The following is a 57408-nucleotide window of genomic DNA, read 5'->3' as shown; positions in this document are numbered from 1 at the left end:
GCGCGCGATGTTCGACTGGCTCGCCGACGCGCGCATCGCCGCCGTGCTGATCCACACAGAAAAGGGCGCGACGTATTCGTCCTTTAGCGCCGACGCGTGCGGCGCGACCGCCTGCACGCTCGAACTCGGCAAGGTGCGTCCGTTTGGCCAGAACGACCTCGCGCGTTTCGCGAACGCCGACGCGGCGATCCGGCGGCTCGTCTCGGGCGCGGCCGCCGATGCCGATGCGCCGATGCCGCGCGTCTTTACCGTCATCGGCCAGATCACGAAGCAGAGCGACGCGCTGCAACTGCACGTGGCCGCCGACGTCGCCAACTTCACGCCGTTCGCGCGCGGCACCGTGCTCGCCGAGGACGGCGCGTATCGCTACGTGGTCGCGCACGACGAGGAGCGCATCGTGTTTCCGAATCCGGCCGTGAAGCCGGGTTTGCGCGCGGGCCTGCTCGTCGTCGATACGACGGGCGAGACGCTGGCCGCGCTGGTTTAGCGCACGCGCGGCGTTCGTCAGCCGCGCTCGCCTTGCGCATCCACGACATCCAATTGCAAGTTCGCGCCGCACCGGGCGGCCCGCCGGGCGCGTGATGACGTTTTCAGACCGCGTGCACGGGCGAGGTACAATCGCGCCCTCGCGGTTGCTGCGGCGCATCAGAAACGATGGGGCCGTTTGAGCCGCTTTTTTGGCGCAGCGATCCTGCCCCAAGCGCGACGGAGACCACCGGAGCGCGCTGTAATCCGACTGGAAAGAGACACTGATGAACATGAACTGGAACAAGCTGGCCCGCCTCGCAGTCTGCGCGGCCGTCACCGTGGCCGCCGGCGCGGCCCACGCTGCCGATATCAAGGAAATCCGCTTCGGCGTCGAGGCGTCGTATGCGCCGTTCGAATCGAAGTCGCCGAGCGGCGAACTGCAGGGCTTCGACATCGACGTCGGCAATGCCGTCTGCGCGAAGCTCAAGGCGAAGTGCGTGTGGGTCGAAAACTCGTTCGACGGCCTGATTCCCGCGCTCGAGGCGCGCAAGTTCAACGCCATCAACTCGGACATGACGATCACCGACCAGCGTCGTCAGGCGATCGACTTCACCGATCCGATCTATGCGATCCCGAACCAGATGATCGCGAAGAAGGGCAGCCCGCTGCTGCCGACGCCGGCATCGCTGAAGGGCAAGCACGTGGGCGTGCTGCAAGGCACGATCCAGGAGTCGTATGCGAAGGCCAAGTGGGCGCCCGCGGGCGTCGACGTCGTGCCTTACCAGACGCAGGACCAGATCTACGCCGATCTCGTCTCGGGCCGTCTGGACGCCGCGTTCCAGGACGCCGAAGCCGCATCGAAGGGCTTCCTGAACAAGCCGCAAGGCGCGAGCTTCGCGTTCGCGGGTCCGCAGGTTGTCGACGCCAAGCTGCTCGGCGAGGGCGTGGGCTACGGCGTGCGCAAGAACGACGCGGCGCTCAAGGCCGCCCTCAACGGCGCGCTGAAAGAACTGAAGGCCGACGGCACGATCGACAAGATCGCCGCCAGGTACTTCGACGTGAAGGTCGTGCTGAAGTAAATGAAGTCAGCGCATCTCGCCTGATCGCGGAGTGCCCGACCGGCCGGTTGACACCGGCCGGTATTTTTTACGCGTCGATAGTTCGGAATCCAGAATAATCACCGCCCGCGCCCCCTGCGCGCGGGCTCGCGCGTGTGCCGCCGAACGCGTAACATGGCGAATATTTTCGAGAATTGAGCGTCCGCTTCATACGCCGGACCTGTCTGCCAGGATAAAATCCTTGTGGGTAAGAAAGAGTAAGAATTAAAGCGCAGTCAAAGGCAGTAAAGAGCAGCAAGGGTAGAAATGGGAACGCGCCGCGGCGCCGCATCGCGGACCGCAGGCGAGCAAGAAGAAGTCGAACGAAGAGAGACCATACGGGCGTCACGAAAAACGTGGCGTCGCGCGGGGGACCCATGAGCTTCAATACCGCAGACCAGCACGCGCCAGGTGCCGGCGACAGCACGCTTTCGAGCGGCGCGTCCGGCGCACAGGCAACCGATAACCAGGCCGCACAGGGCGCGGCGGCCGGACCTTTCGAGGTGTATTTCGCACGCTTGCCGCTGCTCGACCGCGACGGCATGTTGTGCGCGTACGAGACCTTGCCGCGCATCGTCGCGCAAGAGGGCGATCCGGCCGACGCCCCAGTCGGCGCCGGCGACGCGAACGCCACCACAACATTAGCCGCAGCCACGCTCGCGCCGCCTTCGCAGGCCGCCGCGCTCGTGAAGGCGTTTGCCAAACCCGCGTTGCGCGCCGCGCTCACGGGCCATCCCGCGTGGCTCGACGTGACGCGCGAGATGCTGTTCGACGACGCGCTGCTGCGCCTGCCCGCCGACCGCGTGACCTTCGAATTGCCGTTCGACCTGGGCAGCGATCCCGAGGTGATTGCCCGCATCGTCAAGCTGCATGGCAAACGTTATCGTTTCGCGCTCGACAACGTCACGAAGGCCGACGAGACGCTCGCGAAGCTGCTGCCTTATGTCGACGCGATCAAGATCGACATCGGCGACATCGCGGCCACGATGCTGCCGAAGTTCGCCAGCGTGCTCAAGGCCGCGGGCAAGCTGCTCGTCGCGATGGGCGTGGAAAGCAAGGAAGACTACGAGCGCGTGCATGCGCTCGGCTTCGACCGCTTCCAGGGCTACTACTTCACGCAGCCGCACGGCGGCGCGCGCCGCGCGAGCGCTTCGCGCCAGGCGCTGCTGAATCTGCTGCAACTGCTGGCTTCCGAACCCACGGTGATGCAGCTCGAAGCGGAGCTCAAGCTCAATCCCGTCCTCGTGATGCATCTGATGCGGCTCGCGAATTCGAGCAGCTTCGCACTCGGCCGCAAGGTCACGACGCTGCGCGAGGCGATCAACGCGACCGGCACCAACCGCATCGCGCGCTGGACGCAACTTCTGCTTTACGCGGACGGCCGCAAGATTTCCCTCGAAGACGATCCGATGCTGCAACTCGCGGCCACGCGCGCGCGCTTCATGGAAATGGCGGCGGCGGTGCTGCCCGAAGCGGGGCCGACGGAAGAAGACTCCGCGTTCCTCGTGGGCGTGTTTTCGTTCGTCGATGCCGTGTTCGGCGGGCCGATCGAAGGCGCGCTCGAAGTGCTGCGGCTCGCCAAGCCGATCCGCGCGGCCATCCTGCGCCGCGAGGGCGTGCTCGGTCAGCTGCTCGACGCGAGCGAGGCGCTGGAGCGCGGCAACTGGATCGCCGTGGACGCCGCGTGCGCGCATCTCGCGCCGCTCGACGCGGGCGCGGTGTCGGCGCTGGCCTTGCAGGCGGCCGAATGGGCCGGCATGGCCGAACGCGATGCCGAGGCTCAGGGGCTGGTGCAGGCCGAGGGCTAAAAGCGAGGCCGCGAAAGCGGGATCGCCAATGCAAACGGGGCGCGTGGCGCCCCGTTTGTTTTTCCGGCTTGACGTCGCAAAGACGGCAGGTAGAGAGCCCTGAAAAGCGCGATCAGCTCGACTTCGCCAGCGTCTTCACCGCATCGCCGGAAAAGAAGCGCGCGAGTTCGTGCGCGAGTTCGTTGAGCGCGCTCATTTCCTTCTGCGAGATGCGGCGCGGTTCCTGGCTCGTCATCCAGTCGCCGTAGAGCAGGGCGACGGGCGGCTCGCCCTGCGTGGCGACCGGCAGCAGCACGAAGGCGCGCGTGTCGTCGAAGCGGGCGCGATACCAGCCCGGCAGACGCGTGAGCATCTTCGGGTCCTGCGCGTTCTCGATGAAGATGCCCACCGAGTTGGCGATCGCCAGATGAAACACGTCGGGCTGGAACGTGGCGCTGAACGTGAGCTTGTCCAGGCCGTCTTCGACGTCCGGGCCGAAGCCGCGCTGCGCCTCGAACATGTTCGCGCCGCGCCGCACGAACACGACCGTGCGCGCGAAGCCGAGGCCCGCGAGCACCGTTTCGGTGGCGAGCGTAAGTGCCGCGGAGAGCGCGCTGCCGGGCGGCAGGGCACGCAGATCTTCGACGCCCGCCGCGATGCGCGCCTCGGGGTCGAGCGCTTCGCGTGCGATCGCGTCGGCGTTCGCACGCAGCTCGACGATCTCGCGCATCACGCCGTCGTCGGCTTCCTCGTTGGCGAGCGCGAGGCTCATCTGTACGAGCGTGTCGGGGTCGGTGTTGAGCGCGCGGCCGTAATACTGCGCGAGTTCGGCGATGTGCTCCTCACGCATTTCATCGGTCAGGCCGGGCGTGGTCAGCACGCGCGCGACTTCCGTCGAATAGTTCGTGATGGCGCGCAGCCACTGCACCTGGCGCGGCTCGGTGCCGGCCGGGTCGTACTCGCCCATGCCTTCGCGGATCGCTTCGGGCAGGCGCCAGCGCGCGGCCGCGTCCTGGCCGATTTCGGCGAAGGTCACGCCGAGCACGTCGATGCAGGCTTCGTCCTCGCTCGTGCCCGCGTCGCATTCGCGGCGGATCTGGTCCCACTCGGGTTCGAGATAGAACACCACCAGCAGCTTGCCGACCTGGCGCATCAGCGTGCAGACCACGGCTTCTTCGCCCGCGCGCAGGTCGCCGCGCTCGGTGAGCTTGCGCGCGACGAAGCCCGACAGCATGGTGCGGTTCAGTTCGAGTTTGGCGTCGATGCGGCGCGGCGCGCTGTGATGGAAGTGGTCGACGATCTTCAGGCCGACCACGAGATGGCCGACCGCGTCCATGCCGAGCACCATCAGCGCGCGCGTGACGGTCGTGATGTTGCCGCCGAAGGCCATGTACATGGCCGAGTTGGCGAGGCGCAACACTTTTTGCGTGAGCGCGAAGTCGGACAGCACGACCTTGACCAGCGCGCTGAAGTCGTAGTCGTCATTGGTCATGGCCGCGACCGTGGTGCGCAGCGATTGCGACAGCATGGGGAAGTCGCCGCGCTCGTTCATGCGAGCCCAGAGCCGGTCGAGCAGGACTGCCTTTACCATCTGAACCATGTCAATTTCGCAAAAGCCCAGCGTGTGTCGGTGCCGCCATCAGTGCACTCCGTGAAGGTGCAGACTGCGCGACTCGAACCGCTGCGAGAGTTCCTCGGACGGCAGCGCCTTGCAGACGAGCCATCCCTGGATGTGGTCGCAGCCCATCTTCGTGAGCAATTCGCGCTGCGCCTCGGTCTCGACGCCCTCGGCGACGAGTTCGAGTTCGAGCGTGCGCGCGAGGCCCACCACGGCGTTGACGATCGCCTGATCGTTGCGCGAGGTGAGCAGGTTCTCCACGAAGCTGCGGTCGATCTTCAGTTTCGAAAGCGGAAACCGTTGCAGATACGCGAGACTCGAATAGCCTGTGCCGAAGTCGTCCACGGCGAAGCGGATGCCGAGGCCCGTGAGTTCCTCGAGCAGCTTCACTGCGTGCTGCGGGTCCTGCATCAGCAGGCTTTCGGTGATCTCGAACACCAGCCGGCGCGGATCGAGCCCGGTGAGCTGGATCGCCTCCTGAACGCTGTCCTTGAATCGCGGATTACGGAACTGCTGCGGCGAGACGTTGACGGCGATGTACTGCAAGGAGATGCCTTGCTCGTCCCATTGCGTCAACTGCATGCAGGCCGCTTTCAAAACCCAGTTGCCGAGATAATTAATCAGGCCGACGGATTCCGCAAGGGGAATAAATGTTGAGGGCGGCACGAGCCCATGCAATGGATGTTGCCACCGGATCAGTGCCTCGACCCCCACGACGCCCCGTGTGGCGCTGCTTGTGATCGGTTGATAGTGCAGCGAAAACTCGCCGTTGCGCACGCCGTCGTAGAGGTCGGACTCCAGCTTGAGCAGCATGGCGTCGGTCGGATCGTCGTCCGGCACGTGCAGCATCATCGTGTTGCCGCCGGCCGACTTGGCCTGTTGCAGCGCCTGGTCGGCGCGGCGCAGCAGCGGCGTGCTGTCCGCCTGGATGTCACCGAGATCGTGCGCGGTCTCGTGCGGATCTTCGCGCAGAATGCCGGGCAGGCCGCCTTGTGCGCGCTGGTCGGGATAGAACGCAATGCCGATGCTCGCCGACAGATGCACGGGCTGGTCGCGGAACGTGTAAGGCTGCAGGATCGACGTGAGCAGGCGGCGCGCGAGCGCTTCGGCCGTCACGCGCAGATCGCCGGGGCTCGCGTTGAGTTGCGGGCTGATCAGGATCGCGAACTCGTCGCTGCCGATGCGCGTGATCAGCTCGCCTTGCAGCGCGAGATGCGAGAGGCGGCGTGCGGTTTCGCGCAGCAGTTCGTCGCCGGCGTCGTAACCGAGTGCGCGGTTCACGCGCTGATAGTCGTCGAGATCGAGCAGCAGCAGGGCGATCGGCAGGCCGTGGCGGTCGGCTTCGGACTGCGCGCGTTCGAGCGCGGGGCCGAGCGCCGCCTGGTTCGGCATGCCGGTCAGCGGATCGTGATGGAGCGCGTGCGTGAGGCGCGCGGCGTCGCCTTGCCAGGCCGACACATCGAAGCCCGCGACCGCGAAGCCGTCCATGCCCGCATAGGCCGAACGCTGCACGCGCAGTTCGACGGCGAGCGGATAGGTGAGCGCCTTGACGAGATCGACGGTGTCCTTCTCGATGGCGCCGCTTTCGAGCGCGCGGGCGAACAGCGCGTCGAGCCGCGACTGATGTTCGGGCGCGACGAGGTCGTGCAGCGTCGCGCCGAGCAGGAACTCGCGGTGATAGCCGGCGAAGCGCAGGCTCGCGTCGGACACGTAGAGGAAGCGCAGGTTGCGGTCCACATGCACGAGGAAGTCCACGGCCGCCGCGGTGTGCTCGAACGAGCGCGAGACGGCATCGGACGGCGCTTCGAGCATGCGCGCCCCGAGCGGCATGTCGCGCGTCGCGTCATGGGCGTCCGGCAGCAGCGGCGCGCCGCCCGTGGAGGCGAGCGGGACGCCGGCATCGCCATGCAGCCCGGCGCGCGTGCGCAGCCGGCCGATGACCGAGCGCAGCCAGCCCGGGCGGGGCGCGGTGATCCTGTTCGCTTCCATGTGTATCGCTGGCAACCCTTGGTCTGATCGTTATTGCGCCGGGCTCGCCGCGCGGCACGCTTGAGCGTGTCGCTGCGGTGGTCCGGTCGGCGGGCGCGTCGGCATCCGGCTGAACACGCCCATCAGACCGTGATATCGACCTCGCGCGCGAAATCTTTAGTGTCAAAACGGAAACAAAACGGAAATTTCGACCTCGGTGCGAACTCGCTGCACCGAGCGGTGTCAGCGCCCGCAGTTTCGGTTAAAGTGGCGCCGGCAGCCTGCTCGCGCCGATGCGCGATGCATGCGTTCGCTGCGTCCGGAGGCTTGTGTGAGCGGCCAGGCGTCAGGGGCGAAGGTCCGTTGAGCGCTTGTCCGCAGGGGCAAACTTCTTACCGGTTATTACCACCACCGTCGGGACCTGCTGTCCGGGATTATCCGCTCCAGTCATCCGCCATGTCAGATTCATCGTCATCGTCCGCCAGGCCGGAACACGCGGCCAGCGAGAGCGGCCAGGAGCCCATGCATCACGCGCAGGGCGCCGGCGCCCATCCGTTCGTCTATCTCGGCCGTCAGCCGATCCTCGACCGCAACGGCGCGCTCAATGCCTACGAACTGCTGTTTCGTGGCGGCGTGCAAAATCGTGCCGAAGTCTTCGACGACCGCCACGCGACCGCGCAGGTCATGACGCGCACGATGGGGCAGCTCGGCGTGCCCGCCGTGCTCGGCCGCCATCACGGCTACGTCAACATGAGCCGCGAGCTGCTGTTCGACGACATCGTGCATCTGCTGCCGCCGGGCCGCTTCGTGCTCGAAGTGCTCGAACACGTGGGCTTCGATCTCGCCGTGCTCGAACGTCTCGCGCAGCTGCGCCGCGTGGGCTATCGCATCGCCTTCGACGATGTGAGCGCGCTCACCGACAACCTGCGCCGCGCGCTGCCGTACGCGGACATCGTCAAGGTCGATCTGCTGCAGACCGACCGCGCCGAACTGCCCGCGCTCGCCGCCGCCATCGCCGCCGAAGGCAAGACGCTGATCGCCGAAAAGGTCGAGACGCGCGAGGACTTCGAGTACGCGCGCGACCTCGGCTTCGAGCTGTTCCAGGGCTACTTCTTCGCGCGTCCGCAGATGTTGCGCGCGCCGCGCATGCGGGCCTCGCGTCTCGCGCTCGTGCGTCTGCTCGCGCTGGTGGCGAGCGATGTGGGCGTGGCCGCGCTCGAACACGAATTGCGCAGCCATCCGGGCGTGGTCGTGCAGCTGCTGCGTCTCGTGAATTCGAGCGCGTATGCGCCGGGCCGGCCGATCTCGTCGCTGCGCGAGGCGGTGCTGGCCGCCGGCACGCGCCAGATCGCGCGCTGGGCGCAGCTGCTGCTTTATGCGAGCGGACGCGATCTGCCTTGGGCGTCCGATCCGCTCGTGCAGCTCGCGGGCACGCGCTCGCATTTCATGGAACTGGCCGCGCGCAGTCTCGCGCCGAACGACCCCGATTTCGCCGATGCCGCGTTCATGACCGGCATCTTCTCGCTCGTGCATGTGCTGGTCGGCTCCACGGCCACCGATACGCTCGAAGGGCTCGGCCTCGCGCGCGAGATTACCTCGGCCGTCGACGGGCAGCATGGCGAACTCGGCATGCTGCTGCGCGTCGCGCATGCGTGCGAACGCGGCGACGAAACCCAGGCGCAGACGCTCATCGCCGAAGCGGGCGGGCGCTTCGCCGCGCTCACGCCGCCGCTGCTCGGCGAGCTCAATCTGTGGGCGGGCGCGTGGTTCTCGGCGTATGCGGACGGTTGATCCGGGCGGTTGAAGTCGGGTGCTGAAACTGGCGTTGAAAGTCGCGTGTAAGGGCATGCCGGTTGCGCGTGTCCGCGCGCCTGCCTGCACGCTCTGCGCGCGCGCACGGACTGTGGTCCAATAGGGGCGGCGCCGAACCCGGCGGTCCGTCGCGGGCCGCGATTCCGGCGCGCCATTCGTGCCCATTCGAGTACACCCGAGGACATCCGATATGAAACCGAGGTATTTCGCGGCCGGCGCCGCGGCGCTCGTCTGCGCCGGCCTGTCGCTGTTCGCCCTGACCGCGCAGGCCACGCTCAAGCCGGGCGACGCCGCGCCCGACTTCACGACCCAGGCTTCGCTGGGCGGCAAGACCTACACGTATTCGCTCGCCTCCGAGCTCAAGAAGGGCCCGGTCGTGGTGTACTTCTATCCGGCCGCGTTCACGAAGGGCTGCACGATCGAGGCGCACGAATTCGCCGAAGCCGTGGACGAGTACAAGAAGTACGGCGCAACCGTGATCGGCGTATCGCATGACAACATCGGCACGCTCACGAAGTTCTCGGTGAGCGAGTGCCGCAGCAAATTCCCCGTCGCCGCCGACGAGGATTCGAAGATCATCAAGGCCTACGACGCATCGATGCCGCTGCACGATTCGATGGCCAACCGCGTCTCCTACGTGATCGCGCCGGACGGCAAAGTCATCTACGAGTACACGAGTCTCTCGCCCGACCAGCACGTGGAAAACACGTTGCGCGCCGTGAAGGAATGGGCCGCGCAGCATCCGCAGCAATAAGGCTCGCGGCGCGCGCGGCGTGAAGGCCGCGCGCGTGGTTTGATGCGTTGATTCATGCGTTGTTTTGCGTGCTGTTTTGCGCGTGCGTCGTGTGCATGTCGCCGTGCGTGTGCCGTTGTGCGCGTGCCGCCGTGTGATGCCGCGCGACGCCGCCTTCGCCGTTCCTCCTCTCCCTTCGCTTGTGCCCGCTTTGGGCGTTCCCCGCATGCCGATTCTCGTTTTACTCTTCGCGTTCGCCGCGCTCGTCTATGGCGCGGTGTGGTCGTTTCATGCGCTCTGCGCGCGATTCGGGCTCGGCGTGGCCGTGAGCGTGGCGGTGGTGGTGGCGGCGGCGATCGTCGCATTGGCCGCGCGCTGGTGGCGTCGACGTCAGGACGTCGCGCCGAATCTGCGCGGCGACGGCGACTGGACCCATCGCGTCGCGGGTGCATGGGGCGAGGCGCGGCTCGCGGCGCACAAGCGGCTGTGCGAAGTCACGTGCGACGGCGCGCACGGCGCGTATATCTTCGCGGACCTGCAGGACGCGCAGGCGCAACACGACGCGAACGGCTGGCACGTCGCGCTGCGCGTGACCGATGCGAAACGCCCGCTCTGGCAGTTGCCGATGACGAGCGAGCGCGAGGCAAAACGCTGGGCGCGCATCTTTACGCTGGCGATCGCGCAGCGGCTCTGAGGCCGGGTTCGACGAGCCGCGTGGGCCGCTTTGCGTGGCGCGCGCGAATGACTTTGCGCGCGGACAAGAGATGCGCAATCGCCTGCATCGAGACCGGCGCGACGGTCCGCAAACGGCGCGGATGTGCCGCACGACAGTGGCATACTCGCACGCCAGCCGCGCTGCCCGCGAGCGGCTTGATATCGGCTTGAGACCCGATCGAGCCCCGCTTGAAATTCGCTTGAAACCCCGCAGCGCGCCCCCACGTTTTTACTCGCCGACGATCGCCATGCTCCGAACCCTGTCCATTTCCCTCGCGCTCGCCGCCGCTTGCGGCACGCTGCTTGCAGCCTGCGACCAGCAGAAGGTCGCCGACGCCGTCAACGCGGTGAAGCCCGACTCCATGGCGTTCGGCAAGCTGCAAATCGGCGTGTCGACGGTCGAGGACGTGCGCGCGTCGGCGGGCAAACCCGAGATCGTCTGGCAAAACGACGACGGCACCGAGCGCCTCGAATATCCGCGCGGTCCGAACGGCCTGAACACGTGGATGCTGGACTTCGACGCGGACGGCAAGCTCGTCGCGATGACCCAGGCGCTGACGGCGCAGAATATCGCCCAGGTGGTGCCGGGCATGACGCAGGACGACGTGCGCAAGCTGCTCGGCAAACCGGCGACGGTGTCGAAGTACGCGCTGAGCCACGAGGAAGTGTGGAGCTGGCATTGGGCCGAAGGCGGCGTGGCCGGCGACGGCATGTTCAATGCGCATTTTTCGCCGGATGGACTGGTGCTCCGCACGTCGCGCTCGGATGCGCCGGGGCATGAGCAGCACTGATGCGTGCTGACGGACGAGGAGGTGGAAATGAAGCGTTTGGCCTGGCTGTTGAAGATCGTGAAGGGCGATGCGCGCGTGCTGTGGTTCGCGCTGCGGCAACCGAACCGGCCCGGCTGGCTGGTGCCGTCGGCGGCCTTGCTGACGCTCTATGCGCTCGCGCCGTTCAATATCGCGCTGCCGCTCGTCGGCGTGATCGACGACGGGATCGTCGTGCCGGTCTTGCTGCATTTGATGGTGGCGTGTCTGCCGGTGGGGTTGAGGCGGGCGGGGCGGTGACGCGGCTTGTCGAGGCCTGTCGAGGCGCTGAAGCCGGCGTGCGCCTGGTGCGGCTTGATGTAAAATATACTTTACATCGCGTAGCCGCCTCGGTGGCGGTGCGGAGAGCGCCATGCAACTCTACGAAATCGGTCAGGCCGTCGCTCAGCGGCGCGCGGAACTCGATCTGACCCAGGCACAACTGGCGAAACTCGCCGGTTTGTCGCGTGTCACCGTCAATCAATTCGAGGCCGGGAAGGTCAACGATCTCGGCGTCAACAAGCTGATTCCGCTACTGAGCGTGCTCGGACTCGAACTGGCCGCCTTGCCCCGCAGCGAACAGCGCGGGCTCCACAAGGCCACGGTCAGCGCGAACGTCAGCTACAAGGGGCATCTCACGGAGCGCACGCTCGCGAAGGCGCTGGCGAGCGGCAAGATTCCCGAGGGTTTCGAGTCGCAGATTTCCACGATCCTCGATGAAGTGCCGGTGCCGGTCGTCGTCAAGGCGGTCGAGGAGGCGGCCAGAAGCTCGGGTACGCCGACGCGGCAAATCTGGAAAACCCTCGCCACCTGGTCGAAGGATCTGCATCTCTATCGCGGAGTGTGGGTGTGAACGTATCGCCGTCGTTGGACTCGTTGCCCGATGGCGCATGGCGAAGCCTGTTTCGGCATGCGCTCAAACTCGTCGCTGAGATCAGGACGCATGGCACGTCGAATCCGTTCTGGACCTTCGGCGGCGGGACCGTGCTCATGCTGCGATACGGCCATCGCCTGAGCAAGGACATCGATATCTTCGTGCCCAATCCGCAGTATCTCGGCTACGTCAATCCGCGTATCAGCGACGCCGCCGCGGAAATCACGCGGCGACTACGAAGAACACGCGCAGTTCGTGAAGCTGATCCTGCGGGACGGCGAGATCGATTTCGTCGTGTCGCGCAATCTGACTTCGCCGGGCTTCGACGAGTGGGAACTGATGGGCGAGGCGGTCAAGGTCGAGACCGCCGCCGAGATCGTCGCGAAGAAGATGTGGTATCGAGGCGACCGTCCCGCCGCGCGCGATTTGTTCGACCTGAGTCTCGTGATCGAGCGCGAACCCGATGCGTTGATGGCGGCGGGCACGTTCCTGATCCGGCATCGCGCGACGTTTCTGCGGCTGCTCGACGAGCATCGACCGTTTCTTGCCGCGCGATTCGCCGATATTCAGACGCTCGGTTATACGCCGTCGTTCGATTATTGCGTTGGCGCCGCGAAGGCGTTTCTCCAGGCGATTCCAGGCGACGCTTGAAGAACGGGCTTCGCATTAAAAAACGGCTGGGTCTCATGCCCAGCCGCCTTTTTCACTCCACCACCCGCGCAGGCGGCTCCATCTTCCCGCGCTTCGCATCCCACCACACGCGCAGCCGGTCCATATACAGATACACCACCGGCGTCGTATAGAGCGTGAGCATCTGACTCACAATCAAGCCTCCGACGATCGAAATCCCCAGCGGCGCGCGCAGCTCCGCGCCTTCGCCGCGTCCGAACGCCAGCGGCAGCGCGCCGAGCAGCGCCGCGCAGGTCGTCATCATGATCGGGCGGAAGCGCAGCAGACAGGCCTGATAGATCGCGTCGCGCGAACTCAGTCCCTCGCGCGACGCCTGGATCGCGAAGTCCACCATCATGATCGCGTTCTTCTTGACGATGCCGATCAGCAGAATCACGCCGATCAGCGCGATGATGCTGAACTCGGTCTTGAACAGCAGCAGCGCGAGCAGCGCGCCCACGCCCGCCGAGGGCAGCGTCGAGAGAATCGTCAGCGGATGGATGTAGCTCTCGTACAGAATGCCCAGCACGATATACACGGCCAGCAGCGCCGCGAGAATCAGGACCGGCTGGTTGCTCAGCGACTGCTGGAACGCCTGCGCCGTGCCCTGGAAGCTGCCGTGGATGGTCTGCGGCATGCCGATCTCGGCCATCGTGTCGTAGATGGCCTGGGTCGCGTCGGAGAGCGATTTGCCCGGCGGCAGGTTGAACGAGATCGTCGAGGCCACGAACTGGCTCTGGTGATTCACCGAGAGCGGCGTCGTGCCCGGTCCGAACGAGGCGATGGCCGACAGCGGGATCATGGTTTCCTTCGCCGTCGACACGGCCGCGCCCGACGACGCGCTCGACTTGCCGCTCGCGGCGATCGAGTTGATCGCGAGATTGCGCGCGGAGTCGGCGGCGATGGTCGCGGCGCTCGTCGACGAGGTGCCGCCCGTGCCGCCCGACGACGCGCTCGACGTGGCCGTGGACGTGACCGTGCCCGCCGTCGCATTGGTGCTCTGCGCGCCGCTCGCGGTGCCGCCCGAGGTGCTGACCCAGATCTGCTTGAGCATCTCCGGGCTCTGCCAGTATTGCGGCGCGACTTCCATCACCACGTGATACTGGTTGAGCGGGTTGTAGATGGTCGAGACCTGGCGCTGGCCGAACGCGTCGTAGAGCGTGTTGTCGATCTGCGAAGGCGTGATGTTCAGCCGCGCCGCGCTCTGGCGGTCGATCGTGACCATCGCTTCGAGGCCGCCTTGCTGCTGGTCCGAATTCACGTCCGCGAGTTCGGGGCGCGCCTGTAGCGCTTCGGTGAGCTTCGGCCCCCACTTGTAGAGGTCGGCGGTGTTGTCGGCGAGCAGCGTGAACTGATACTGTGCGTTCGACTGCCGCCCGCCCACGCGGATGTCCTGCACCGATTGCAGGAAGGTGCGCGCGCCCGCCACGTTCGAGAGCGGCCCGCGCAGTTGCGCGATCACTTCGTCGGCGGAGAGCTTGCGCTCGCTTTTCGGCTTGAGCGAGACGAACATGAAGCCCGCGTTGGTCGCGCGTCCGCCCGTGAAGCCCGCCACGGAATCCACGGCCGGGTTCGCCTGCACGATGCGCTGCATTTCGGCGAACTTCACCTTCATCGCCTGGAACGAGGTCGACTGGTCGGCCTGGATGCCGCCGATCAGACGCCCGGTGTCCTGCTGCGGGAAGAAGCCCTTCGGCACGATCACGTAGAGCACCACGTTGAGCGCGATGGTCGCGAGCAGCACCATCAGGATCAGCAGCGGGTGCGCGAGCGCCCAGCCGAGCGTGCGCTCATAGCCGTTCTGCATGCGCACGAAGCCGCGTTCGAGCCAGCGCGAAAAGCGGCCTTCCGGCTTCTTCTCGTGCGCTTCCTGGAGCAATCGCGAGCACATCATCGGCGTGAGCGTGAGCGAGACTGCGAGCGACACCGCGATGGCGAGCGAGAGCGTGAGCGCGAACTCGCGGAACAGGCGTCCGACGATGCCGCCCATCAGCAGGATCGGCAGGAACACGGCCACCAGCGAGACGCTGATCGAGAGCACCGTGAAGCCCACTTCGCGCGCGCCGAGCAGCGCGGCCTTCATGCGCGGCACGCCGCTTTCGATATGGCGCGAGATGTTTTCGAGTACCACGATGGCGTCGTCGACGACGAAGCCCGTCGCGATGGTCAGCGCCATCAGCGAGAGGTTGTCGAGCGAGAAGCCCATCAGGTACATGGCCGCGAAGGTGCCGATGATCGAGATCGGCACGGCCACGCTCGGGATCAGCGTCGCGCGCCAGTTGCGCAGGAACAGGAACACGACCATCACCACGAGCGCGACGGCGATGATCAGCGTGTGCTCGGTGTCCTTGAGCGAGGCGCGGATGGTGACCGAGCGGTCCGAGGTGGGAATCACGTCGACGTCGGCGGGCAGCGAGGCCTTCAGTTGCGGCAGCATCGCGACCACGCGGTCGACGGTCTCGATGATGTTCGCGCCCGGCTGGCGGTACAGGATCACCAGCACCGAATGCTTGCCGTTGGCGAGGCCGAGATTGCGCAGGTCTTCCACCGAATCGACCACTTCGCCCACATCCGAGAGCTTCACGCCCGCGTTGTTGCGGTAGGCGATCACGAGGTCCTTGTACTGGCTCGCCTTGCTCGCCTGGTCGTTGGTGTAGAGCTGGTAGCGCTGCGGGCCGAACTCGATGTCGCCCTTCGGGCTGTTCGCGTTCGCGGAGGCGAGCGCCGCGCGCACGTCTTCGAGGCCGATGCCGTAGTGGAACAGCGCGTGCGGTTCCAGTTCGATGCGCACGGCGGGATTGGCCGAGCCGCTCACGTCCACCTCGCCGATGCCGTCGACCTGCGAGAGCGACTGCTGCAGCACCGTGGCCGCCGAGTCGTAGAGCTGGCCCGCGCTGAGCGTGGGCGAGGTGAGCGCGAGGATCAGGATCGGCGCGTCGGCGGGATTGACCTTGTGATACGTGGGGTTCGAGCGCAGGCTCGTCGGCAGGTCGGCGCGCGCGGCGTTGATGGCCGCCTGCACGTCGCGCGCGGCGCCGTCGATGTCGCGGTTCAGGCCGAATTGCAGCGTGATGCGCGTGCTGCCCACCGAACTCTGCGAGGTCATTTCGCTGACGTCGGCGATCGAGCCCAGGTGGCGTTCGAGCGGACTCGCCACGCTGGTCGCCACGGTTTCCGGGCTCGCGCCCGGCAAGGTGGCCTGCACCGAGATGGTGGGGAAATCGACTTGCGGCAGCGGCGCCACCGGCAGCTTCGTGAACGCGAAGAGGCCGGCGAGCGCGATGCCGAGCGCGAGCAGCGTGGTCGCCACGGGGCGCGAGATGAACGGGCGCGAGAGATTCATCGCGTCAGTGCTCCGGGCCGGACGTGGGCGCGGGCGGCGTGGGATGCGAGTCGCCGCCGAAGCGCTTGCGCAGCCGCGCCGCGATCGAATCGAACGCGAGATAGATCACGGGCGTCGTGAACAGCGTCAGCGCCTGGCTCACGATCAGGCCGCCCGCGATGGCGATGCCGAGCGGGCGCCGCAATTCCGAACCCGCGCCCATGCCGAGCATCAGCGGCAGCGCGCCAAGCAGCGCCGCCATCGTCGTCATCATGATCGGGCGGAAGCGCAGCAGGCAGGCCTGATAGATCGCTTCACGCGGCGGCTTGCCTTCGTTGCGTTCGGCGTCGAGCGCGAAGTCGATCATCATGATCGCGTTCTTCTTCACGATGCCGATCAGCAGCACGATGCCGATGATGCCGATGATGTCCAGATCGTGCCCGCTGATCATCAGCGCGAGCAGCGCGCCGATACCGGCCGAAGGCAGCGTCGAGAGAATCGTGATCGGATGCACGAAACTCTCGTAGAGCACGCCGAGCACGATGTACATCGTCACGATGGCCGCGAGGATCAGGAACAGTTCGTTCGAGAGCGACGCCTGGAACGCGAGCGCCGCGCCCTGGAAGCGCGTCTGGAACGAGCCGGGCAGGCCGACTTCCTGTTCCGCCTGCTGGATCGCCTTGACCGCCGCGCCCAGCGACGCGCCCGGCGCGAGGTTGAACGACACCGTGGTGGCCGGGAACTGCGAGAGGTGCGAGACCAGCAGCGGCGCGGGCCGCTCGTGGAACTTCGCGATGGCCGAGAGCGGCACCTGGCCCGTGGTCGAAGTCGAGGAGGGCAGGTAGATCGAGTTCAGCGAGTCGGTGTAGTGCTGCATCACCGGGTCGGCTTCCAGAATCACGCGGTACTGGTTCGACTGTGTGAAGATGGTCGAGATGATGCGCTGGCCGTAAGCGTCGTAGAGCGCGTTGTCCACGGTCGCGGGCGTGATGCCGTAGCGCGCCGCGCTCGCGCGGTCGATCTCGATGAACACCGAGTTGCCCTGATCCTGCAGGTCGGTGGCGACGTCGGCGAGTTCGGGCACCTGCTGGAGGCGCTGCACGAGCTTGGGCACCCAGGTTGTGAAGTCCTGGATGTTCGGCGTCGTGAGCATGAACTGATACTGCGTCGGGCTCACGGTCGAGTCGATCGTCAGATCCTGCACGGGCTGCATGTAGAGCGTCGCGCCCGGCATATGCGAGGTCGCCTGTTGCAGATCGCGGATGATCTGGCTGGCGGTCTCGCTGCGGTCGTCGCGCGCCTTCAGGTTAATGAGCATGCGGCCGCTGTTGAGCGTGATGTTCTGGCCGTCCACGCCGATGAACGACGTGAGGCTCTCCACGTTCTCGTTCTTGAGAATCTCGGTGGCGAGCGCCTGCTGACGCTCGGCCATCGACGCATACGACACCGATTGCGGCGCCTGCGTGATCGCCTGGATCACGCCCGTGTCCTGCACGGGGAAGAAGCCCTTCGGCACGTAGACGTAGAGCACGCCCGTGAGCACGAACGTGGCGGCGAACACGAGCAGCGTGAGCCGCTGGCGCGCGAGCACCCATTCGAGCGCGACGCCGTAGCGGCCGATGATGTAGTCGAAGAACGCATGCACGCGCGCCTCGAAGCGGCGGCTTTCGGCGGGCGGCGTGTGGCGCAGCATCTTCGCGCACATCATCGGCACCAGCGTGAGCGAGACGATCGCCGAAATCACGATGGTCACGGCCAGCGTGATCGCGAATTCATGGAACAGGCGGCCGACCACGTCGCCCATGAACAGCAGCGGGATCAGCACCGCGATCAGCGAGACCGTGAGCGAGATGATGGTGAAGCCGATCTGCTTCGAGCCCTTGAGCGCGGCTTCGAGCGGCGGGTCGCCGTCTTCCACGTAGCGCGCGATATTTTCGATCATCACGATGGCGTCGTCGACGACGAAGCCGGTCGCGATGGTCAGCGCCATCAGCGAGAGATTGTCGAGCGAGAAGCCGCACAGATACATCACGGCCAGCGTGCCGATCAGCGAGAGCGGCACCGAAAGGCTCGGGATGATGGTGGCGTAGACGTTCGCGAGGAACAGGTACATCACGAGCACGACCAGCACGACCGACATCAGCAGTTCGAACTGCACGTCGCGCACCGAGGCGCGGATCGTGGTCGTGCGGTCGGTGACGATCTGCACGTCGAGCGCCTGCGGCAGCGACTCCTGCAATTGCGGCAGCAACGCCTTGATGCTGTCCACCACGGCGATCACGTTCGCGCCCGGCTGGCGCTGCACGTTCACGATGATCGCGGGCGTGTTGTCCACCCACGCGCCGAGCTTGGTGTTCTCCGCGCCCTGCACGATGTTCGCGACGTCGGTGAGCATCACGGGGCGGCCGTCGCGGTAGGCGATCACGGCGTCTTTATAGGCGTCGGCGTCGGTGAGCTGGTCGTTCGCGTTGATCGTGTAGGCGCGCGTCGGGCCGTCGAAATTGCCCTTCGGCGTGTTGACGTTGAGGTTCGAGATGCTGGTGCGCAGGTCGTCGAGATTCAGGCCGTAGGCGGCGAGCGCGCGCGGATTCGCCTGAATCCGCACGGCGGGGCGCTGACCGCCCGAGAGACTCACGAGACCCACGCCCGCGACCTGCGAGATCTTCTGCGCGAGACGCGTGTCGGCGAGATCCTGGATCTGCGTGAGCGGCAGCGTCTTCGAGGTGATGGCGAGCGTGAGGATCGGCGCGTCGGCGGGATTGACCTTGGCGTAGATCGGCGGCGCGGGCAGGTCCGAGGGCAGCAGGTTGCCGGCCGCGTTGATGGCGGCCTGTACTTCCTGTTCGGCGACGTCGAGCGGCAGGTCGAGGCTGAACTGCAGCGTGATGACCGACGCGCCCGCCGAGCTTTGCGACGACATCTGGTTCAGCGACGGCATCTGCCCGAACTGGCGTTCGAGCGGCGCGGTGACCGAGGACGTCATCACGTCCGGGCTCGCGCCCGGATAGAAGGTCTGCACCTGGATGGTCGGATAGTCGACTTCGGGCAGCGCCGAGAGCGGCAGAAACCGCAGCGCGACGAGACCGACCAGCATGATCGCCGCCATGAGCAGCGCCGTGCCGACCGGGCGCAGGATAAAAGCGCGGGAAGGATTCATGCGGCTTACTGGCTCGAAGCTTCAGAGGCGTGACGGCGATGGCGGTGAGCGCCCGAGGCGGCGCCGGCCCAGGAAGCGCCCGATGCGCCCGAGGCCGCGGATGCGCCGGACGCACCCGACGCGTGCTTCGGCCGCTCGGCGGGGATCGTGATCTTCGAGCCTTCGCGCAGGCGGTCCGAACCGTCGATCACGACGCGTTCGCCCACGGCGAGACCCGAGGCGATGCTGGTGCGTTCGGCGTCGATCGGCCCGGCTTTCACGAGGCGCACGGTCACGGTGTTGTCCGGCTTCACGACGTAGACGTACTGGCCCTGCGAGCCGTTGAGCACGGCCGAGGTGGGCACGATCACGGCGTTGTGGATCGTGTCGACCAGCAGGCGCGCGTTGACGAACTGGTTCGGGAACAGCGACTGGTCGTCGTTCTTGAAGCTCGCGCGCAGCTTGACGGTGCCGGTCGTGGTGTCGATCTGGTTGTCGAGCGTCTGCAGATAGCCGGTTTCGAGCATCGTGGTGTTGCTGCGGTCGTAGGCGGTCACCGACAGCTTCGTGCCCGCGCGCATCTGCTTCATGATCGACGGCAGGTTGTCTTCCGAGGTCGTGAAGATCACGCTGATCGGCTGCAACTGCGTGAGTACGACGATGCCGTTGGTGTCGCCCGAGGTGACGTAGTTGCCCGGATCGACCTGGCGCAGGCCCACGCGGCCCGAGACCGGCGCGGTGATGCGCGCGTAGGTGAGATCGAGCTTGTAGGTGTCGATGTTGGCCTGATCCGACTTGACCGTGCCTTCGTATTGCTTGACGAGCGAGGCTTGCGTGTCGACCTGCTGGCTCGCGATCGAGTCCTGCGCGAGCAGCGTCTGGTAGCGCTTGAGGTCGAGGCGCGCGGTGGCGAGCAGCGCCTGGTCGCGCGCGAACTGGCCTTCGGCGTTGGCGAGCGAGATCTGGTACGGGCGCGGGTCGATCTGCGCGAGCACATCGCCCTTTTTCACCATCTGGCCTTCCTCGAAGTTCACGCTCTGCAGCGTGCCGGACAGTTGCGTGCGCACCGTGACGTCGGCGAGCGGCGTGACCGTGCCGAGCGCCGTGATGACGATGGGCATGTCGCCGGCCTTCGCGGTGGCGACGCTCACGGGCTGCGGCATGTTGGCGAACGCGCCGGGGCCGCCGCGGCGCGAATGCGCGCCGCTCGCCGCGCCGGGCGCGCCCGCTTCGCCCTTCAGGCTCAGGTTCCACGGATGCCAGCGCAGCAGCGCGATGAGCGCGACGATCAACACGATCACGACGGCGATGAGCTTGCCGCGGCTCTTGCGCCGGACCTCGCCCGACGGCGGCGTGGCGTTGGCGGACGGCGTGTCGCGACGAGGGGAATCGGGGCGCTTTTCTTGTTGATCCATCGGTCAGGTCGGTTACGAGGTCGGTGACTGCTTGTCGGTTGAGCGGATTGGCTGCGCGTACGGCGTGCCGCGTAGCGTCGGTGGCTGCGGCGCAGGCCGCCGATGCTACGCGAGGCGCGCGCAAGCTTGATGTCAGGCGCCGCCACGCTGGCTGGCGTGCGGTGCACGGCTGGCGGGAGGGGCGGTCGGCCTGACGTCGCGGGTTGTCATCACGGGGCCGCGCGGGTGCGTGCGCGATGCGCGCTGAATCCGCGAAGGCGCATTCGACGCCGTACAGACTCCTTACGGCGGCAAAAAGCATGATGCTACGTCGCTGTGTTCGTTACAGTCCAGTACCGTATCTTTCGAGACGTTACGAACGTTACAGGGCGTGTCATTTGTCCGTCAGGACGGGGGCCAGGGTGGGCCCGGTCAAGCCTGATGAGCGGTCGCGGCGACCTTCGCGGCAGGCGGTGGCGGCAGGCAGGCGGTGCCGCCGATTTCGGTGGCGATGCGTTCGATGCACTCGCGCAGCATCGGCACCGCGTGCGTGACGAGCCAGTCGCGCGGGCATTGTTGCGCGGCGCCGCCGCAGTTGATCGCGTAGAGCTCGCCGCTCGGGCCGAAGAAGGTGCCGGCGATCGCGTTCAGGCCTTCGTACCATTCGCCGATCGCCATGCCGTAGCCTTGCTCGGCGGTTTCGGCCAGCGCCGCGTCGAGCCGGCTGCTGACGAAGCCCCAGTCGTTGCCCGCGGCGGCTTGCAGGGCGGAGGTCAGCTCGGCGCACTCGGTGGCTTCGAGCGAAACGAGATAGGCGCGGCCCACGGCAGTGCGGCTCATGTCGATGCGCGCGCCCACTTCGAGCCGCGAAACGAGCACGGCCGAGCGCGGCCGGATGGCGTCGATCACGACCATGTCGAGCCGGTCGCGCACGGCCAGATGCACGGACAGCGCGGTGCGCTCGGCCAGTCGGGTGAGGAAGGGCCGCGCGCGGGCGCGCAGGTCGGAGCTGCGCAAGAAGCCGTTCGAGAGTTCGAGCACCGACGAGGTGAGCACGAAGCGCTCGCTGTCGGGCAGGCGGGCGAGGAAGCCCGTGGAGACGAGCGTGCCGGTCAGGCGCGAGAGCGTCGCTTTCGGGATGCCCGTGAGTTCGGTGAGTTCGCGGTTGCCGAGCGCCACGTCGGCGGCGGCGATGGCGCGCAGCACGGCGAGGCCGCGGGCGAGCGCGGTGACTTCTTCGGCGTTGCCGTCTTTGTCGCGGGACGTGTCGGTACGGACGCGGTGATCGGGAGCGGTGGTCATGAGCGTGGAATTTCCGAAACGCTATTTCAATTTTGTTTGCGCGAGATGCGAGTTTTAACGCTTAAATCGAGACCGATTTTTGTGCCCGACAGGTACCGATCCATCGGACAAAAGCCAGGCTACATCAGGGAAAGCGGGGCGCGACAGTGCTATTTCAGTGCCAGCGCGAGGTGTTTGATAGTTCGCGTATTTTGGTTAGATTTTGCTTGACTTAGTCAGCGTCTAGATAAAAAATGGAACCTGATTTCGACAGGACTTCGAGATATTCGCGCGGGCAAACGTTATGCGAGCAACGCGTGCAAACGTTGTGCATATATTGCGCGAGCGGCAATCGAAGGCGGGTTGGATGCAGGCCAGGTAGCGAACTTCACCTGCGCAAAGAACCCCGCGGCCTTGCGGGGTTTTTATGTGCCTCGGTTTATGCATTGAGCATAAATTCGGGACTTCGCGCACTGAGCCGCCTACCCATTCGGCGGGCATGAAAAACGTCCCCATTGCCGAATCCGCGTGTGTGTCGCCGCGGTCTGCAATGCATTGCGGAAGAAGGTCAGACAAACGTCGTCCTTGTCGAATACCGGCTCTCAGGTTCTAGCACGGCCCTCGGAATGGCTAGAACTTTTCAAAGCGTCACGTTCACACGTGACGCTTTTTTTTTGCTGTGCGCTAGCGCACGTCAAACCTGAAGTCTGCCGGAAAAATATGAACGCTGCCCGCATGTTTGATTTCGGCGCAGCGGCGTTTGCATTCTGTAAAGGGTGCGTCCTCAACGATGTGTGCTCAACGTTTGATTGCGAGCCGTCGTTTCACTTCGCTGACCGCCTGTTGTAGCCCATTCTCCTGGGCGGCGAGTGCGGTGCGCGGTCGTACGATCAGGCCGCAATAAAAAAGGCCAGCATCGCGCTGGCCTTTATCGAACTCACTCAAGCGTGGTCACGCACACTCGTGCGCGATCGTGCGCGATCAGAAAACCGTCTCGCGCTCCGGCGTCGCCGAGATGCGGTGGATCGACAGGTCGGCGCCGTTGTACTCGTCTTCCTGGTCGATGCGCAGGCCCACGACCGCGCGCAGCGCCCCGTACACCACAAAGCCGCCGAGCGAGGCGATCACGATGCCGCCCAGCGTGCCGACGATCTGCGCACCCAGCGACACGCCGCCGATGCCGCCCGCCCAGCGCGCGCCGAAAATCCCCGCAGCGATCCCGCCCCACGCGCCGCAGAGGCCATGCAGCGGCCACACGCCGAGCACGTCGTCGATGCGCCAGCGGTTCTGCACGCAGGTGAACATATAGACGAACAGCACGCCCGCCACCGCGCCCGTCGCGAGCGCGCCGAGCGGCTGCATGATGTCCGAGCCCGCGCACACGGCCACGAGGCCCGCGAGCGGCCCGTTATAGGTGAAGCCCGGGTCGTTGCGGCCCGCGAGCCACGCGGAGAGCGTGCCGCCCACCATCGCCATCAGCGAATTCACGGCGACGAGGCCGCTGATCTTGTCGATGGTCTGCGCGCTCATCACGTTGAAGCCGAACCAGCCGACGGCCAGCACCCACGCGCCCAGCGCGAGGAACGGAATGTTCGAGGGCGGATGCGCGGCGATGCGGCCGTCGCGCGAGTAGCGGCCGTGGCGCGCGCCGAGCAGCAGCACGGCGGGCAGCGCGACCCAGCCGCCGAACGCGTGCACGACGACCGAGCCCGCGAAGTCGTGGAACGGCACGCCGAACACGTGCGTGATCGCGTCCTGGAAGTGCAGGCGGTTGTTCCACACCATGCCTTCGAAGAACGGATAGATGAAGCCGACGATCACGAACGTCGCGAACAGCTGCGGATTGAACTTCGAGCGTTCCGCGATGCCGCCCGACACGATGGCCGGAATCGCCGCCGCGAAGGTCAGCAGGAAGAAGAAGCGCACGAGCTGATAGCCGTTGTGCTCGGCCAGCAACGCGGCCGGCGAGAAGAACTGCACGCCGTAGGCGATCGTGTAGCCGATGAAGAAATACGCGATCGTCGACACGGAGAAGTCGACGAGGATCTTCACGAGTGCGTTGACCTGATTCTTCTTGCGCACAGTGCCGAGTTCGAGGAACGCGAATCCCGCGTGCATCGCGAGCACCATGGCGGCGCCCAGCAGCAGAAAGAGCGTATCGGTACCGGTCTTGAGAGTGTCCATCCTTGCGTCCTGCATTTGCCCAAAAGAGGCGCGTATTGAGCAAGATGTGGGCCAGCTTCGCGCCAAACTGGTGAGCGAGCGTTCGCGTCGGGCATTGAAGCGGTGCGCGTTTGCACCGGATCGGCTATTTCCGTGCTGTCTCAGGTGCGTTTCAGGTGCGCGAGACGGGCGCCAGAACGGGGCGCGATACGCGTTGCGCACCGCGCGTGCACGTCACGATGGCACAAAAGCAGTGCTTGCGCGCGAAGTTGGTGAGCGAGCGCGCCAGTCTGGGGCGATTTATTCGTTTTTGCTTTCTGAATCAAAGGTTTGTCGGCATTTAGAAATGTTCGGTGCGCTGGCGCACGCCAACCGGAAAATGGCCGCCGCAGCACAATTCCGCCGCACTTGGGGCACAAACGCCGACATAATGGGTGGGCTAAAAACCGCTAGCCGTCCACACGCTCCAGGCCGCCACACAATGCGCCTCACCACCAAAGGGCTATTGCTGATCGCGATCCCCGCCGTTTTCGAGCTGACGCTGCTGTCGGCCATCGTGAAAGCCGAGGCGGACGCGGAAAGCGCCGAGCGCGCGGGCCAGCACAGCCAGGCCGTGCTGGCGCAGGCGGCCCGTGTGCTGGAGCCGGTGCTGGTCGAGTCGGTGCGGCTGCGCGGCGCGGTGGCGACCGGCGACACGAATTTCCGCACGCCGGTCTTGCTGTGGATGGACGTCGACCGCCGCATCGACCGTCTCGCCGAACTGGTCGCCGACAATCCGCCTCAGGTCGAGCGCGCCGTGCAGATCCGGCAGACCGTGCAGAGCTACCGGCAATGGTCGGACCGTATTCAGGATCTGCTTCATTCGGGCCGCCGCGCCGATCTCGTCGAGCGCTTTCGCACCTTCACCGACTACGACGTGCTCGATCGCGTGCGCACGCAGGTGTCCGCGTTCCAGACCGAGGAGCGCCGCCTCGACGTGATGCGCGTGACGGTGGCCGAGCAGGCGCGCGCGCAGCAGGAGTCGCTAGTGGTGACGGCGGTGATCGGCTCGATCATGCTGGTGGCGATCTCGGTGTGGCTGTTCATCCGCGGCGTGCGTGGCCGTCTCGACGCGCTCTCGGACAACGCAGGCCGTCTCGCGGGCAACGAGCCGCTCGCGCCGCTCACCAGCGGCAACGACGAGATCGCCCAGCTCGACCTCACGCTGCACCAGATCAGTCAGCGGCTCGTCGAGGCCGAACGTCTGCGCGTCGGTTTTCAGGCAGACCTCGCGCGGCGCGCCGAGCAACTGGCGCGCATCAACGAGAATCTGCGCCAGCAGACCCAGGAAAACGAGATGTTCATCCACAGCGTGTCGCACGATCTGCGCGCGCCGCTCGTGAACCTGCAAGGCTTTTCGCGCGAGCTTCACCATGCCTGCGACGATCTGCGCGATCGCGTCGCGCAGTCGTCGCTGACGCCCGAGGCGCGCGAACGCATCGAGCGCATCATCAACGAGGATATCGGCGAGGCGCTGCGCTACCTGCAGACGGCGGTCCTGCGCGCTTCGCACATCATCGACGCGCTGCTGCGGCTCGCGCGCGTGGGGCGCGTGGAGTACCGGCGTCAGCGCGTGAACGTGCAGGAACTGGTGCAGCGCGTGGTCGACGCCATGCATGCGTCGGTGCGCGCGCGCAACGCCCAGGTGAGCGTGCGCATGCTGCCTGCCGTCTGGGGCGACCCGACGGCGCTCGAACAGGTGTTCGCGAACCTGATCGGCAACGCGCTCAATTATCTCGATCCGGCGCGCGAAGGGCGCGTGGAGATCGGCGCGGCGGATGCGCCGCCGGGCGTCGAGTCGCTGCACATTTTCTATGTGCGCGATAACGGGCTCGGGATTCCCGAAGTGGCGCTGCCGCGGCTCTTTCAGGCGTTCCAGCGCATGCACGGCAACGTCGCGCCGGGCGAGGGCATCGGGCTCGCGCTCGTGCGCCGCATGGTCGAGCGGCACGGCGGGCGCGTGTGGGTGGAGTCGGTGGAGGGCGAGGGGACGACGTTCTATCTCTCGCTGCCCGACGCGCTCGCGGTGGTGCCGCCCGCGCCGGGCGACGCAGCGGCCTTGCTGGCCGCGCACGAGCGCGAGTTGCGTGGCGGAGACGGTGCTAACGGTGGCAATGGTGGTAATGGTGGCAATGGCGGGGACGGGGACAGCGCGCCGGCTGCGCGTACGCCCGCGCTCAAGGCGGCGGGCAAGCTGGCGGTTGCGGGCGGCACGCCGGATGGCGCCGGTATGTGACGTGGGCGGGCGTGTGACGCGAAACGAATTTGAGGGTGAAGTGCGGTGCTGAACCGGCGATGTTGAGCGGGCAGCGCTGCGCGCACCGTGCCGCGCACACCCTCAGCAGGCGAAAATGCGCCGCGTCTTGAGCAGTTGATGGCCGCGAATCGACCAGAGACAGCCCGCCGCAGCCAGCACGACGACGACGCCCAGCACGCTCTGCGTGCTCAGTGCCGCGCCGAACGGTATGCCGGCCGGCGAGACGAAGGCGCGTTCGAGCATGAGCAGCGCGCCCCATAGCGCAATGGCCGCCTGGATCAGCATGCGCGTGCCGCGCAGATGGCGCGCGCGCTCGGCGGCCGTGCCGCGACGATGCGCGCGGCGGCAAAAGAAAGCGATCGCCATCAAGGCGATCACGAGCAACACAATCCAGTCTGTCAGGTCCATCGGCGCACTCCCGCAATCCACAGGGAATTGTCGGGAGTGCCTGGCACAAAAACCATCAGACCGATCCTAAACAGGCGAACAGGATAAGTCAGGGCTCGATGCGCGTGCCGAGCAGCACGAGGAACTGGCGCAGCCATTCGGGGTGCGCGGGCCAGGCCGGCGCGGTGACGAAGGGCGCGTCGGTGACGGCGGCGTCGATGGCGATATCGGCATATTCGCCGCCCGCGAGCCGCACTTCGGGCGCGCAGGCCGGATAGGCCGAAATGCGTTTGCCTCGGATCACTTCGGCGGCGGCCAGCAACTGCGCCGCATGGCAGATGGCCGCGATCGGCTTGTTGGCGCCCGCGAAGTACTGCACGATCTCGATCACTTTCGGATTCAGCCGCAGATACTCGGGCGCGCGGCCGCCGGCGATGGCGAGTGCGTCGTAGCGCTTGGGATCGATCTCGTCGAAGCTCGCGTTCAGCGCGAACTGATGGCCGGGCTTTTCGGTATAGGTCTGGTCGCCCTCGAAGTCGTGGATCGCGGTCTTCACGCGCTCGCCGGCCTTCTTGCCCGGACAGACGGCATCGACCTTGTGGCCGATTGCGAGCAGCGCCTGGAACGGCACCATCGTTTCATAGTCCTCGGCGAAATCGCCGGTGAGAAACAGGATCTTCTTCACTGCCATGGTTTTGTCTCCTCGGTGGAACAGCGGGTTGCACGCGTGAAACGGTGTAACGTGGAACATGGAACATAAAGGGACCCCACGCAGTCTACTCCAGCATGTTTGACGATTTTTCACAGCCTCGCGCGCCGGACGCACCCACGCTCGCCGATATCGGCTGGCGGACCTACGAGCCGGGCCGCGACGCGGCGGCGCTCGCGGCGCTGTTTCGCGCGTCCGTCAACGAACTGGCGGGGGCGCACTATGACGCGCCGCAACGTGCCGCCTGGTCGACCAGCGCCGACGATCTCGCGGAGTTCGACGCGCGGCTCGCGCGCGGCGTGACGCTCATCGCCGAACATGCGGGGGCGCCGGTGGCGTTCGCGCAGCTCTTTCCCGTCGATCACGTGGAGATGCTCTACGTGACGCCCGGATGGACGCGGCGCGGGCTGGCGTCGGCGCTGATCGCGCGGCTCGAAGCGTTGGCGCGCGAGGCACAGGCGAGCACGCTCGACACCGATGCCAGCGCGCTCGCGCGGCCCGTGTTCGAGCGCGCGGGTTTTTCGCTCGTCGCGGAAGAACGGGTGCGGCGCGGCAGCGTATCATTGCGGCGTTTTCATCTTTGCAAGCCGCTCAGGGCGGTGTCTTTTTCAGGATGACCATGTATTTGAAGGAATCGAAGCAGGTATCGCAGCAGGTCTCGAAGCGCACTCTCGCGCCTCTCGTGCGTTATGCCGTCGCGCCGGCGCTGCTGTGCGCGCTGCTGGCGGGCTGCGACAAACACGATCAGACGGCGTCCGATCTCGCCAACAAGTCCGCCGACGCGGCGCAGCAAGCCGTGCAGGCCGCGGCGAGCCAGGCGTCGGCACAGGCGGCGCAGGCGCTGGGGCATGCGGCGAGCTTCGTGAATCAGCAACTCGATTCCGCGCAGCGCCAGCTCGATCACGCGGCGTCGCAGACCCAGGCGACCATCGATTCGCACGTCCAGTCGCAGGCCGATCGCGCCAGCGACGCGAGTGCGTCCATCGCGCAAAACGCCAGCGACTCCAGCGCCGAACTCGCCTCGCAGGCGCGCGGCCAGTGGCGCGAAGCGGCGAGCGCCGCGCACGCGATGCTCGGCAACGCGGCGGCGGCCACCGGCACGGGACTGTCCATCGCCGGCCATTCGCTGCAGCGCTGGGCCGCGAGCGACGCGGCGGCGGGATCGTCGCCGGGCGCCAGCCAGTGACGGGCGGCGGGCGCGGCAAGCCGTCATGGGCCGCCCGCGCCGTTTGACGGTTTGACGAATGGAATTAATGTAATTATCATGGTTACACTTTATCTTGCCGCACGCGCTGCGGCCGGTTCGCCGTGAATACGAGTAGCCGTTTTGCGTTTGCCGTTCACGTGCTTGCGCTGCTGGCCTTGCAGCAAGGCGAGCCCTTGTCGTCGGACGTCATCGCGGGCAGCGTGAATACGAATCCCGCGCTGATCCGCCGTCTGCTGACGATGCTCGCCAACGCCGGGCTCACCACGTCGCAGCTGGGCGCGGGCGGCGGGGCGCTGCTGGCGCGCGAGCCGCGCACGATCTCGCTGCTCGAGATCTATCACGCGGTCGACGATGCGCAGTTGTTCGCCATGCATCGCGAGGAGCCGAATCCGGCCTGCATGGTGGGGCGGCACATCCAGCAGTCGCTGCGCGGCGTGATCGACGATGCGCAGCGCGCGATGGAAGCGTCGCTGGCCGCGCGCACGTTGACCGACGTGGTCGAGGACATGCAGCGCAACGAGCGCAAGCTCGAACGCACGCGCGCGCCGAAGGCGCAGCGTCGGGCGTGAGGCGCGCAGCAGTCGGGCAGCAGTTGGGCAGGGCGGCAGGATAGAGCCGTACACGATTTCACCGAACGGGGCGTTGCCCCGTTTTTTAGAGCCTTAAATGTAACTAAATTGGTTACATAAATCCGTCATCCCAAACAGGAGTTCGCAAGATGAGCAAGTCGCTGAAAATCGCCCTCTTTGGCGCCACCGGCATGGTCGGTTCGCGCATCGCCGCTGAAGCCGCGCGTCGCGGCCATCAGGTGAGCGCGCTGGTGCGCCAGCCCGAGCGCGTCGTCGCCGGTCCGAACGTGCAGGCCGCGAAGGCCGATCTGCTCGATGCCGCGAGCGTGGCGTCGGCGGTGCGCGGCCACGACGTGGTGGCGAGCGCCTACGCGCCGCCGTTCAGCCAACTGGGCGATCTGCAGATCGCGAGCCGCGCGCTGGTCGACGGCACGCGCGCCGCGGGCCTGACGCGTCTCGTCGTGGTGGGCGGCGCGGGCTCGCTCGAAGTCGCGCCGGGCAAACAGCTCGTCGATACCGATGGCTTCCCGGACGCCTACAAGCCGATCGCGCTCGCGCACCGCGAGGCGCTCGGCTACTACCGCACGGTCACGGACCTCGACTGGACCTTCTTCGCCCCCGCCGCGCTGATCGCCCCGGGCGAGCGCACGGGCACGTTCCGCACCGGCGCGAACACGCTGATCGCCGACGCGAACGGCGACAGCCGCATCTCCGCCGAGGACTACGCGATCGCCTTCGTCGACGAACTGGAGCAAGCGCGCTTCGTGCGCCAGATCGCGACGGTCGCGTATTGATGCGGCGCCGCGCGAAAGGCGTTCGTGCCCCGCGCGGCAGGTCCGCGTTTGCGTTCTCGCGCTCGCATTCCCGTGCTTGCATTCTGTTACGCACGCATGACGCGTGGCTGTGGCGTCTGCGGCTACACTGGAGCGTCCTGATTTCGCCCCTTCGTCATGAATCCATGCTTCGGACGGGACGACGCGGGCGGGACGCCGCAACGCGTGCGGCCGTCCGCGTCGGGTTCTGTATTGGCTGCGCTGCGGGCGCGCCGCGATCCTCGTGAGTCCGGCGTCCGCGCGCATGCCGCCGCGCCGTGGGCCGTGTGTGCGCGGCTCGTCGTGTGGTTGATCATCCGGCTCGCGCTGGCGAGCGGCCTGGGTTTGTGCGCGCCCGCGTTCGCCGCCGATTCGGCTGCGGCCGCTACGCCATCCGCGTCTGCGGCCTCCGACGCGTCCGCGGCTTCCGCCGCACCGGCCGCGCCCGTCGCCGTGCCGGTGCTCCCCGCGTTGCGCAGCCTCATCACCGGCGCGCCCTTGCCGGTTTCGGGCGCCTCGGCCGCCGACGCCGCCTCTGCGCCGTCACCCGCGAGCCAGGCGGAATTCACGCGCTCGCTCGACAGCGTCATCACCACGCTCGACAACGACAAGCAGCGCAACGCGCTCCTCTCCCAGCTCAAGAAACTGCGTTCGGCTTCCGCGAACGTCGCGCCCGCGCCGGCTTCGGGCGCGGCGGCGAACGCGTCCGGCCTGCTCGGCGCGATCGCTTCGGGCCTCGCCTCGGTGGAAGCCGACGCTCGCCGCGGCCGCAGTCCGCTGCATTACTGGGCGGGCCGCTTCAACGCTGCGGGCATCGAGATCTACACGATCGCCTCGGGCGGCGAGGGCGAAAGCCTCGGGCGCATCGTCTTCGACATGGCGGCGCTGCTGTTCGGCTGGGGCGTCTGCGCCGCGACGCTGCGCTGGCTCGAACGCCGCATGCTGCGGCGCTTTTCCGTGCAGGTGCACCTGCAGCCCAATCCCAGCACGATCGATCTGCTGGTGTTCGTGCTGCATCGCGTTGCGCCGTGGATCGTCGCGTTCATCGGCGCGCTGATGGTGGAGCGCGCGCTGCCGCAGGCGCTCGGCCGCACGATCGGCGTGGTGATCGCCTATGCGATCGTGGCGGGCGCGGTGTTCTCGTCGATTTGTCTGATCATGTTTTCGCTGTTCGGCGCGGGGCACCGGCGCGTGGCCGTGAACGTGCTGATCCGCGATGCGCGGCGGCTGCTCTGGGCGATCGGCGTGTTCGCCGCGCTCGGCGACGCGGCCACCAATTACGAAGTCGCGAGCGAACTGGGCGTCAATCTCGCCGCGCTGGTCTCGACCTTCGCGAACATGACGGCGGCCGTGCTCACGGCGGTGTTCGCGATCGGCTTCCGGCGGCCCGTCGCGCATCTGATCCGCAACCGCGGCTATCAACTACGCACTGACCACAAGGCGCTCACCGAAGTATTCGACGTGCTCGCCTCGCTCTGGCAACTGCCGATGCTGCTGCTCGCGGCGGCGTCGATCGTGGCGACGCTCGGCGGCATCGGCAGCCACGAAGACGTGCTGCAAATTTCGGTCGTCACCGCGCTGCTGCTGGTGCTCGCGTTCTTCCTCTCGGCCGTGGTGTTCCGCATCACGCGGCCCGATCTCACGCGCGTGCGGCGGCGCTCGCCGTATCTGCGCCGGCTGCTGCGCTTCGCGGGCACGCTGCTCGTGCTGTTTGTCTGGCTCGCATATTTCGAGTCGTGCGCGCGCCTCTGGGACGTGTCGCTCGCCGCGATCATCGAGGCGAACGTGGCCGCGCGCGGCATCGCCCACGCGATCTTCGCGATTCTCTTCACGGTGTTCCTCGCGTGGCTCGTGTGGATCGTGCTCGATACGGCGATTCTCGAAGCGCTCAATCCGAGCGGCCCGCGCACCAAGGGCCGCGCGCCGAGCACGCGCGCGCGCACGATGCTGCCGCTCGTGCGCAACGCGCTGCTCGTGTCGATCCTCACGATCGCGGGCATCGTCACGGCGGCGAATCTCGGCATCAACGTGACGCCGCTGCTCGCGGGCGCGGGCGTGATCGGCCTGGCGATCGGCTTCGGCGCGCAGTCGCTCGTGACCGACCTGATCACGGGCCTCTTCATCATCATCGAAGAAACGATTTCGGTCGGCGACTGGATCGATCTCGACAACGGCCACGCGGGCACGGTCGAGCATTTGTCGATTCGCACCGTGCGGCTGCGCGACGGGCAGGGCGCGATCCACGCGATCCCGTTTTCGCAGATCAAGATCGTCAAGAATCTGTCGCGCGATTTCGCGTTCGCGGTGTTCGAAGTGCGCGTGCCGTTTTCCGTCGATCTCGATACGGTCACGCGCATGATCCGCGAAACCGGCGCGGAGCTGGTCGCGGATTTTCGCTATCGGCGCGAGATTCTCGGGCCCGTGGAGGTGTGGGGGCTCGACCGCTTCGATCCGAACTGGATGGTCGTGAAAGGGCAGATCAAGACGCGGCCGTTGCAGCAGTGGAGCGTGGCGCGGGCGTTCAATGCGCGCCTGAAGCGGCATATGGACGAGGCGGGCATCGAGATGCCGGTGCCGCAGATGCAGGTGCATATGTCGCCGCGCGGCGACGACGGGCGCGAACCTGGCGATGGTCCCGACTCCGATGCGGGACTCGACGAAGCGGGCGGCGCGCCGGAGTCGGACGAAGCGCGGGCGCGTGCCGAGGCCAGAGTCGAAGCGAAGGAGGCCGAAGCGAAGGAAGCGGCGGCGGCCAGCGACATCACCACGCGCGGCGTGACACGCGATGCCTCGCACGAACCGCGTCCCGCGCCGCCGCCGACCGGCAGCCCCGAAGGCGCGCCGCCGCAGATTCCCACAGCGGGACGCAACTGAGCGCGATGTCAGGCCGTCTCGGCCAGCGGCAGCACGTCGTTCACGTGCGTGGCGATCTGCTCGCCCGCCACGCCGTACACATGCAGCGAAACCGTCTGCGTGGCGCTCTCGTTCGCGAGCCGATGGACGTTCGCGCGTCCAGGGCCGCCGAACGCCATCGCGCCGGGTGTGCCTGCCGTCCGGTCGTGCGCGCGCCGGAATTCGGCGACGCCGCGCGCTTCATCCCAACCGTACAGCGTCTCGGTGAGCGTGCCGTCGAGCACGGCGTAGCCGCACCACGCGTGATGCGCGTGCACCGGACTCGCGTGACCCGGCTGCCAGACCAGCGTCGCGACCGCATAACGGCCACGCGGATCGGCGGCGATCAGATGGCGGCGATAACGATCCGCGCCGCCCACGCGCTGCGCGGGCAAGACGAGCGCGGGATCGGCCAGTGCCAGCGCGAGCGCGAAACGCACGCCTTGCCCGAACGCCGCGCAGCGCGAGGGATCGTCGTCGGCGCTGTCGTGACCGCGATGGGCGAGGGCGCAGGCGTCGAACACGCCGTCGAGTGCGCCGCACAGGCGCGCGACGGCGGCGGCGTGTGCGGTTTCCAGCAGCGCAGGGTGAAAGGGCGCGTTCATCGGATAGCCTCGTGTCGTGTTGTTCTCTTAGACAGAGTTATAGCGATTGGCGCCGAGAAAGAGTTTCCCTTCTTTTTTCCCATTGCGGCGTAAGATAGAAGAAATTTCTATACGACGGGGTAGCTGGGAATGGATATCATCGATAAGAAGCTCGTGGAGCTGCTCCAGCAGGACGCCACCATGCCGGTCGCCGAGCTGGCGCAGCGCGTGAATCTCTCGCAGACGCCGTGCTGGAAACGCGTGCAGCGCCTCAAGGAAACCGGTGTGATCCGCGCACAGGTGGCGCTGTGCGATCCGAAGAAGCTGGGCGTGGGCACGACGGTGTTCGTCGCGGTGCGCACGAACCAGCACACCGAGGCGTGGGCGCAGGCTTTCACGCGCGCGGTGCAGGATTTTCCCGAGATCGTCGAGGTGTACAGGATGAGCGGCGAAACCGACTATCTGCTGCGCGTGGTGGTGTCCGATATCGACGATTTCGACCGCATCTACAAGCAGCTGATTCGCGCCGTGCCGCTGTTCGACGTGAGTTCGAGTTTCGCGATGGAGCAGATCAAGTATTCGACGGCGCTGCCGGTGCGCGGGACGTGAGCGCTTTGCGCACGTTTTCCACGTCGGCTGGAGCGCAAGCCGTCTGCAAGGCGCGGCGGCGTAGAATGCCCGTTCCTTCTTCCTCACCTCATCGGGCAGGGCACGCGACATGAACGAACCGCGCAAGAAGAACCCCACGCTGGGCGTAGGCGTCCTGATCGTCGTGGTGGTGCTGTTCGTGATCGGCACGGTGCTGTTCAACGCGCTGCGCAGCAAGCGCGACTACGACGAGACCGTCGGCGCCCAGGCGCGTCACGCGGTGACCAGCACGGCCGCTTCGCAGGCGGGCAGCGCCACGCAATAGCGCTTGATCGCGCCGCGTTAGCCGTTACTCGCGTTACTCGTCACGCATTACTCTTCCGGCAGACGGATCAGGCTCGCGTCGCGGCGAATCAGCCATGACGCCGCGAGCATCTGCTTGCCTTGATGCGCGAGCAGCTTCAGATCCTGCGCGAGTTCGGCGCTCGGTCCCAGCGCGCGTTCCGCGTCGACCACCATGGTGTCGAGTTCGCGCGTCATGCGCTTCGTGATGTCGAGCTGATCGTCGGGCACCGCCGTGCCGGCCTCGGCGGCCACGAGATTCTCGCGCACGCAGTCGAACGCGCGTTCCAGCGCGTCGAGCTTCACGCTTTCTCCCGCACCCGCTTCGAGATTCGCGGTGCTGCGCAACAGCGGCGCGCTCGCCGTGATCTGCGAGGCCAGTTCGTGGCTGCGCACCAGCAGGTCGTTAAGCTCGGGCACGAACTTCTGCGCCGACTTCGGTTCGAGCATCATGCGCTGGAACGCCTGGCCGAGATTCGCGAACGCCACATGCACGTTCTTGCGCGCGAGCCGGTAACGGAAGTCGCGCGCGAGCGCGGGCACCGCGGCGGCGGCCGTCGACGTCGCTGCGTTTTGCGCCGATGCCTGCGCGGCCGCTTTCGCGCCCACCGCCGCGACGGGCTGGCCGGAGGCGGGGGCCTCGGCGGCGTCGAGCGTCAGCGTGTCGGCGCCGGGCGTGCTGCCTGCGCCTTGCGCGTTTGCGGCCGTCGCGGACGTCGCGACCGACGCCACGCGCGCCGACGCCTCGGTCAGCATCGCGCCCGCGAAGGCCGGCTGCGGCGCGCTCTTGCGCGCGCTCCACCACCAGCTCGCTTCGAGATAGCCGCGCGTCGCGGCGATCATGTCGTGCACGAGCTTGCCCATCAGCCGGTATTCCCAGTACGGGAACAGATGGCTCGCGCCGATCGCGATCATGCAGCCCACGACCGTGTCGATGGCGCGTTCGCCGATGATGCGCATGCTGCCCGGCGCGAGCAGATGGAACATCAGTAGCACGTAAGCCGAGGTGAACACGACGCTCGCCGTGTAGTTGAACAGCAGCAGGCTGTAGCTCATCACCATCGCCGCGAACATCGAGACGAGCAGCACGAGCGGCTGCTTCACGAGCAGGATCAGCGCGATGCTGGCCACGCAGCCGATCAGCGTGCCGACGATACGCTGCGCGTTGCGCTGGCGCGTGAGCGAGTAGCCGGGCTTCAGGATGATGATGCTCGTCATCACGATCCAGTACGCGTTCGTGAGCGGCAACAGGCGTCCGAGCCAGAAGCCGACGGCCACGGCGATCGTCACGCGCAGCGCGTGGCGAAAGCTCGGCGAGGCCATCGTCAGGTTCGAAAAGATTTGCAGCCACGACACGCGCCGGTTCGTCACGAAACGCGTGAGCGCCTCGTCGATGCGCACTTCGGTGTCGGTGGTCGGCACTTCGCTCGCGAGGCTGCGGCGCATGCGGTCGATCAGGCGCGTCGCGCTCCAGATGCGGCGGAACGAAGCCGAGATCGCCGCGTAGGCTTCAGGGTCCTTCGCGGGCAACTCGCGCTTCTTGAGCAGCTCCAGTTCGTATTCGATCGCGCGCAGTTCGGCCTTCACGTTGACGTTCGCGCGCGGCGCTTCGTTCTGCAGTACGGCGAGGCCGATGTCTTCGAGATCGGCGGCGGCCTTGCGGATCAGGTCGCGATAGAACACCAGCAGATCGGAGCCGCCGAAGGTGTTGCGCACGAGCGGGTAGTCGGTGTGCGCGCCCACGAACAGCTCGTGCAGATCGACCGTGTTGATGAAGAGATTGAAGTGCATCGCGCGGCGCGCGTCGATCTTGCCGCTGCGCAGCTTGGGCAGATTGCGCAGGACGATGTCGCGCGCCGCATCCTGGCGCTCGACGGCCGCGATCTGCTTGGCGACGAGGTTGCGATAGCACTCGTCGAGATCGTTATCGAGGTCGTAGAACTGTGCGCGCGCGAGCAGATAGTCGGCGCAGGCGAACACGCTTTCGGCGAGCGCCTGCTGCTCGATGCGATCGAGCATGAGGCGGCTCACGAGCGTCGACCAGCCCGTGTACCAGAGGCCGCCCAGCAGTATCCACAACGCGTTGATGAGCGCCTGATGCGGCGTGAAGTGCTCCTCGAGCGTCATCACCATCATGAACAGCGTGGCGAAGCTGATCTGCGGCCAGCGGTTGCCGTAGACGACGATCAGCGAGAGCACGAAGGTGAGCGGCACGACCGTGGCCCAGAGGGCGATCGGGCTGAAGGTGGCGAGGCCTGTGGCGTAAGCGGCCAGAAAACCGATCGCGCTGCACGCGAGCATCTCGTTGCGCTTGTACTTGAGCGGGCCGGGCATGTCGACCACGCACGCGCCGAGCGCGCCGGTCGAGATCGTGAAGCCGAGGTCGCTCTTGTCGAGGACGAACAGGCACAGGATGGCCGGCAGTGAAATGCCGACCGCAATGCGCAGACCGCCGTAGAAGTACTGGCTATAGAGGAATTTCCTGATTTCTACGGAGTAGCGCATCGACTGCCGGTGGTATTCGAATGCGGCCGGGCGCCGCGGACTGTGGCGCTGAGTGTATCGGATTTCGGGCGCGATCTGCCCATCTCTGTATGCGGGCTTTCCCGCCACGCGTGCGCGCGCCGCGCCACGTGCGAGCCGGTGGCGGCGCGGTCGATTTTTCGGCGTCGTTCGAGCGCGGCTGCGTTGCGGATTCGCCGATGGTCAATCGACGCGACGATCAATCGACGCTCAGGCTCGATGCATCGCCGAGCAGTCCATGCGTGCCGCGAATGCGGCGCATACGCGTGCGATACCAGAAGGTCCACGCGAGCAGCAGCCCGAACACCACATAGCCGAGGATCGGCGAGACGACCAGAAAGCGCTCGATCGGCCAGGTCGCCGCGAGGTAGGTGCGCAGCGCGGCGTCGGCGCAGAGGCCCGCGCCCCAGACGAGCGTGAGCAGCCTCATCGCGGCGGCGAAATTGCGGTTCTCGCTCCACAGCAATTCGAGCCGCGCGACGCCTTCGCGCGTCTCGCGCGCGACCGTGGCGCGCGTCAGATAGAACACGAGCGGGCGACGCGCGAACAGCGAACCCAGGAACGCCACGCCGATCGCGCCCGAGGCGAGACTCTCGCGCATCAGCAGCGCGCGCGTGCCGCCGCCGAAGGCCATGGCCGCGAGCGAAAGGACAATGCCGAGCAGGATGACCGCGGAGAGCGCGTCGATGCGCCGAAAGCGCACGAGTTCGACGGCGCTCCAGGCGAGCGGGGGAATGGCCGAGGCAATCAGGCCGCCGACTTCGCCCCAGTAAGGTTGGGCGAAGCGGTACGCGACCCACGGCAGCAGCAGATTGACCGCCAGTTCGGCGACGAATGCTGGACGCAGCTTCATGAGATGCGTGCTCCATAAAGGGTTGCAGAAAGTATGCGGCAAATCTCCGATGAACGGCAATGCGCGGTGCAGCGCCATCGGTCTGGCGGACCGCATATCGCGTGCCCGTCGCGTGAACGACCTTGCCGGGGCGTTGCGCGGGATCGCATCGCGGCGGCGCGTGTATGCGAAACTGGCGGGCTAACCATCGATCGACCGCCATGTATCCCCGTCAACCTGTCCCGCTGCACGAAATCGAACTTACCGCCGTCCGGGCGCAGGGCGCGGGCGGTCAGAACGTGAACAAGGTGTCGAGCGCCATCCATCTGCGCTTCGACATTCACGCCTCGTCGCTGCCCGATGTGCTCAAGATGCGTCTGCTCGCGCTCTCGGACCGGCGCGTCACGCACGAGGGCGTGGTCGTCATCAAGTCGCAGGAATTTCGCACGCAGGAACAGAATCGCGCCGCCGCGCTCGAGCGGCTCGAAGCGCTCATCGACAGTGTGAGCGTCACGCGCAAGGCGCGGGTGGCGACGCGGCCCACACGGGCGTCCAAGGTGCGCCGCCTCGACGGCAAGTCGCGGCGCGGCGATCTCAAGGAAGGGCGGCGGCGCGTGCAGGAGTGAATCGCGCGGCGCGTGCGTCTGCGCCGGAAACGAAACGGGCGGCCTCGAAGGGCCGCCCGTTTTGCTTTCGGACATGCTGAACCGGCGGAACCGGCTGAACCGGCGATATCAGTGCGCCGTGCTCGGCACGTCGAGGATCAGGACGATGGTCCAGTCGGCGTCGCCTTCATGGTGATACTGGCGTTCCGCGACGATGAACGGCTGCTGCTTGCCGTCCGGGCCGAGGAACAGCACGTCGCCTTCCATCGGCAGGCATTCGATCGGGGGCAGCGCGAGGAAGGCCTCGGTGCCTTTGCCGCGCGGCATCAGCTTTTCGATCTTGCGGGATGCCGCTTCGGTCCATTCGATGTCGAGCTGGATGTTGCTCATCGTTCTTTCTCCGCGCGTGTGGCGCACTAACAGTGGGTGAATTCGAGGTGCGCGACTTTAGCATAACCCGCGCGCGGGCCGGTTCGCAGGCCGATTGGCGTCCAGACCATGAAAAAAGCCGAGGCCGGATGACCGGCTTCGGCTCGATGTGTCTGGCTCGCGGCCAGCAGGCGGTGCTCACCGGGCGCTACGCGAGGCGCAACGCCTGGCGTAGCGCCTGGCACGACGCCATAAACGACTGTGCGCCAGGCATTACGCGAGGAATGACGCGATGAATTACTGCGCCGCCTTCTTGTGGCCTTTCTTGTGGTGCTTCGCCGGCATTTCGGATTGCGCCTGGGCGGCGGCCTGCTGGCGCGACTGCAGATCTTGCGCGCGTTGCTCGACGTCGGCGGCCTTGGCGGGGTCGGTGCTCATCGTGATGCCGTTCTCCGATTGTGCGTAGGCGGCGCCCGTCAGCGCGGACAGCGAAACCAGGACTGCGAGGGACACTTTTTTCATCACGACCTCCGAAGGAGTGGTTTATGGACCCAGCCGGCCTGCCGAGCAGGATTGGCATGTCATTCTAACGATCAAATAGTCGCTCCAGATGACATCGCATAAGGCGTGCGCGCATCTGTTACACATTGTTGCACTTGCTGTCGCATGCCGTCGCGAGGCGGCCAAACGCTAGAACCAGCCGATCATCCGATAGACATAAAACTGTGCAATCCCAATCAATTCGTGCAGCGCGGTTTCGGCGGCCTGAAGGTTCTTCAGGCGCGGCAACAACCCCGTGCGCACGTGCCGCACGCTGGAGACGGCCGGCGCCGGCTCCATGCCGAAGCGATGGAAATCGAGCATCGCGCGCGGCATGTGATACGCGGAGGTTACAAGGAAGAGCGTATCTGCGCGCTCGGCGTGCACGAGCGGCTCGACGTTGCGGGCGTTCTCCCACGTCGTGAGGCTGCGGTTTTCGAGCAGGAGGTCGGCGGGCGGTACGCCGGCGCGCAGCAGCAGGGGCGCGTAGGTGTCGGCTTCGCTCGCGGCATGGTGCTGCGGATTGCCGCCGCTCACGATCACGCGGCAGATGCGGCCGGCCGCGCGGCAGCGCGCGTCGAGCGAGGCGGCGAGCGCGATGCGCGCGTAGACATCGTGCTTGGGCACGAGCGTGCCGTCGTCGCCGGTTTCGGTGCCGCCGCCGAGCATGACGATCGCGGTGCGCGCACCGAATGTCTCAGGTGCGGTCGAGGCCGGATCGTAGGGAGTACGATAGACCGGTGGCTGCGCGAGATCGACGAGCGGCGTGGCGAGCCAGCCGGTCGCGAGCAGTCCGAACAGGACGATGGCGGTGCCCGCGACGAGCCGGCGTCCGTTGCGCCACAGCACGAACAGCGCAACAAATAGAAAAAATATTCCGATTAGTATCAATTTGAATGAGGTAACGTATTGTTTTCGGGATGAAGCGTGCATTGCGCGCGTGCGCCGCCGCTGCGGCAGCCGCGTCAGGCATGCCGGAAGCAAGCGGCCATGCCTGGCCCGGCGTCGTTTCAGGCCGGTGCGTGCGGGATGGCAAGCGCTTACCGCGGGGGCCCGAATAACCTGCAGTCCTTGCCACGGCGCAAGGCACGGCGGCGCACGCGGCCACACGCCTCGCAGCGCCCCTGCATCGCGCCGCAGCAGGCGGGATTGCCGCAGGACTGCATTTTAAGAAAGAAGTGAGATGACCACGTATTCCAACGAAGCAGTACTCGAAGCGCTGCGGCGGGTGCAGTATCGGCAGGTCCCGTGGGCGCGCCGTCCAGAAGTGTTCCAATATCTGCGCAATCTCGGTCTCATGGATATCGTGAGGCAGCGCACCGTCGCGCCGGCTCCCGGCTTTCACGCCCCCGTCGACATCGCTGTCCTCACCGACCGCGGCCGCGCCGAATTCGCACGCCTCGCCCGCGACGAGCGCACGCTCCACTGGACCGATCAGCGCATGGCCGATTACGTCGACGAGAGCGCGCCGCAATCGTCGGCCGCCGAAGCACGTCCCTGAGTTGAGCGCCGAGCGCGCCTGAGCGAACGTCGGCGCTCGCTTGCCACTCGACTCGCCCGACGATCACACACGGTTCCCGAGCCCACCCGGAATCGCGCGCCGCCTGCCGCTTCACCGCTTTTTATCAGCGCAAAAAAAAGCCCGCATCGAAAGATACGGGCTTACCGGAATTACTGCTGCCACGCTGTGCTTAATGGCAAAGAAGTAGACCGGCTTCGGGCACAAGAGGTTCCCTGTTTCGGTTCCCTGTTTCACGCAAGCCTGGCGGTCGCGTGCTCACTGAGCATGCGGTGAGCTGGCGCGCGCCTTCGCGCAGGCTCGTGCTGCCTCAGCGGCGCGACACGCCGGGCGGCAGCGAGCGCGGCGGACCGCTGCGGCGCGCGTTGTCGGCGATATCGCCACGCAGGTCGCCGCGCGGAACGGGCTGGTTCACGCCCTCGGGCATGCCGCCGGATTCCGGCGGCCAGGCGTGCGCGCCCGAGCGCGACATCGCCCAGCCGGCTTCGCCGGGACGCGGTGGCTGGGCGGTGGCGTTCAACGAGACGATCGTCGGCACCAGCGACGCAAGCAGAGCAAGGGCGGACAGCGAAACCATGACGCCCCGATTGCGCAGAATCATGGATTTCATGGCAGCCTCCCGTCAGTACGGGTAGATGACGTTTGTAGACATGCTCCTACGCTAACGTCAGAGGCGAAAGGGTGCTGTAAATATTGGTAAAGAGATGTTTCGCGCGCACCGATTTCGGGCGAGCGCGGCGCGCGAAGGTGCGAAAAAGGCCGGGCGTGGCGCGCGGCGATCAGGCGAGCGGCGGGTTAACACCAGGCGCGCAGGCTGACAAATGGCAGGCGTGCGTGCGGGCGAGCGGCAGGCGAACGCCATCCACCGCGTCGATCGATGTCGAAGCGGTCGCCATCGCGTTTCAGGAGGGAAGTCCGCGCCCAGCATCGCGGCGGAAGAATCGCCGGACGCGCGTGGCGCCCGGCGGGAGAAAGCGGGAGGTCGTGCCGGTCAGGCCCCGGCGGGCGGGCTCAGCGTGCGCTCAAGCCATCTTGACGGGCGCGCGCCACGACTCCGGATTGGTCCAGAACGCGCCGCGCAGACGATCGCGGCTCGGCGGCGCCGGCGGCTTCGTGGCGGTGGCGCCGATGCGCCCGCGCAGCGAAATTTCGCGGCCGCTCGTGCCGAGGCGCTTCACGATCTCGGCGAGCGTGCCGTCGGCTTGCCACTCGTCGAAACGGCGGCGGCAGGTCGGCGGCGAGGGGTAGCGGCCCGGCAGCTTGGACCAGCCTTCACCCGTCGACAGCACCCACAGCACCGCGTTGACCACCGCACGCGCTTCGACGCGCGGACGTCCGCGTCGCTCGCTACGTGCCGGTTCTGCGCAGAACAATGCCTCGACCAGCGCCCACTCGTTGTCTCTCAAATCGTCGAACAGCATCATGTTTCACCTCAGCGAAGCTATCTCCGGTGCGCTGCCCCGCGCTGCGCACTCTTCATGTACTTCCGGCCGGTTGGCGGAGTACCAGGCGGAATCGGTTGTGGACGGGCCTGTCTCGAAAAGCGACGGACCGTCCGCCGATCCTGTGTCTGCCTTAATGCGAGAAGCGTGCCAGCTCGCACGCTTTCGTCTCGAAGCCGCGTGGCATCAAGCCCGCGCGGGTGCTTGCCAGGGGCGTATGAGACTCGAAAACGCATCGCCGGGAAATCGGGAGAATCACCAATCTTGTGCAAACAGGCCCTCCAGGCGTGCGATCGGGGCCGATTGCTGCACTGCGTCGAATAATGGACTGTGAGATTCACACGACGGTAATGATCGGTTCGCCGGGCTGAAGCTGGCATAAAATTGCATGAATACGAACTATTGATGAGGCGGGCAGATGAATGTGACGTTGCGGCAACTGCGGGTGTTCATCGAGGTGGCGCGCCTGCACAGCTTTAGCCGCGCGGGCGACGAAATCGGCCTCACGCAGTCGGCGGTGAGCCGCTGCGTGCGCGAGCTGGAAGCGGAGATGGGCGTGAAGCTCGTCGACCGGACCACGCGCGAGGTGCAGCTCACCGACGTCGGCGCAAATCTGATCGCGAGCATTCCGCGCCTGATCGGCGATCTCGACGACGCGCTGCGCGAGATCCGCGAAATCGGCGAGCAGCGGCGCGGCCGCGTGGTGGTGGCGGCGAGCCCGACGGTCGCGTGCCGCCTGATGCCCGAGGTCGTGGCGGCCTGCGGGCGGCGCTTTCCCTACGTGACGCTCGGCCTGCGCGACGACGTGCAGAGCGACGTGGTACGCAAGGTGCGCTCGGGCGAGGTGGATTTCGGCGTGATCATCGGGCCGCTGGGCGGGCAGCCGGTAGCCGACGATCTCGAAACGGAGCTGCTGACCACCGATTCGTTCTGCGTCGTGGTGCGCGACGATCATGCGCTCGCGCGGCGCGACGAGGTGGACTGGCGCGCGCTCGACGGCGAGCGGCTCGTGATGCTCGATCACGCGTCGGGCAGCCGTCCGCTGATCGACGCGGTGATGCGCGAGCAGGGCGTGCATGCGCGCGTGGTGCAGGAACTTGGACATCCGGCCACGGTGTTCGGGCTGGTCGAAGCCGGCGTCGGCGTGAGCGTGCTGCCGTGGCTCGCGCTGCCGGTGCCGTCGGGGTCGTCGCTGGTGGCGCGTGCGCTGGTGCCGCGCGCGGAGCGCACGGTGGAACTCGTGCGGCGGCGCGAGCGCTCGCTGTCGCCGGCCGCCGAGGCGGTCTGGACGCTGATCCGCGAACTCGACGCCCGCCCGGAAGCGGCGCGCAAAACGGGCTGACGGCGCGGAAAACTGCGGGACGCGCTGCGCGACTAACGGCGGATCACGGCGTCGCTAAAAAAAATCGCGCGCTACACTGTCGAGCTTTCGCCGGTGCGATGGGCGTGACGGTTTTTCGATCGCCGCATTACCCGCTTGCCCGCGTCGCCGCGTCCGGCCAAATGCACTTCACGCACTTCACGCACCGCGTCCGCTTTCAACCCGCCAAGGAAGGCTCGATGTCCGCATCCGCTGCTTCGTCCGGTAGTCCGTCCACGCCGCTTTCGTCCGCTTCGTCCGCCTCGTCCGCTTCCTCCTCGCTGGATCATCCGCACGACGCGCCTGCCGCAGGCGGCCTCGCGCGCGACGCCGTGCGCGCGCTGCGCTCGTCGCAGATCCGCGAAGTCGCGAACGCGGGCTTCGGCGTCGCCGACGTGCTGCCGTTCTGGTTCGGCGAATCGGACCGCGCGACGCCGCCCTTCATCCGCGAGGCCGCGGCGCAGGCGCTCACGCGCGGCGACACCTCCTATACGCACAACCTCGGCATCGCGCCGCTGCGCGAGGCGCTGGCGCGCTACGTGAGCGCGCTGCACGGCCCGACGTCCGCCGACAACATCGCCGTGACGAGCGCCGGCGTGAACGCGCTGATGCTCGCCGCGCAACTCGTGGTGGGCGCGGGCGACCGCGTCGTGGCGGTGACGCCGCTGTGGCCGAATCTCGTCGAGATTCCGAAGATTCTCGGCGCGTCGGTCGAAACCGTGTCGCTCGGCTATGACGAGCGCGGCTGGACGCTCGATCTCGACGCGCTGCTCGCGGCGCTCACGCCCGAGACGAAGCTGCTGATGATCAACTCGCCGAACAACCCGACCGGCTGGGTGATGACGCGCGACGAGCAGCGCGCCGTGCTCGCGCATTGCCGCCGCCACGGCATCTGGATCGTCGCCGACGAGGTCTACGAGCGGCTCTATTACGGCGAGGCGGGCGAGCTTGCCGCGCCGTCCTTCCTCGATCTGGCCTCGCGCGACGAGCGCCTGATCTGCGTGAATTCGTTTTCGAAGGCGTGGCTGATGACGGGCTGGCGGCTCGGCTGGATGGTCGCGCCGCGCGCCCTGATGGACGATCTGGGCAAGCTGGTCGAGTACAACACCTCGTGCGCGCCGTCGTTCGTGCAGCAGGCGGGCATCGTCGCGGTCGAGCAGGGCGAGGCCTCGACGCGCGCCCTGGTCGCCGACCTGCGCGCCTCGCGCGACCATCTCGCGACGGCGCTCGCGCGGCTGCCCGGCGTCGACGTGAAGGCGCCGCACGGCGCGATGTACCTGTTCTTCCGCCTCGCGGGCGCGGAGCGCAGCCTCGATCTGTGCAAGGCGCTGGTGCGCGAGGCGGGCCTCGGGCTCGCGCCGGGCAGCGCGTTCGGGCCACAGGGCGAGGGTTTCGTGCGCTGGTGCTACGCCTGCGATCCGGCGCGCCTCGACGCGGGCGTCGAGCGGCTCGCGCGCTACCTCGAACGAGGCGGGGAACGCCACGTCGCGCGCTGAAATCGCCCTGTCATGCGCACCGCATCGTTGAGTGCGCTATTGACGCAAACGGGTTAAAACGCGCCTGAAGCCGTCTTTACGCACCCGGCGTTTTTGCGTAAGATGGCGCTCAGTCACGCGATTCCCTGCGGGAATTTCGCTGCTCCGTCCGGCTGGGTCTGGCACTTTGCCTGCTTCTGCGTTGTTTGCGGCCCCCCGGTGCGTGCTCCCATCAATATGACCGATCAGAATCGGGCGAGCGCGTCTCCAGTTCCACATCGTCTCTGTCTGTCTGATCCGGTTCCTTGAACCTGGTTTACCTTACTTAGGGTCTGAGCTGGCTGCATGAATACCCAAGAGGCGAAAATCGTCCTCGAGACTGCATTGATCTGCACGCAGGAGCCGCTGAAAATCGGCGATCTGCGCAAACTGTTTGCCGACGACATTTCGGCCGACACGGTCCGTAACCTGCTCGAAGACCTGCGTCATGACTGGTCCGGGCGCGGCGTGGAACTGGTGGGCCTCGCGTCAGGCTGGCGCTTTCAGAGCAAGCCGGCCATGCGCACGTACCTCGACCGCCTGCATCCCGAAAAGCCGCCGCGTTATTCGCGCGCGGTGCTCGAGACGCTCGCGATCATCGCGTACCGGCAGCCGGTCACGCGCGGCGATATCGAAGAGATTCGCGGGGTGACCGTCAATACGCAGGTCGTCAAACAGCTCGAAGACCGTAACTGGATCGAAGTCATCGGTCATCGCGACGTACCCGGACGTCCCGCGCTTTACGCCACGACGCGTCAGTTTCTCGACGACCTCGGGCTGAAGTCGCTCGAGGAACTGCCGCCGCTCGACGATCCGTCGAATCAGCTCGGCGAACAGTTGCTCGCGCAGCACGCGATCGAGTTTCCCGACAGCGAAGTGGCGCAGCTGATCGCCGCGGGCGTGCCGGAAGGCGAGGCGGCGCAAGCTGCGACGGCGGACGCAACGGGCATGGCCGATGCGTCGGCGCAGGCAGTGCAGGAAGACTCGCTCGAGGTCGTGGAACACGCGCAAGCCAGCGTGGACGCGATCTCGGCAGGCGCTGCGCAGGCCAGCGTTGAAGAAAACGGGGAAGAAGCCGTTGTGGCGCATCAGGATGCGCCGGCGGGCTACAACGCCGTGGCCGAAGAAGCTCACGCTTCTGCCGCCGAGGCGCAAGCCGGCGTTGAAACGGCGGCGAGCGCAGGCGAAGAAGTCGACGCAGAAGCAACGGTAGACGCAATCGGCAACGCCGAGGGCGAACACGCGGCGCACACGCCGTCCGCCCAGGCGGATCGCGCCGCCGCGCATATCACGGAGCCCGCCGGCCACCTTGCCGGCGCGCCCGAAGAAGAACACGAAGACCGCCGCGACGCGGCGCAGGACGACCCCGTCTGAGGACGGACTACGTAGCCGCCTCGCGCGGCGTCTGACGCAAGAACACTTTTGACGCGCCCCCGCAGCGGGCGCGCAACCTGACATTTCGAGGTTGTTTTGACTGATATCCACGACACCGATTCGGCCGACGCGTCCGAATCCGCGCGTCGCGCGTCATCCGCGCGCGACGACGAATCGCGCTCCGCCGAAAGCGCCGCGCCCCACGCGGGCGAAGGTGCGGCCGAGGGCGAAGACCGTCCGCGCCGTGGCCTGCGCCGCGGTCCGCGCAGCCTGATCGCGCGCCGCCGTGCGGGCGGCAAGGGCAAGGGCGCCGCTGAAGGCGCCGCGCCGGGCGAAGGCGAAGCGGGTGCCGAGGCCGCGCCGGAAGGCGCCGCCGCACCGGCTCGCGCTCCGCGCAGCAAGGACGCGAACGCGGGCGCGAAGAAGCCCGGCCGCCGCGCCAATCCGGCCAACGCCGAGCAGGCGGGCACGGCAGGCGAGCGCGCGGGCAGGTCGAGCGATAAAGCCGCGAGCGGCAAGGCAGCGGGCGCCAAGACGGCCGGCGCCAAGGGCGGCCGTGGCCGCAAGGCTGGCGGCGAGGCGCCGGTGGCCGCAGCGGGCGAAGGCGCGCAGGACGATCTGTTCCTGTACGTGACGTCGCCGGCATTCGACGCCGACGACGGCACGGGCTCGGGCGTGAACGCGCCGATGCTGCGCCGCGGCCGCGCCCAGCAGCCCAAGCGCGTGCTGAGCCCGGACGACGATGCGCCGAAGCTCCACAAGGTGCTGGCGGATGCGGGCATGGGTTCGCGCCGCGACATGGAAGAGTTGATCATCGCCGGGCGCGTCTCGGTGAATGGCGAGCCGGCGCACATCGGCCAGCGCATTCTGCCGACCGACCAGGTCCGCATCAACGGCAAGCCGATCAAGCGCAAGCTGCAGAACAAGCCCCCGCGCGTGCTGATCTATCACAAGCCGACCGGCGAAATCGTCAGCCATGCCGACCCCGAAGGCCGTGCCTCGGTGTTCGACCGCCTGCCGCCGATGAAAACGGCGAAGTGGCTGGCCGTCGGCCGTCTCGACTTCAACACCGAAGGTCTGCTGATGCTCACGACCTCGGGCGATCTGGCGAACCGTTTCATGCACCCGCGCTATAGCGTGGAGCGCGAATACGCGGTGCGCGTGGTCGGCGAGCTGAGCGAAGGGATGCGTCAGAAGCTGCTCAAGGGCGTCGAGCTCGAAGACGGCCCGGCGAGCTTCCTGCGCATTCGCGACGGCGGCGGCGAAGGCACCAACCACTGGTATCACGTCGCGCTGGCCGAAGGCCGCAACCGCGAAGTGCGCCGCATGTTCGAGGCAGCCGGCCTGATGGTCAGCCGCCTGATCCGTACGCGTCACGGCCCGATCGCGCTGCCCAAGGGCCTCAAGCGCGGCCGCTGGGAAGAACTCGAGGACAACCAGGTGCGCGCGCTGATGGCGGCGGTCGGCCTGAAAGCGCCGACCGAGGAGAAGGGCGGTCGCGGCGGCAAGGAGCAGGAGCGCCGTCAGCCGGATCCGATGCAGACCTCGATGGGCTTCATCAACCGCGAGCCGGTGCTGAGTTCGCACGGCGCGATGGGTCAGCCGCGTCAGGGCCAGGGCCGTCCGGGTGGTCAGGGTCGTCGCGGCGCAGCGGGCGGTTTTGGCGCGGCGGGCGGCTTCGGCGGCGCATCGGGCAATTTCGGCGGCGGCATGGGCGGCAATCGCGCTCGTGGCAACGGCCAGGGCCAGGGTCAGGGGCAAGGCCGCAGCGGCCGCGGCGATGTCGATGGCAACCGCGCGCCGGGCGCGGGCAAGCGCACGGGCGGCAACGCCGGTGCGGGCGGTAACCGCCGCGGTCCGGGCAACAACGCGAACGCCAACGCCAACGGCGGCGGCAATCGCGCGCCGGGCAACCGGGGCGGCCAGCGCGGCACGCCGCGCAACCGCACGCGCGGACACTGACCGCGACGCGCGGGTCGGCGGCGCGCGGCGCTTCATGCGCGCGCCACGCGCCTGCGCTGTCCGCGAGGGCGAGCATCGAGTCGGGCGTGACCGTCGCGCGAATGCGACACGCGTATGACAGACGAGCACTCGCCCGCGTCACAGTCGTCGCGCGGTCCGCGAAGCGTAAAGTGCGGAAATCGCCGCAAAACGCCTTGAAAACGCCTCTGAGCAGCCCATATTCCGTGCATAACGCATGGCCGTTCGCCTTGCGTGGTTTGCGTTAGAGCCGGAAAAAGGCTACAATCTTGGAGTCGCTGGGCGTGCGGCTTTTATTTGCGTCCCAGGTGCGACCACCTGGCTAAGTGAGAAGATGGGCGTTTCGCCCATTTTTTTTTGCTTCGGCCGAATGTGATCGATGCGGTGATGGTGCGGTGATCGGTGCAGTAAGCGTTCAGCGCGCGATGTGCGGTGCAAAAGTAGTCCAATACACCCGTCGCGCAGGCATCGAAACCCCCGGGCAGCAGAACCGGGCGCACATCGCCGGGCATCACATCGAGGTGGAGCATCATCTGGGTCACGCGCAAGTAGGTGCAAGAGCGCGCGCTCATCTGGCGCGCGGCCCGCGAATCCCGTTTGACTCTCAGGAACAGGAAGTTGCCGGCTCGCTGCGCGAATATCTGGAGTGGGCATTGTGCAACTGACGGAACTGATTGAAACCACGGTCACCGGGCTCGGTTACGAGCTGGTCGACCTCGAGCGCACCGGGCGCGGCATGCTGGCCATCTACATCGATCAGCCCGCGGGTATCGCGATCGAGGACTGCGAGAAGGTCACGCGTCAGCTGCAACACGTTCTGTTTGTCGAGAACATCGACTACGAACGTCTTGAGGTCTCGTCGCCCGGCCTCGACCGGCCGCTGAAAAAGCTGGCGGACTTCGAACGCTTCGCGGGCTGCGAAGCGGTTATCACGTTGAAAAAGCCATTGGACGGACGGAAATCGTACCGCGGCATCGTGCATGCCCCGGAAGGCGAAACCATCGGTCTGGAATTCGAAGGGAAGGCGGGGCCTGCGATGCTCGATTTCACGCTCGCGGACATCGACAAAGCCCGCCTGATCCCCAAAGTTGACTTTAGGAGCCGCAAACAATGAGTCGCGAAGTGTTGATGCTGGTGGATGCGCTGGCACGCGAGAAGAATGTCGACAAGGACGTGGTGTTCGCCGCCCTTGAAGCGGCGCTTGCGTCGGCCTCCAAGAAACTCTTCGACGAGGATGCGGACATCCGCGTGCACATCGACCGCGAAAGCGGCGAACACGAGACGTTCCGTCGCTGGCGCATCGTGCCGGACGAGGCGGGCCTGCAGGAGCCGGATCAGGAAATCCTGCTGTTCGAAGCACGCGAACAAGATCCCGAAGCGCAGATCGACGGTTTCGTCGAGCAGCCGGTTCCGTCGGTGGAATTCGGCCGTATCGGCGCGCAGGCCGCCAAGCAGGTCATCCTGCAGAAGGTGCGCGACGCCGAGCGTGAGCAGATCCTCAACGACTTCCTTGAGCGCGGCGAAAGCATCATGACCGGCACGGTCAAGCGCATGGACAAGGGCAATTTCATCGTCGAGTCGGGCCGTGTCGAAGCGCTGCTGCGCCGCGACCAGCTGATTCCGAAGGAAAACCTGCGCGTGGGCGACCGCGTGCGCGCCTGGATCGGCAAGGTCGACCGCACCGCGCGCGGCCCGCAGATCGAACTCTCGCGCACGGCGCCCGAGTTCCTGATGAAGCTGTTCGAGATGGAAGTGCCGGAAATCGAGCAAGGCCTTCTCGAAATCAAGGCGGCAGCGCGTGATCCGGGCGTGCGCGCCAAGATCGGCGTGGTGGCTTACGACAAGCGTATCGACCCCATCGGCACCTGCGTCGGCATCCGCGGTTCGCGCGTGCAGGCCGTGCGCAATGAGCTCGGTGGCGAAAACGTCGACATCGTGCTATGGTCGGAAGATCCCGCCCAGTTCGTTATCGGCGCGCTCGCGCCGGCGGCCGTGCAGTCGATCGTCGTCGACGAAGAAAAGCACTCGATGGACGTCGTGGTCGACGAAAGCGAGCTCGCGGTCGCCATTGGCCGTAGCGGCCAGAACGTGCGTCTCGCCAGCGAACTGACCGGCTGGCAGATCAACATCATGACGCCGGACGAATCCGCGCAGAAGCAGAATCAGGAGCGCACGGTGCTGCGCGACCTGTTCATGGCGCGTCTCGATGTGGACGAAGAAGTCGCCGACATCCTGATCGACGAAGGCTTCACGAGCCTCGAAGAGATCGCCTACGTGCCGCTCAACGAAATGCTGGAAATCGAGGCGTTCGACGAGGACACCGTGCATGAACTGCGTAACCGCGCTCGCGACGCTCTGCTTACGCAGGCCATTGCGAACGAGGAGAAGGTGGAAAGCGCCGCGCTGGACCTCAAGAGTCTGGACGGCATCGACCCGGACCTGCTCGCGAAACTCGCGCAGCATGAAGTTCACACCCGCGACGAGCTCGCAGAGCTGGCCGTGGACGAACTGGTCGAAATGACGGGAATGGAAGAGGACGCCGCCAAGGCGTTGATCATGAAGGCACGTGAGCACTGGTTCCAGTGATTTCTGGGGCGCGATGCCCCAGGACACGATCCGGTGCGCGACGAGCAGGAAGCGACCATGACCCACTGAACTGAACGCGGCGGAGCCTTGCAGGTTGCGAGGCGCCGAAGGCCGCATGACCCGATGTCAACCGCAAGGAATCGGTCCTTGCATTAAGAGGAATGAATGGCGAGTAACAACGTAGCCCAATTTGCCGCGGAACTGAAAATGCCTGCAGGCGTGCTGCTGGAGCAGCTGCAGGCGGCGGGCGTCCAGAAAGCGAGCGAGACCGATACCTTGTCGGAGACCGACAAGGCGCGTCTGCTCGACCACTTGCGCAAGTCGCACGGTTCGACCGACGCGGACAAGCGCAAGATCACGCTGACGAAACGGCATACGTCGGAGATCAAGCAGTCCGATTCGACGGGTAAGGCACGCACCATTCAGGTCGAGGTGCGCAAGAAGCGCACGTTCGTCCGCCGCGACGAGTCCGCCGAACAGGCGGAGGCATCGAATCATGCCGCCGACGCAGCAGTCGCCGCCGAAGAGGCGGAACTGCAGCGCCGCGAGGAAGAAGCGCGCCGCGAGGCCGAGCTGCTCGAGCGTCAGGCTCAGGAGCTCAAGGAACGCCAGGAGCGTCTCGCGCGTGAAGAGTCGGAGCGCCGTGCACGCGAAGAGGCCGCTGAGGCCGAGCGTCGCCGCGCCGAGGAAGAAGCTGACAAGAAGAAGGCAGTGGCGGAAGCCGCCGCGCGTGAGCTCGCCGCTCAAGCCGTGGCTGCGCAGCGCAATGCCGAAGCGGAATCGAAGGAAGTGAAACAGCAGCAGGACCAGCAAGACGAACAGCGCGCCGCCGCCGAGCGCGCCGCGCAACGCGAAGCGGCTCAGAAGGCCGAGGCCGCCGCACGCGAAGCCGCCGAGAAGGCGCAGAAGGAACAGGACGAGATCGCGCGTCGCCGCGCGGCCGCCGAAGCCGAAGCGCGCGCCATCCGCGAAATGATGAACACGCCGCGCAAGGCGCAGGTCAAGGCGGTCGAACCGCCGAAGCCCGTCGAGCCGCCGAAGCCTGCCGAAGCCAAGGGCACGCTGCACAAGCCGGCTCGCCCGGAAGGTGCAGCAGCACGTCCGGCAGCAGGCGCGGGCGCGAAGAAGCCCGCCACCGCGGCAGCGCCCTCGTCGGGCGCGCCGGGTGCCGGCGCGGGCGACCGCAACAAGAAGCCGGGCGCAGGCAAGGGCGGCTGGCAGGACGACGCGTCGAAGCGTCGCGGCATCAAGACGCGCGGCGATTCGTCGGGCGGCGTTGACCGCGGCTGGCGCGGCGGCCCGAAGGGCCGTGGCCGTCACCAGGACAGCGCATCGTCGTTCCAGGCGCCGACCGAGCCGATCGTCCGTGAAGTGCACGTGCCGGAGACCATCACGGTCGCCGACCTCGCGCACAAGATGTCGGTGAAGGCATCGGAAGTCATCAAGGTGATGATGAAGATGGGCCAGATGGTCACCATCAACCAGATGCTCGACCAGGAAACGGCGATGATCATCGTCGAGGAACTCGGCCACCATGCGGTTGCCGCGAAGCTCGACGATCCGGAAGCGCTGCTGGTCGAAGGTGCGACCACCACGACGGACGCCGAGCAGCTGCCGCGTCCGCCGGTCGTCACCGTCATGGGTCACGTCGACCACGGCAAGACCTCGCTGCTCGACTACATCCGCCGCGCCAAGGTCGCAGCGGGCGAAGCGGGCGGCATCACGCAGCACATCGGCGCGTATCACGTCGAAACGCCGCGTGGCGTCATCACGTTCCTCGACACGCCGGGTCACGAGGCCTTCACGGCCATGCGTGCTCGCGGTGCGAAGGCAACCGACATCGTCATTCTGGTGGTCGCAGCCGACGACGGCGTGATGCCGCAGACGAAGGAAGCGATCGCCCACGCCAAGGCTGCGGGTGTGCCGCTCGTCGTGGCGATCAACAAGATCGACAAGCCGGACTCGAATCCTGAGCGCGTGAAGCAGGAACTCGTCGCCGAAGGCGTCGTGCCGGAAGAATACGGCGGCGATGCGCCGTTCGTGCCGGTGTCGGCCAAGACGGGCGCGGGCATCGACGAACTGCTCGAAAACGTGTCGCTGCAAGCCGAAGTGCTGGAACTGCGCGCACCGGTCGAAGCGCCTGCCAAGGGCCTCGTGATCGAAGCGAAGCTCGACAAGGGCAAGGGCCCGGTCGCCACCATCCTGGTGCAGTCGGGTACGCTCAATCGCGGCGACGTCGTGCTCGCAGGCAGCGCCTACGGCCGCGTGCGTGCAATGCTCGACGAAACCGGCAAGCCGACCAAGGAAGCCGGCCCGTCGATCCCGGTCGAAATCCAGGGTCTGTCGGAAGTGCCGGGCGCGGGCGAAGAAGTCATCGTGCTGCCGGACGAGCGCAAGGCGCGTGAAATCGCCATGTTCCGTCAAGGCAAGTTCCGCGACGTCAAGCTCGCGAAGCAGCAGGCCGCGAAGCTCGAAAACATGCTCGAGCAGATGGCGGAAGGCGAAGTGCAGAACCTGCCGCTTATCGTCAAGGCCGACGTGCAGGGCTCGCAGGAAGCGCTGGTGCAATCGCTGCTCAAGCTGTCGACCAGCGAAGTGCGTGTGCAGATCGTGCACAGCGCGGTCGGCGCGATCAGCGAGTCGGACGTCAACCTGGCAACGGCTTCGAAGGCGGTCATCATCGGCTTCAACACGCGTGCGGATGCGCAGGCGCGTAAGGTTGCCGAGTCGAACGGCATCGACATCCGCTACTACAACATCATCTATGACGCAGTGGATGAGGTGAAGGCGGCCATGTCGGGCATGCTCGCGCCGGAGAAGCGCGAGACCGTGACGGGTATGGCGGAAGTGCGCCAGGTGATCCGCGTGCCGAAGGTCGGCCTGATCGCGGGTTGTATGGTCACGGACGGTTTCGTCAAGCGTTCGTCGTCGGTGCGTGTGATCCGCAACAACGTGGTCATCCATACCGGCGAACTCGACTCGCTCAAGCGCTTCAAGGACGACGTCAAGGAAGTCAAGCAAGGCTTCGAGTGCGGTATGTCGATCAAGAACTTCAGCGACATCGTCGAAGGCGACCAGTTCGAAGTGTTCGAAATTACCGAAGTCGCGCGTACGCTGTAATTCTCCAGCGCATACGCAAGACGGGCGGGGCGGGCGCTGGCCAGCCCCGCCCGTTTTTATTTGTGCGGCCGCATGCCTCAATGAGCGGCGCGCCGCCTGAATGCCTCGCAATAATGAGGTGGAACCATCATGCCGAAAAAACGTTCTTCTCCGAATCGCAACGTGCAGATCGCCGATCAGATCCAGCGCGATCTCTCCGAGCTGATGCGCGAGGTGAAGGATCCGCGCGTGGGTCTCGTGACGATCCAGAGCGTGGAACTCACGCCCGATTACGCGCACGCCAAGGTCTATTTCACGACGCTCACGGGCGATCCCAAGACCACCCAGGAAGCGCTCAATCACGCCGCGGGCCATCTGCACAATCAACTCTTCAAGCGCCTGCACATCCACACGGTGCCGACGCTGCATTTCCACTACGACCAGTCGGTCGAAAAGGGCGTGGAGATGTCGCGCCTGATCGACGAGGCGAACGCCACGCGCGCCAAGGACGACTGACGTCTCCAGCATGACTGCATCATCGAAGAAAACTCCGGGCGAGGTTCGGCCCAAGGTGCCGCGCCGTCTGCTCGACGGCGTGCTGCTGCTCGACAAGCCGCTCGGTCTGTCGAGCAACGACGCGCTGATTCGCGCGAAGCGTCTGTATCGCGTGAAGAAGGCGGGCCACACCGGCACGCTCGATCCGCTCGCGACGGGCCTCTTGCCGCTGTGCTTCGGCGAGGCGACCAAGTTCTCGCAGGATCTGCTCGAAGCCGACAAGACCTATGAGGCGACGCTGCGCCTGGGCATCCGCACGGCCACGGGCGATGCCGAAGGCGAGGCGATCGAGACGCGCGAGGTGAGCTGCGACGAGGCCGCCGTGCGCGCGGCGATGGCGAAGTTCGTCGGCGATATCGTGCAGGTGCCGCCGATGTATTCGGCGCTCAAGCGCGACGGCAAGCCGCTCTACGAATACGCGCGCGCGGGTCAGACGGTCGAGCGCGAAGGGCGCGAGGTGACGATCCTCGCGCTGGACATGCTCGCGTGCAGCCTGCCGGACGTGACGTTTCGCGTGACGTGCAGCAAGGGCACGTACGTGCGCACGCTCGCCGAGGATATCGGCGAAGCGCTCGGCTGCGGCGCGCATCTGGTGATGCTGCGCCGCACGGGCGTGGGCGCGCTCACGCTCGAACATGCGGTGACGCTCGATGCGCTCACGGACGCCGACGAGCCCACGCGCGACACGTGGCTTCAGCCCGTCGATGCGCTGCTCTCGACGTTCCCGGCGCTCACGCTCAACGCCGACGCGGCGCGTCGCTTCACGCACGGCCAGCGTCTGCCGCTCAACGAGCTGGTGCTCGATCGCCAGGCCTGCGAGGCCGCCGATCGCGTGCGCGTCTACGACGAAGCGGGGCGGTTGCTCGGCGTCGCGAAGGCGGGTAACGGCGTGCTCGCGCCAGAGCGTCTGGTGGTGAGCGGCGCGGGTTGATCCGCGCGGCGCGCACTTCGCGCACGTCGCGCACGTCGCGTATGTCGCCCGCCCGATAAGCAATAAAAAACGGCACGCCGGTTTCAGACCGTGCGTGCCGTTTTTGCTTTCACGGCCCGATTGAATCGTCGGGCCGCAAGCCGGAACTCAGTAACTCAGTGCGCCGCCGATGCCGCCGCGCCTGCGTCGCCACCGCCGCCCGTGCGTTCGGGGCGCGTGATCCAGATCAGCGCGATCAGCGCGATAAAGATCACCGACGAAATCCAGAACAGGTCGTTCACGCCAAGCTGCGCGGCCTGCTGCGTCACCATGCGGTCGAACAGGCCATGCGACTGCGACGGATCGAGGCCGACCGCGTTCTGCATCTGCTGCATCGACTGATTGAAGACCGGATTCGTCGGCGTGGCCTGCTCGGTGAGGCGCGCGTGATGGAAGATCGTGCGATGGTCCCACGCGGTCTCGAAGATCGAGGTGCCGATACCGCCGCACATGATCCGCACGAAGTTCGACAGACCCGACGCCGCCGGAATGCGGTTGCCCGGCAGGCCGGAGAGCGTGATCGAGACGAGCGGAATAAAGAGGCCCGCCATGCCGATACCCTGAATCAGCGTGGGCAGCGTCAGCGCCCAGGTGTCCACGCCGGTCGTGTACTGCGAACGCATCCAGAAGCACAGCGCGAACACCACGAACGCGGCGGTCGCGATATAGCGCGGATCGGTGCGCGGCAGGACGCGGCCCGTGATCGGCGAAAGCAGGATCGCGAAGAAGCCGACCGGCGCCATCACGAGACCGGCGTCGGTGGCGGTGTAGCCGAGATCGGTTTGCAGCCACAGCGGCAGCAGCACGAGATTGCCGAAGTAAAGCCCGTAGCCCACCGACAGCGCGATCGTGCCGCCCGTGAAGTTGCGCCGCGCGAACAGCGACAGGTCGACGACCGGGTGATCGGCGGTCAGCTCCCAGATCACGAAGAACGCGAACGCGATCACGGCCGTGAGCGCGAGCACGACGATCGTCGTGGACGAGAACCAGTCGAGGTCCTTGCCCTTGTCGAGCATGATCTGCAGCGAGCCGACCCAGACGATCAGCAGGCCGAGACCCACGCCGTCGATCGGCGCCTTGCGGATCGTCGAGTCGCGGTTGCGGAAGATCGCCCACGTGGCCAGCGCCGCGGCGATGCCCACCGGGATGTTCACGTAGAAGATCCACGGCCACGAGATATTGTCGGAGATCCAGCCACCGAGAATCGGCCCGGCCACCGGCGCGATCAGCGTGGTCATCGACCACATCGAGAGCGCGATGGGCGCTTTCGCGCGTGGATAGCTCGCGAGCAGGAGCGTCTGCGAGAGCGGGATCATCGGGCCGGCCACGGCGCCCTGCAGCACGCGCGCGGCGAGCAGGAAGGGCAGCGTGGGCGCGAGGCCGCACAGCCACGACGAGATCACGAACAGAACGATCGACGCCATGAACAGGCGCACCTGGCCGATGCGCTCGGTGAGCCAGCCCGTGAGCGGCACCGAGATCGCATTCGCGACCGCGAACGACGTGATGACCCACGTGCCCTGGTCGGACGCGACCCCGAGGTCGCCCGAGATCGACGGGATCGAGACGTTCGCGATCGAAGTGTCCAGCACGTTCATGAACACCGCGAGCGACACCGCAATGGTGCCGATCACGAGTTGCGCGCCCTGTAGCGGCGGATGGACGACGGGTTGTTGTGCTGCTGCCATGGAGTGCTTTGTGGTTCGCTTCGTGTCGGCGCGTGGCTTACATCAGTTTCGCGGCGGTTTTCGCCGACGACACCTGTGCGCCCTTGTTGGCGTTCGGGCCCGCGTTCTGCGAAATAATCCGCGCAATCTCCGCATCGGCTTCGTCGCCGTACTTCTCGAACACGTTCGTTTCGTACACCGTGTTCTGCGCGTTGCCCAGCTGGCTGCCCGAATCGTTCTTGATG

The 57408-nt window shown here is 66.6% G+C and carries 47 protein-coding genes and 3 pseudogenes (1 of these 50 only partly in view); 30 read left to right on the top strand and 20 right to left on the bottom strand.

Annotated features, from left to right (window positions below; all coding sequences use genetic code 11):
* The 3 genes from astE to U4Y88_RS06495 form a co-directional block, all read left to right on the top strand.
* On the top strand, positions 1–487 hold the final stretch of the coding sequence (gene astE / locus U4Y88_RS06505) for a succinylglutamate desuccinylase (protein ID WP_321783033.1). 584 nt of this gene lie to the left of the window's left edge; the window shows 487 of its 1071 coding nt (coding positions 585–1071); the start codon falls outside the window, past its left edge; the stop codon is at positions 485–487.
* A gap of 265 nt (positions 488–752) precedes the next feature.
* Entirely contained in the window at positions 753–1547 is a 795-nt protein-coding gene (locus U4Y88_RS06500; protein WP_321783031.1) for an ABC transporter substrate-binding protein, read from the top strand.
* Between the two features lie 560 nt (positions 1548–2107).
* Positions 2108–3373: an EAL and HDOD domain-containing protein gene (locus U4Y88_RS06495; RefSeq protein ID WP_321783396.1), complete on the top strand. Its 1266-nt coding sequence runs from the start codon at positions 2108–2110 to the stop codon at positions 3371–3373.
* A gap of 112 nt (positions 3374–3485) precedes the next feature.
* On the opposite strand, the gene U4Y88_RS06490 is transcribed toward U4Y88_RS06495, so the two are convergent.
* Together U4Y88_RS06490 and U4Y88_RS06485 are read right to left on the bottom strand one after the other, a co-directional pair.
* Positions 3486–4943, bottom strand: coding sequence for an HDOD domain-containing protein (locus tag U4Y88_RS06490; RefSeq protein ID WP_310633790.1), 1458 nt, complete (start codon positions 4941–4943; stop codon positions 3486–3488).
* Between the two features lie 48 nt (positions 4944–4991).
* On the bottom strand, positions 4992–6959 hold the full coding sequence (locus U4Y88_RS06485; RefSeq protein ID WP_405045138.1) for a putative bifunctional diguanylate cyclase/phosphodiesterase: 1968 nt from the start codon (positions 6957–6959) through the stop codon (positions 4992–4994).
* 501 nt (positions 6960–7460) lie between these two features.
* On the opposite strand from U4Y88_RS06485, the gene U4Y88_RS06480 reads away from it, so the two are divergent.
* From U4Y88_RS06480 to U4Y88_RS06445, 8 genes and pseudogenes are all read left to right on the top strand, one after another.
* Positions 7461–8729: an EAL and HDOD domain-containing protein gene (locus U4Y88_RS06480; protein ID WP_224012035.1), complete on the top strand. Its 1269-nt coding sequence runs from the start codon at positions 7461–7463 to the stop codon at positions 8727–8729.
* 211 nt (positions 8730–8940) lie between these two features.
* Positions 8941–9504 carry a peroxiredoxin gene (locus U4Y88_RS06475; RefSeq protein ID WP_224012036.1) on the top strand — a complete coding sequence of 188 codons (564 nt, stop codon included), beginning with the start codon at positions 8941–8943 and terminating at the stop codon, positions 9502–9504.
* Positions 9505–9709: 205 nt separating this feature from the next.
* Positions 9710–10177 (top strand): hypothetical protein, encoded by a 468-nt coding sequence (locus U4Y88_RS06470; protein ID WP_321783029.1) that lies wholly within the window; start codon positions 9710–9712, stop codon positions 10175–10177.
* A gap of 268 nt (positions 10178–10445) precedes the next feature.
* A complete protein-coding gene (bamE, locus tag U4Y88_RS06465) occupies positions 10446–10988 on the top strand; it encodes an outer membrane protein assembly factor BamE domain-containing protein (RefSeq protein ID WP_310633787.1) in 543 nt (180 codons plus the stop codon).
* A 27-nt stretch (positions 10989–11015) separates the two neighbouring features.
* Positions 11016–11264 carry a hypothetical protein gene (locus U4Y88_RS06460; protein WP_224012039.1) on the top strand — a complete coding sequence of 83 codons (249 nt, stop codon included), beginning with the start codon at positions 11016–11018 and terminating at the stop codon, positions 11262–11264.
* A 112-nt stretch (positions 11265–11376) separates the two neighbouring features.
* Positions 11377–11856: a helix-turn-helix domain-containing protein gene (locus tag U4Y88_RS06455; RefSeq protein WP_321783027.1), complete on the top strand. Its 480-nt coding sequence runs from the start codon at positions 11377–11379 to the stop codon at positions 11854–11856.
* 137 nt (positions 11857–11993) lie between these two features.
* Positions 11994–12116 (top strand): annotated as a pseudogene (locus tag U4Y88_RS06450) (hypothetical protein); the annotation flags it as partial.
* Between the two features lie 16 nt (positions 12117–12132).
* On the top strand, positions 12133–12528 hold the full coding sequence (locus U4Y88_RS06445; protein WP_321783025.1) for a nucleotidyl transferase AbiEii/AbiGii toxin family protein: 396 nt from the start codon (positions 12133–12135) through the stop codon (positions 12526–12528).
* A 52-nt stretch (positions 12529–12580) separates the two neighbouring features.
* Here the strand turns inward: U4Y88_RS06445 and U4Y88_RS06440 are convergent, their stop codons facing one another.
* From U4Y88_RS06440 to U4Y88_RS06420, 5 genes are all read right to left on the bottom strand, one after another.
* A complete protein-coding gene (locus U4Y88_RS06440; RefSeq protein WP_321783023.1) occupies positions 12581–15889 on the bottom strand; it encodes an efflux RND transporter permease subunit in 3309 nt (1102 codons plus the stop codon).
* A 4-nt stretch (positions 15890–15893) separates the two neighbouring features.
* Positions 15894–19025, bottom strand: coding sequence for an MdtB/MuxB family multidrug efflux RND transporter permease subunit (locus U4Y88_RS06435; protein ID WP_224012043.1), 3132 nt, complete (start codon positions 19023–19025; stop codon positions 15894–15896).
* Positions 19026–19030: 5 nt separating this feature from the next.
* Entirely contained in the window at positions 19031–20419 is a 1389-nt protein-coding gene (locus U4Y88_RS06430) for an MdtA/MuxA family multidrug efflux RND transporter periplasmic adaptor subunit (protein ID WP_224012044.1), read from the bottom strand.
* Positions 20420–20830: 411 nt separating this feature from the next.
* Entirely contained in the window at positions 20831–21700 is an 870-nt protein-coding gene (locus tag U4Y88_RS06425) for an IclR family transcriptional regulator (RefSeq protein WP_310630965.1), read from the bottom strand.
* A 960-nt stretch (positions 21701–22660) separates the two neighbouring features.
* Entirely contained in the window at positions 22661–23863 is a 1203-nt protein-coding gene (locus U4Y88_RS06420; protein WP_310630966.1) for an ammonium transporter, read from the bottom strand.
* A gap of 460 nt (positions 23864–24323) precedes the next feature.
* Here U4Y88_RS06420 and U4Y88_RS06415 point away from each other — a divergent pair, with 460 nt between their 5' ends.
* Positions 24324–26117, top strand: coding sequence for a sensor histidine kinase (locus U4Y88_RS06415; RefSeq protein ID WP_321783021.1), 1794 nt, complete (start codon positions 24324–24326; stop codon positions 26115–26117).
* 102 nt (positions 26118–26219) lie between these two features.
* Here U4Y88_RS06415 and U4Y88_RS06410 read toward each other — a convergent pair whose 3' ends face one another.
* Together U4Y88_RS06410 and U4Y88_RS06405 are read right to left on the bottom strand one after the other, a co-directional pair.
* Entirely contained in the window at positions 26220–26546 is a 327-nt protein-coding gene (locus tag U4Y88_RS06410; RefSeq protein WP_224012048.1) for a hypothetical protein, read from the bottom strand.
* Between the two features lie 88 nt (positions 26547–26634).
* The gene (locus U4Y88_RS06405) at positions 26635–27216 is read right to left on the bottom strand and encodes a DJ-1/PfpI family protein (RefSeq protein ID WP_224012049.1); all 582 of its coding nucleotides are present in this window, start codon (positions 27214–27216) and stop codon (positions 26635–26637) included.
* A 95-nt stretch (positions 27217–27311) separates the two neighbouring features.
* Here U4Y88_RS06405 and U4Y88_RS06400 point away from each other — a divergent pair, with 95 nt between their 5' ends.
* The 5 genes from U4Y88_RS06400 (at position 27312) to U4Y88_RS06380 (ending at position 32696) form a co-directional block, all read left to right on the top strand.
* Positions 27312–27851 carry a GNAT family N-acetyltransferase gene (locus U4Y88_RS06400; protein ID WP_321783019.1) on the top strand — a complete coding sequence of 180 codons (540 nt, stop codon included), beginning with the start codon at positions 27312–27314 and terminating at the stop codon, positions 27849–27851.
* A 2-nt stretch (positions 27852–27853) separates the two neighbouring features.
* A complete protein-coding gene (locus U4Y88_RS06395; protein WP_310630969.1) occupies positions 27854–28420 on the top strand; it encodes a hypothetical protein in 567 nt (188 codons plus the stop codon).
* Between the two features lie 122 nt (positions 28421–28542).
* Positions 28543–29010, top strand: a complete 468-nt coding sequence (locus tag U4Y88_RS06390; RefSeq protein ID WP_321783017.1) for an Rrf2 family transcriptional regulator — start codon at positions 28543–28545, stop codon at positions 29008–29010.
* Between the two features lie 149 nt (positions 29011–29159).
* Complete coding sequence (locus U4Y88_RS06385; protein WP_321783015.1) at positions 29160–29804, top strand: NAD(P)-dependent oxidoreductase; 645 nt, start codon at positions 29160–29162, stop codon at positions 29802–29804.
* A 156-nt stretch (positions 29805–29960) separates the two neighbouring features.
* Positions 29961–32696 (top strand): mechanosensitive ion channel family protein, encoded by a 2736-nt coding sequence (locus U4Y88_RS06380; RefSeq protein WP_415774403.1) that lies wholly within the window; start codon positions 29961–29963, stop codon positions 32694–32696.
* Between the two features lie 8 nt (positions 32697–32704).
* Here U4Y88_RS06380 and U4Y88_RS06375 read toward each other — a convergent pair whose 3' ends face one another.
* Positions 32705–33319 carry a cysteine dioxygenase family protein gene (locus U4Y88_RS06375; RefSeq protein ID WP_321783011.1) on the bottom strand — a complete coding sequence of 205 codons (615 nt, stop codon included), beginning with the start codon at positions 33317–33319 and terminating at the stop codon, positions 32705–32707.
* Positions 33320–33448: 129 nt separating this feature from the next.
* Here U4Y88_RS06375 and U4Y88_RS06370 point away from each other — a divergent pair, with 129 nt between their 5' ends.
* Together U4Y88_RS06370 and U4Y88_RS06365 are read left to right on the top strand one after the other, a co-directional pair.
* A complete protein-coding gene (locus tag U4Y88_RS06370) occupies positions 33449–33907 on the top strand; it encodes an Lrp/AsnC family transcriptional regulator (RefSeq protein WP_224012056.1) in 459 nt (152 codons plus the stop codon).
* 109 nt (positions 33908–34016) lie between these two features.
* On the top strand, positions 34017–34211 hold the full coding sequence (locus U4Y88_RS06365) for a hypothetical protein (protein WP_321783009.1): 195 nt from the start codon (positions 34017–34019) through the stop codon (positions 34209–34211).
* 47 nt (positions 34212–34258) lie between these two features.
* Here the strand turns inward: U4Y88_RS06365 and U4Y88_RS06360 are convergent, their stop codons facing one another.
* Together U4Y88_RS06360 and U4Y88_RS06355 are read right to left on the bottom strand one after the other, a co-directional pair.
* Positions 34259–36733, bottom strand: coding sequence for an FUSC family protein (locus U4Y88_RS06360; protein ID WP_321783007.1), 2475 nt, complete (start codon positions 36731–36733; stop codon positions 34259–34261).
* 217 nt (positions 36734–36950) lie between these two features.
* Positions 36951–37604: a VC0807 family protein gene (locus U4Y88_RS06355; RefSeq protein ID WP_310633602.1), complete on the bottom strand. Its 654-nt coding sequence runs from the start codon at positions 37602–37604 to the stop codon at positions 36951–36953.
* A 200-nt stretch (positions 37605–37804) separates the two neighbouring features.
* On the opposite strand from U4Y88_RS06355, the gene arfB reads away from it, so the two are divergent.
* Entirely contained in the window at positions 37805–38209 is a 405-nt protein-coding gene (gene arfB / locus U4Y88_RS06350) for an alternative ribosome rescue aminoacyl-tRNA hydrolase ArfB (protein ID WP_310633601.1), read from the top strand.
* 108 nt (positions 38210–38317) lie between these two features.
* Here the strand turns inward: arfB and U4Y88_RS06345 are convergent, their stop codons facing one another.
* The 3 genes from U4Y88_RS06345 to U4Y88_RS06335 form a co-directional block, all read right to left on the bottom strand.
* Positions 38318–38578, bottom strand: coding sequence for a DNA-binding protein (locus U4Y88_RS06345; RefSeq protein WP_224018434.1), 261 nt, complete (start codon positions 38576–38578; stop codon positions 38318–38320).
* Between the two features lie 276 nt (positions 38579–38854).
* Positions 38855–39079, bottom strand: coding sequence for a hypothetical protein (locus tag U4Y88_RS06340; RefSeq protein ID WP_224018432.1), 225 nt, complete (start codon positions 39077–39079; stop codon positions 38855–38857).
* Between the two features lie 168 nt (positions 39080–39247).
* Entirely contained in the window at positions 39248–39946 is a 699-nt protein-coding gene (locus U4Y88_RS06335; protein WP_310633604.1) for a YdcF family protein, read from the bottom strand.
* Between the two features lie 334 nt (positions 39947–40280).
* On the opposite strand from U4Y88_RS06335, the gene U4Y88_RS06330 reads away from it, so the two are divergent.
* A complete protein-coding gene (locus tag U4Y88_RS06330) occupies positions 40281–40598 on the top strand; it encodes a hypothetical protein (RefSeq protein WP_224018428.1) in 318 nt (105 codons plus the stop codon).
* A gap of 328 nt (positions 40599–40926) precedes the next feature.
* Here U4Y88_RS06330 and U4Y88_RS06325 read toward each other — a convergent pair whose 3' ends face one another.
* Positions 40927–41226 (bottom strand): hypothetical protein, encoded by a 300-nt coding sequence (locus U4Y88_RS06325; protein ID WP_321783005.1) that lies wholly within the window; start codon positions 41224–41226, stop codon positions 40927–40929.
* A gap of 415 nt (positions 41227–41641) precedes the next feature.
* Positions 41642–42037 (bottom strand): annotated as a pseudogene (locus tag U4Y88_RS06320) (transposase); the annotation flags it as partial.
* Positions 42038–42476: 439 nt separating this feature from the next.
* On the opposite strand from U4Y88_RS06320, the gene U4Y88_RS06315 reads away from it, so the two are divergent.
* The 4 genes from U4Y88_RS06315 to rluB all read left to right on the top strand — a co-directional run bounded on the left by U4Y88_RS06315 (position 42477) and on the right by rluB (position 48268).
* Positions 42477–43400, top strand: coding sequence for a LysR family transcriptional regulator (locus tag U4Y88_RS06315; RefSeq protein WP_321783003.1), 924 nt, complete (start codon positions 42477–42479; stop codon positions 43398–43400).
* A 218-nt stretch (positions 43401–43618) separates the two neighbouring features.
* Complete coding sequence (locus U4Y88_RS06310; protein ID WP_321783001.1) at positions 43619–44914, top strand: pyridoxal phosphate-dependent aminotransferase; 1296 nt, start codon at positions 43619–43621, stop codon at positions 44912–44914.
* A gap of 324 nt (positions 44915–45238) precedes the next feature.
* A complete protein-coding gene (gene scpB / locus U4Y88_RS06305; RefSeq protein WP_321782999.1) occupies positions 45239–46306 on the top strand; it encodes an SMC-Scp complex subunit ScpB in 1068 nt (355 codons plus the stop codon).
* A 96-nt stretch (positions 46307–46402) separates the two neighbouring features.
* Positions 46403–48268, top strand: a complete 1866-nt coding sequence (rluB, locus tag U4Y88_RS06300; RefSeq protein WP_321782997.1) for a 23S rRNA pseudouridine(2605) synthase RluB — start codon at positions 46403–46405, stop codon at positions 48266–48268.
* Between the two features lie 311 nt (positions 48269–48579).
* Here the strand turns inward: rluB and U4Y88_RS06295 are convergent, their stop codons facing one another.
* Complete coding sequence (locus U4Y88_RS06295; RefSeq protein ID WP_321782995.1) at positions 48580–48819, bottom strand: hypothetical protein; 240 nt, start codon at positions 48817–48819, stop codon at positions 48580–48582.
* Positions 48820–48941: 122 nt separating this feature from the next.
* Here U4Y88_RS06295 and rimP point away from each other — a divergent pair, with 122 nt between their 5' ends.
* From rimP to truB, 5 genes are all read left to right on the top strand, one after another.
* Positions 48942–49400: a ribosome maturation factor RimP gene (gene rimP, locus U4Y88_RS06290; protein ID WP_065061251.1), complete on the top strand. Its 459-nt coding sequence runs from the start codon at positions 48942–48944 to the stop codon at positions 49398–49400.
* Positions 49397–50872: a transcription termination factor NusA gene (gene nusA / locus U4Y88_RS06285; protein ID WP_310632376.1), complete on the top strand. Its 1476-nt coding sequence runs from the start codon at positions 49397–49399 to the stop codon at positions 50870–50872. Before rimP ends, nusA begins: the two co-directional genes overlap by 4 nt.
* 165 nt (positions 50873–51037) lie before the next feature.
* A complete protein-coding gene (gene infB, locus U4Y88_RS06280) occupies positions 51038–53992 on the top strand; it encodes a translation initiation factor IF-2 (protein ID WP_310632375.1) in 2955 nt (984 codons plus the stop codon).
* A gap of 129 nt (positions 53993–54121) precedes the next feature.
* Entirely contained in the window at positions 54122–54487 is a 366-nt protein-coding gene (gene rbfA / locus U4Y88_RS06275) for a 30S ribosome-binding factor RbfA (RefSeq protein ID WP_065061229.1), read from the top strand.
* 10 nt (positions 54488–54497) lie between these two features.
* Positions 54498–55457, top strand: a complete 960-nt coding sequence (gene truB / locus U4Y88_RS06270) for a tRNA pseudouridine(55) synthase TruB (protein WP_321782993.1) — start codon at positions 54498–54500, stop codon at positions 55455–55457.
* A 155-nt stretch (positions 55458–55612) separates the two neighbouring features.
* On the opposite strand, the gene U4Y88_RS06265 is transcribed toward truB, so the two are convergent.
* Entirely contained in the window at positions 55613–57184 is a 1572-nt protein-coding gene (locus tag U4Y88_RS06265; protein ID WP_321782991.1) for a DHA2 family efflux MFS transporter permease subunit, read from the bottom strand.
* 37 nt (positions 57185–57221) lie between these two features.
* Positions 57222–57408: pseudogene (locus U4Y88_RS06260) on the bottom strand (EmrA/EmrK family multidrug efflux transporter periplasmic adaptor subunit); the annotation flags it as partial.

The organism is Paraburkholderia sp. J94 (assembly GCF_905220285.1).
GTDB classification, from domain to species: domain Bacteria; phylum Pseudomonadota; class Gammaproteobacteria; order Burkholderiales; family Burkholderiaceae; genus Paraburkholderia; species Paraburkholderia tropica_A.
The sequence above is the reverse complement of the archived record's forward strand: the minus strand, read 5'-3'. Positions and strand labels throughout refer to the sequence as shown.

Bases quoted from the DNA above. Each gene is read 5' to 3' on its own strand.
- U4Y88_RS06500 (WP_321783031.1), top strand. From the start codon at position 753: ATGAACATGAACTGGAACAAGCTGGCCCGCCTCGCAGTCTGCGCGGCC.
- U4Y88_RS06495 (WP_321783396.1), top strand. From the start codon at position 2,108: ATGTTGTGCGCGTACGAGACCTTGCCGCGCATCGTCGCGCAAGAGGGC.
- U4Y88_RS06490 (WP_310633790.1), bottom strand. From the start codon at position 4,943: ATGGTAAAGGCAGTCCTGCTCGACCGGCTCTGGGCTCGCATGAACGAG.
- U4Y88_RS06485 (WP_405045138.1), bottom strand. From the start codon at position 6,959: ATGGAAGCGAACAGGATCACCGCGCCCCGCCCGGGCTGGCTGCGCTCG.
- U4Y88_RS06480 (WP_224012035.1), top strand. From the start codon at position 7,461: ATGCATCACGCGCAGGGCGCCGGCGCCCATCCGTTCGTCTATCTCGGC.
- U4Y88_RS06475 (WP_224012036.1), top strand. From the start codon at position 8,941: ATGAAACCGAGGTATTTCGCGGCCGGCGCCGCGGCGCTCGTCTGCGCC.
- U4Y88_RS06470 (WP_321783029.1), top strand. From the start codon at position 9,710: ATGCCGATTCTCGTTTTACTCTTCGCGTTCGCCGCGCTCGTCTATGGC.
- bamE (WP_310633787.1), top strand. From the start codon at position 10,446: ATGCTCCGAACCCTGTCCATTTCCCTCGCGCTCGCCGCCGCTTGCGGC.
- U4Y88_RS06460 (WP_224012039.1), top strand. From the start codon at position 11,016: ATGAAGCGTTTGGCCTGGCTGTTGAAGATCGTGAAGGGCGATGCGCGC.
- U4Y88_RS06455 (WP_321783027.1), top strand. From the start codon at position 11,377: ATGCAACTCTACGAAATCGGTCAGGCCGTCGCTCAGCGGCGCGCGGAA.
- U4Y88_RS06440 (WP_321783023.1), bottom strand. From the start codon at position 15,889: ATGAATCTCTCGCGCCCGTTCATCTCGCGCCCCGTGGCGACCACGCTG.
- U4Y88_RS06435 (WP_224012043.1), bottom strand. From the start codon at position 19,025: ATGAATCCTTCCCGCGCTTTTATCCTGCGCCCGGTCGGCACGGCGCTG.
- U4Y88_RS06430 (WP_224012044.1), bottom strand. From the start codon at position 20,419: ATGGATCAACAAGAAAAGCGCCCCGATTCCCCTCGTCGCGACACGCCG.
- U4Y88_RS06425 (WP_310630965.1), bottom strand. From the start codon at position 21,700: ATGACCACCGCTCCCGATCACCGCGTCCGTACCGACACGTCCCGCGAC.
- U4Y88_RS06420 (WP_310630966.1), bottom strand. From the start codon at position 23,863: ATGGACACTCTCAAGACCGGTACCGATACGCTCTTTCTGCTGCTGGGC.
- U4Y88_RS06415 (WP_321783021.1), top strand. From the start codon at position 24,324: ATGCGCCTCACCACCAAAGGGCTATTGCTGATCGCGATCCCCGCCGTT.
- U4Y88_RS06410 (WP_224012048.1), bottom strand. From the start codon at position 26,546: ATGGACCTGACAGACTGGATTGTGTTGCTCGTGATCGCCTTGATGGCG.
- U4Y88_RS06405 (WP_224012049.1), bottom strand. From the start codon at position 27,216: ATGGCAGTGAAGAAGATCCTGTTTCTCACCGGCGATTTCGCCGAGGAC.
- U4Y88_RS06400 (WP_321783019.1), top strand. From the start codon at position 27,312: ATGTTTGACGATTTTTCACAGCCTCGCGCGCCGGACGCACCCACGCTC.
- U4Y88_RS06395 (WP_310630969.1), top strand. From the start codon at position 27,854: ATGTATTTGAAGGAATCGAAGCAGGTATCGCAGCAGGTCTCGAAGCGC.
- U4Y88_RS06385 (WP_321783015.1), top strand. From the start codon at position 29,160: ATGAGCAAGTCGCTGAAAATCGCCCTCTTTGGCGCCACCGGCATGGTC.
- U4Y88_RS06380 (WP_415774403.1), top strand. From the start codon at position 29,961: ATGAATCCATGCTTCGGACGGGACGACGCGGGCGGGACGCCGCAACGC.
- U4Y88_RS06375 (WP_321783011.1), bottom strand. From the start codon at position 33,319: ATGAACGCGCCCTTTCACCCTGCGCTGCTGGAAACCGCACACGCCGCC.
- U4Y88_RS06370 (WP_224012056.1), top strand. From the start codon at position 33,449: ATGGATATCATCGATAAGAAGCTCGTGGAGCTGCTCCAGCAGGACGCC.
- U4Y88_RS06365 (WP_321783009.1), top strand. From the start codon at position 34,017: ATGAACGAACCGCGCAAGAAGAACCCCACGCTGGGCGTAGGCGTCCTG.
- U4Y88_RS06360 (WP_321783007.1), bottom strand. From the start codon at position 36,733: ATGCGCTACTCCGTAGAAATCAGGAAATTCCTCTATAGCCAGTACTTC.
- U4Y88_RS06355 (WP_310633602.1), bottom strand. From the start codon at position 37,604: ATGAAGCTGCGTCCAGCATTCGTCGCCGAACTGGCGGTCAATCTGCTG.
- arfB (WP_310633601.1), top strand. From the start codon at position 37,805: ATGTATCCCCGTCAACCTGTCCCGCTGCACGAAATCGAACTTACCGCC.
- U4Y88_RS06345 (WP_224018434.1), bottom strand. From the start codon at position 38,578: ATGAGCAACATCCAGCTCGACATCGAATGGACCGAAGCGGCATCCCGC.
- U4Y88_RS06340 (WP_224018432.1), bottom strand. From the start codon at position 39,079: ATGAAAAAAGTGTCCCTCGCAGTCCTGGTTTCGCTGTCCGCGCTGACG.
- U4Y88_RS06330 (WP_224018428.1), top strand. From the start codon at position 40,281: ATGACCACGTATTCCAACGAAGCAGTACTCGAAGCGCTGCGGCGGGTG.
- U4Y88_RS06325 (WP_321783005.1), bottom strand. From the start codon at position 41,226: ATGAAATCCATGATTCTGCGCAATCGGGGCGTCATGGTTTCGCTGTCC.
- U4Y88_RS06315 (WP_321783003.1), top strand. From the start codon at position 42,477: ATGAATGTGACGTTGCGGCAACTGCGGGTGTTCATCGAGGTGGCGCGC.
- U4Y88_RS06310 (WP_321783001.1), top strand. From the start codon at position 43,619: ATGTCCGCATCCGCTGCTTCGTCCGGTAGTCCGTCCACGCCGCTTTCG.
- scpB (WP_321782999.1), top strand. From the start codon at position 45,239: ATGAATACCCAAGAGGCGAAAATCGTCCTCGAGACTGCATTGATCTGC.
- U4Y88_RS06295 (WP_321782995.1), bottom strand. From the start codon at position 48,819: ATGATGCTCCACCTCGATGTGATGCCCGGCGATGTGCGCCCGGTTCTG.
- nusA (WP_310632376.1), top strand. From the start codon at position 49,397: ATGAGTCGCGAAGTGTTGATGCTGGTGGATGCGCTGGCACGCGAGAAG.
- infB (WP_310632375.1), top strand. From the start codon at position 51,038: ATGGCGAGTAACAACGTAGCCCAATTTGCCGCGGAACTGAAAATGCCT.
- rbfA (WP_065061229.1), top strand. From the start codon at position 54,122: ATGCCGAAAAAACGTTCTTCTCCGAATCGCAACGTGCAGATCGCCGAT.
- truB (WP_321782993.1), top strand. From the start codon at position 54,498: ATGACTGCATCATCGAAGAAAACTCCGGGCGAGGTTCGGCCCAAGGTG.
- U4Y88_RS06265 (WP_321782991.1), bottom strand. From the start codon at position 57,184: ATGGCAGCAGCACAACAACCCGTCGTCCATCCGCCGCTACAGGGCGCG.